Here is a 57,671-nt window from a genome sequence, read left to right as displayed (position 1 = left end):
GGATTAATAACTGTGTTTATTAGTGTCGGAATTGCTTTATTAAGTTATGCTTTTGGAATGTTAAACAAGCATTTATTCGACAAAAAAAGTAATTTGAAAAACAAAAAAGAATTAGATTCAATTTTAGAACTATACAATATTAAGTATGAAATTAATATTGATATAAAAGATAGAATTCTTAAACCTAGTCAAGTTAAAACTGATTTAAAAATCATCAAAAACTAAAAATTATCCAAAAACCTCTTCATTCATTCCATCAAAACTAGCAAAAACCATTGTAGGATGTGAATCTTGATGAAACATATTTCCATTTTTATCTATAGCAATTGCACCTGCAAAACCATCATAAGGCTTTAATTCTTCAAAAGTTTTTTCAAAAGCTTGTTCTAACGTAAATCCATCTGTAACTCGAGTTACAATTTTTGCAGCTGTTGCATTACTTGTAATATCTTCTCCAACACCAGTTAGACTTACACCACAGTAAGCATTTGCATAATTTCCTGCAACTGTTGCTGAATCAGAAACTCTTCCTACAATTTCGAAACCTTTTCCACCAGTTGAAGTTGCCACTGCGATATTTCCGTTTTTATCAAAAGCCACACAACCTACAGTTCCTTGACCGTTTGATTTTGCTTTTGCTTCATATTCAGCTTTTCGTTGTGGAATTTCAGTAGAGAATTTTTCAAAACCATTTTTTCTTGCAAAATCGGTTGCTCCTTCTCCACTAAGAACTCTATCGTCAACATTTAATGAAATTTCGGCAACTTGAATTGGGTTTTTTACTTCTTCAATATTAATAACACCACTAAATTTATTAGTCACACCATCCATTAAAGAAGCACTCATTCTAATTTTTCCATCACTCTGAATTTGAGAACCAATTCCAGCATTAAACAAGGCATCATCTTCCAACAAAGAAACTGCAAAAACTACTGTCTCTAAAGCAGAATGCGTTTCCATATAAGTATAAGAATCTTTTACAATTCTCAATAAAGCATTTTGTTTAGCAACTTTTGTCGTATCTGATGTCGATGATTCCGAAAAAAATCCACCGTGAATAATTAATTTCATAGAAATATGATTTTGGAATATAGAAAATAGCCAGCAGATGTAAAATCTACTTTCTAAAATCTGCAATATTTTTTTTAAACGTGTTGAGAAGTATGAATTTTCATTTTATAAGTACTCAAATCAAAAAGATCATGCATACTCATTACGTGAGTAACTAAATGATTTATAGAAATTGGTTCACCTAATGAAATTTCAGTTAAATTAGTTTCTTTTATTTCTTTTCCATCCACTAAAATTACCAAACCAGAACCAATAGCTTCCATTTGATTGTTATTCTTAATTAAAAGTCCAGTATCTTCACCAAGACCAATTCCTAACAATCTTGGATTACTAACAACTGCTTGAAACAAACGACCAATTCGGCCACGTTTCACAAAATGCGTATCAATAATCACATTGTCAATTAACGAAAGACCACTTGTGATTTTTACTTCACCTTTTAATAAGGCTTCACTACTACTACCTTGATAGATCATATGATTAGATGCTGCAGCTGCACCAGCCGAAGTTCCTGCGTAAACAAATTCTTCATTTTCATATTTATCCAACAACATATCATGAAACTTTGTCCCACCTAATATAGATGTCAAACGCAATTGATCTCCACCAGTAAACATAACAACATCGGCTGCTTTTAAACGAGCTAAAGTCTCTTCACTATTGGCTTGTTCACGATTTTCAATATTTAAAACATCTGTGTTTTCAGCTTCTAAATAATGCAAAGCTTTTACATATTCTGCTCCAACTTCTTTAGGAATACTTGATGCAGTTGGTATAATTTCAATTCTAGATTTTTCTTTATGCTTCGATTCATCAATAATACGTTTCAAAATTCCTTTTTCAAAGAAATTAATATTTTTTGCTACGTCTTTATCGAATTTATTTTCTGTAAAACTACCTTTATCAACAGCTCCACCAATAATTATTAATTTACCCTTACAGTTCATATAGTGTTATATTTCCCCCAATTAGTATAAATTCTATTCATCGAATTCATTTGGCAAAAGTAACAAATTCATGCCATCAACCTTCAATTTTATTTTATTTTATTTTTTAGCAAAACACTTGGCTTATTAACAATCCATTTTCCTGCTATCCATTATATCTTTTTTGTCAAGTTACTTTTTAAAAAGTAAAAAATGAGTACAAAAAAGGATGCCATTCCTATCAGGGCTTGAAGATAGTGGTCTTTTCTGTTTATTTTGGCTTGTAAAAGTCTGAAAATCAACATCTGTTTTAAAATACAGAAAATAATTTAAATTTCTTTCAAAAAAAATAAAATATTAAAACAAAAAATCCTTAATTTTAACAGATTCGTAACTATTACAACAAAAAACAAAGACCAATAATGAAAATACTTAAAATTCAAGCCTTACGTGGACCAAACCTTTGGAGTGTAAAAAGAAAAAAACTAATCCAAATGCGATTAGATTTAGAGGAAATGGAACAATCTCCAACCGATAAGATTGAAGGTTTTCGTGAGCGAATTGAAGCAATGTTTCCAACCATGATAGAACACAGATGTTCTGAAGGTTGTAAAGGTGGTTTTTTTATGCGGGTAGAACGAGGTACTTGGATGGGTCATGTTATTGAGCATATTGCCTTAGAAATTCAGACACTTGCCGGAATGGATACTGGTTTTGGTCGAACCAGAGAAACAAAAACACCTGGGATTTATAACGTAGTCTTTAGTTACACAGAAGAAAATGTAGGAGTTTTTGCAGCTGAATCATCAGTACGAATTGCCGAAGCTTTAATTTCTGGAACTGATTATGATTTAGAAGGTGACTTACAAAAAATGCGTGAAATTCGTGAGCGCGTTCGACTTGGACCAAGCACAGGAAGTATTGTAGAAGAAGCTGTTGCAAGAGATATCCCTTGGATTCGTTTAGGAACAAACTCATTAGTACAATTAGGTTATGGAATAAATCAATTGCGTTTTCAAGCAACAATTACTTGCAAAACTAGTAATATAGCTGTAGACATCGCTTGTGACAAAGAACAAACCAAACGAATGTTAAACATGGCATCAATACCTGTTGCTGATGGAGATATTTGTGTAGATGAAGAAGATTTAGAAGATACAATCAAAAAAATAGGTTACCCAATAGTTCTGAAACCTTTAGACGGAAATCACGGAAAAGGTGCTTCTATTAATGTAAAAACATGGGAAGAAGCTGTTGAAGGTTTAGCCTATGCCAAAAAATATAGTAGAAGAGTTATTGTAGAGAAATTCGTAACTGGTTTTGATTTTAGGGTTTTAATCATTGATAACAAATTAGTAGCTGCTGCTAAAAGAGTTCCAGCTAATGTTGTTGGTAATGGAAAAAATACCATTCAAGAACTTATTAATATTACCAATAAAGATCCTAGACGTGGTTATGGACATGAAAATGTATTAACTCAAATAGAAATCGATAGAGATTCAGAAGATTTATTAGAAAAATATGGCTACACTGTTGAAACAATTCCTGCAAATGGTGAGGTAGTTTATTTAAAATCAACTGCAAATTTAAGTACAGGTGGAACTTCAGTAGATGTTACTGATATGATGCATCCAGAAAATATCTTTCTTTGCGAAAGAATTTCAAGAGTTATTGGATTAGACATTTGTGGTGTAGATATAATGGCCGAAAACTTAACACAACCGTTAAAAGAAAATGGTGGTTGTATTTTAGAAGTCAACGCAGCACCTGGATTTAGAATGCATTTAGCTCCATCTGAAGGATTACCAAGAAATGTAGCTGCTCCAGTAATCGATATGCTTTATCCTCCAGGAAAAGAAAGTCGTATTCCAATTATAGCAGTAACTGGAACAAATGGAAAAACAACCACAACTCGTTTAATTGCACATATTGTAAAAAATAATGGGTACAAAGTTGGTTTCACAACATCAGACGGAATTTACATTCAAAACCACATGATGGAAAAAGGAGACACAACTGGTCCACTTTCTGCTGAATATATTTTAAAAGATCCGACAGTAGAATTTGCCGTTTTAGAAACAGCTCGTGGTGGAATTTTGCGTTCTGGTTTAGGATTTGGTCGTTGTGATATTGCCGTAATGACAAATGTTGCTGAAGATCATTTAGGCTTAGCTGACATTCACACCTTAGAAGATTTAGCAAAAGTAAAAAGCGTAGTTGTTCGAAGTGTAAAAAAAGATGGTTGGGCCATTTTAAATGGTGAAGACGAACAATGTGTTAAAATTGGAGAAAGTTTAGATTGCAACGTAGCTTATTTTAGTTTAGATGAAGAAAATCCGTTTATAAAAAAATTAAGCAAAGAAGGTAAAACTGTTGCTGTTTATGAAAATGGATATATCACCATTAAAAAAGGAGAATGGAAAATTAGAGTTGAAAGAGCAACTCACGTTCCTTTAACATTAAATGGAAAAGCACGTTTTATGATTGCTAATGTTTTAGCAGCAACTCTTGCGAGTTATTTATGGGGATTTAAAACAGACGATATCAGTTTATCTTTAAAAACATTTATTCCAAGTGTAGCCCAAACTCCTGGACGAATGAATATTTTTGAGTTTAGAAAATTTAAAGTATTAATTGATTTTGCTCACAATCCTGCTGGATATCGAGGAATTGAAGATTATTTAAACAATATAGAAGCTGCTAAAAAAATCGGAATTATTGCCGGTGTTGGAGATAGACGTGATGAAGACATTAAAGAATGTGGTTTAATCGCAGGAAGAATGTTTGATCACATCATTATAAGACAAGAAAAATATTTAAGAGGTAGAACGGAACAAGAAATCATTGATTTAATTTTAGAAGGAATTAATGAAGCAAACAGTAATACTACTTATGAAATAATTCCATTAGAAACAGAAGCTATAAAACATGCAATAGACACTGTTGAAGAAGGAGCTTTTATAACTGCTTTAAGTGATGTGGTTGCTAATGCAATTGATATCGTTCAAGATTATTTAGACAAAGAGAATGAAGAGCAGAATGTTTAGAAATTATATAAAATTTTAGATAATTCTAAAAGTGAAAATTTATTTAAAGAAAACGAAGATTCATTTAATCATATTATAAAAACAAAAACCCAAATTCAGTAATTAGAATTTGGGTTTTTTATCAAAACAAACAATTATTTAATTTTTATCTAGAACTGTAACTTCATTTTTACTTTTAATTGCAGCATCTAAGTTAGCTTGTAAATCTTTCTCTTGCATTCTTCCTTTAGCTTTTTTGTTTGCTGCTAGAACTTCTCTATGATTGTATTGAGGTGTATTTAATAAATTAAGGTTGTCATTTTTAGTTGGAACCATTGCATTAGTATAAGTTCCGTTACCAAATGAACCAAATGTATTCCATCCCATATACCAAATACTCCCGTCAGCTTTAGTCAACATAGTTGCTTGAAATCCTTTTGCTTGAACAGTTTTCCAGTTTTTATCAGTTCCAATTTGTACTGGCACATTACGATTTTCTGTAGTTCCATCACCAAGTTGTCCGAAGTTATTTCTTCCCCAAGCCCATAATGTTCCGTCGTTTTTAACGGCATAAGAAACAGCAAATCCAGCAGAGAAATCAATCCATTTATCAGCAGAAACTAATTGTGGTCTGTTTGTGTAAGTAACTAAATCACCACTTCCTAATTGACCCATACTAGATTCTCCCCAAGCCCAAATTGTTCCGTCAGTTTTTTGAGCAATAACATGGTTTTTTCCACCTTCAATTCTAACCCAGTCTTTATCATTATTAACTTGTGTTGGTAAATAAGTGTTTCCAACTCTTGAATCTGCAACTATTAAATTAGAATCATTTAAACCCCAACCCCATATTGTTCCATCTTCTTTTATTGCAAAAGCCGTTTTATTTGTTGTAGTTGCAATGTCAATCCAATTAGAAGCTTCTCCAATTTGAATAGGTGATAATTCTTGTGCGCTTTTTGTTTTATTTCCCATTTGGTTTGAATCATTTTGACCCCAAGCCCAAATTGTTCCGTCTGCTTTTATACCAACAGTAAACAAATAAGATGGTGCAACTTTAATCCAGTTTGAATCTTCACCAACTTGATGAAAGTATTCAACAACTTGTTCTTCAGAATTAATTCCTAAAGCACCATATTCGTTACTTCCACAAGCCCAAAGTGTTCCGTCTTGTTTGATAGCAAATGTATTTTTAATTCCTGTTTGAACTGTTTTCCAATCTTTTTCTTCGCTTAGTTTAACTGGTTTAGGTTCGTTTTGACTTAAAGTTGCCAGTTGACCTGAAGACGCATAGCCCCAACCCCAAAGAGTTCCATCAGATTTTTTTGCTGTAGTGTGACCACCACTGAATGAGTAACTTTCAAAATTTTGTGCATTTAAAGATAATGTTAATGCAAGGATCGATATAGTAAGTAGATTTTTCATGAGAATAGTATTTTTTGGGACTATAAAAGTCTAATTGTTAAGTTTGTTTTGGGTACTAGAATTCTGTGCCAAATTTCTTTAGCAAAAAAATTGATATAAAAATAAAATAAGGTATCTTTAACTATTTGACCTCGAGGATTTAATTCAGCTTATTTATGTAAGGGACACAAAAAAGTAAAATATTTCTTCAAACAGAAATTGATAGTAGATTTGGGAATAATTCTGAAATTAATAAAGTAGAATTTATCGCTTTTTTTTGACTCGATAAATTTTATAATGATAGTTTACAAATTCGTTTTTTTCGATTTGAAAAAAAGCATTTTGTTTTTGGTGTGTTGTTTGCTTTTTCATGACTAAATAATTGTTTGTTTGTTTTTGATATGTTAAAACTACAACTAAAAATTAATACATTGCAAGTACTAATATCATGAATGAGGGTTTTATGTAATACAAAAAAGGTTTAACCGTAATAAATGATTATTTTTAACAAAAAACTTGTATTATTTTTACACTATTTGTCAAATCATTAAATAAAACTCAAAAAAAACAATCAAAATCAAGAGGTTTTTTTAAAAAAATAAATAACCTTTAATTATTTCATAAATAAATAAATAAAAAATAAAGTTATTCTAACTTAAAGGTAAACAAAAAAGAGCCAGTAAATACTGACTCTTTTCTCAAAAAAATACGAAATCCCTAAAAAATATTTAGTTAGCAGGGTAAACAGTTAGTGACCATCTTAGAACTGATGGTTGTGAAATACTTAATACTTCTACTTCAACACGACCGTCAATATTTGACCCAACATTATCATAATTATTATTATTTAATGGACGAAGCACTGCATCTATGGCACCTCCAGAGTATAATTGATATTCCACTACGTTTAATAGATAATCCTGTGTATTTCCGTTCTGACTAAAAGCAATTGTTCCTCCTGAATTCCAAATTCCATTTGGCACTTGATCAATACTACAGCTCATTGTACCAATACCTCTATAACCATTCCCATAAACTATCTGATAAACTCCAGGACCTGAAATATTAATAGTTCCTGAAATAGTAGTTACATTTTCAACTTTTTTTGCTTGCAAAGCATAAGGTACACTTAATAATTGAGTTGTCCCTGTAATAGTATAATTAGCTCCTCCTGTAGGGTCAACTTCCGTTTTAATATAGTAATTACCTGATGACCAAGCTATAGTATTAAATGTCCCCGAAACTACAGTTCCACTACCAATTTCAATACTGATTAATCCATTTGCATTTGTAGTTGGTGTTTGTGACTCTACATATACAGCAGTTCCTGTTGAAGAACCTTGTAAAATAGATATTTGCATTCCAACTGAAGTTGAAACTACTAAATTTCCAGCAGTATTTCTTATAACTGCCTGATAACTCATTTTTTCAGGAGTTTGTGCATAAGTGCTTAATGAAACAATAAGTATTGCGATTAAAGTGTATATTTTTTTCATAATTATTTTGTTTTATTTTTTAATGATTTTAAATGTTTTAACTTCTTTGTTTTTGTTTGTGATTTTTAAAAAATAGATTGATGAAGGCAGGTCTGAAACAACAATGTTTGTTTCATTTTCAATATTTTTTTTAGATTTTAAAACCTTACCTGTCATATCTATAATTGTATAATCTAATTCTAATCCATTACGATTAGACATATTTATAATTAATAGATCTGTTGAAGGATTTGGATAAACAATTAAGTCATTTACTAATTCTGAAAAATCTTCAGAAGCTAATACTTCAGAAATTTCATAAGGTTGTTGAACTCCTTGACTAACGGAACCATTTGAACCTGTATTAGTAGTATATGCTATTTGTCCAATTGAGTAAGCTACGGAGCCGTTTGAACCAGTTAAATCTCCTCCGGATGAAGTAAGGGACTGTTGCGAATAACAATTGGACATCCCTAAGTAAAACACAATTGTTAAAAAAGTTAATAATTTTTTTGTTTTCATAAATAGTAGGTTTTATATTATAAAAGCAAAAGTAATTTCTTAAGAACAATTTGAGTAGCCCAATCAGACTAAACGATAGCCCATTAAGACATATTTCATTTTAAAGCACATAAATAATTAATCTACAGTAGATTCTATACGGAAATCAGAAGGAAGTTTCTGGTATTTTTTCTTAAATGCTGCACTAAATTTACTAGGACTATCATAACCAACTTCGTTTCCAATATATTTAATTTGCATATCTGTTGTTAAGATAAGTTGCATTGCTAATTGCATTTTTTTATCAATTACATATTGTAATATAGAAGTACCATATACCGATTTAAAGTCCATTTTTAGTTTGGTTGAAGATATATGTAGTTTTTGAGCAAGAGTTTCAATCCCTATAAATTGAGAGGATAAATTTGAAGCTATCATACTTTCGCATTTTGCAATTAACTTGTAATCGATTTTACCCTTTTCTTGGTAGTTTTCGCCTCGTAAATCAGCAAATACATTTTTAAAAAATACAGAAATAAAACTTAACGACTGAGCTTTTAGTATAGTTTCACTGAAAATATCGTCTTTAAATGTTTTAAAAGTATGTAAAATTTCTTGAGCAAAAACTTCAGCATTAGGCACAATATCTTGATAGGAAATAAAGCCTTTATCCGAATCTAGAAACTTTTTAAAAGGAATCTCAGCATCTAATTTCTCAAGAGGCACGTGCTTTTCTAACCAACTTGGGCTTATGTAAAAAATATAAAATATGCATTTAGAACCTTTATAAAAACTAGCACCTACATCCGTTCCTGGTTTTTTGAAACTCCAAAACTTATTGTAAAATGGCATTTTATTTATAAAAACATTTTGAAGTTTAATTTCACTTTCAAAAATAGTAAATGTAATTGAATAATGCTCACTAGGTATATTCTTATCATAAGCCGATTTAATTAATGCATTATATTTAAATTCTACATTAGAGATAGTAAGCCACAAACCTTCTTCTATTTTTCGATAGCGCATTTCTCCTTTAATAAAAGGATTATTTCTATAAACAGCTTGATCTTCAAGAACATGTTTGCTTCCTGGTGATTTTATGGTTGAATCGATAAATAATTCAGGAGTATTTGCTAAATATGGAAATTCAAAAAAACCATTATTAAAAAAAATTAAGTTAGGCTTTACGAACTGAAACCATTTTGATAATTTTATATTCATTAATTTGCAATTTAATATCACAATACGATTTTAATTGGATATTTTTCTAAAATGATTTAATATTGGTTATTATGTTGATTCTAAATCACAAAATAAAAGACTTCCTAAAAGCTGGAATTTTACTATATTTCTCTTATTATGTTTTCTGTTTTTTCTTTCTAGCTGCAGGAAACAATACATTATTTAAGATTAATCTATAACCAGGAGAATTTGGATGCAAATCTAAAACTGTTGGAGCATCTCCTACTCTATGCTGAAAATCTTCTGGATCGTGACCACCATAAAAAGTAAACATTCCTTTTCCTTTGGTGCCATGAATATAACGAGCTTCGCCATTGATTTTACATTCACCCATAACCAAAACATTTGATTTTACTTTAGAAGCATCAAATGCGGTCGTTTGTCCCATAAAACCTTTCACTAAAGTAGTGTGATTTTGGCATAACATTGTTGGAATTGGATCCCATTTTGCAGAATATTCCATTAAGGAAAAATAATCATTATCCATAGCAAGTGCACCTTTGCCATGATCATTTGTTGTATCAATATCAGAAAACTCATAAACCATTGGACTTCTTTCTAAAATATAATCTTTAAAAGCAAAGGTGTTTGAGTAATCAATTTTAGATTGATAATTAGCATCGCTTTCGTCACCATCAAACATAGGTTCACAAATATCAACGTTTTCTGCAGAAAGTGCAATATCAAAACTATCCGTTGCCGAACACATTGCAAACATAAATCCACCACCAATTACATAATCCCTGATTTTTATAGCAACTGCTCTTTTTTCTTCAGAAACTTTACTAAAACCCAATTTTGCAGCTAATGCTTCTGCATCTTTCTTTTGTTCTATATACCAAGGGGCATTTCTATAAGCCGAAAAAAACTTTCCATATTGACCTGTAAAATCTTCATGATGCAAGTGCAACCAATCGTATAAAATTAGTTGATCACTTAATACTTCTTCATCATAAATTTCGGTATAGGGAATTTCAGCATAAGTCAGAACCATTGTTACAGCATCGTCCCAAGGTTTTTTACCTTTTGGTGTATAAACTGCAATTTTGGGAGCTTTTTCTAAAATTACGGTTTCTTGATTTTGAGATGGACTGCTAATTTCTTCTAAAATTGTTGCCGTTTGTCCATCAGATAAAATTTCAAAAGTTACGCCTCTAATTTGACATTCTTTACGAATTTCTTCGGCATCAGGAAACAAAAATGAACCTCCACGATAATTCAACAACCAATTGACTTTGTAATTTTTTTCTAAAGCCCAATATGTAATTCCATATGCTTTAAGGTGGTTTTGTTGCCCTTCAGCTTCCATTGGAATTAAAACAAAAGATGCTTTTGCTGAAATGGTAAATAATAAAAAAAGTATGTATAATGAATTTTTCAAAATAGTTATATTTATCCAAAGATATAAAAATTGGTTTTAAAAAAACAGTTTTTAGAAATGGTTTGTGAAACAGGAAATATTGCCTTATAATAGTTATATTTTCTCTTTTTTATAAACAGAAACTTTAGCTTATTAAAAGATCATGAAAAATTCCTACTTAACTTAAACTTGATATAAAAACTAGTAAAACATTAAAACTTTATACATTTTTCTATAACATAAAATGCATGTTTGACTATTTTTAATTTAAATTCGATTCGTAATGTTTTTTAAATTAACTACATCATTTTGAATTGCATACACTACTAATCCAGCAATGTTTTTTGATTCTGTTTTTAATAATAAATTATTACGATGACCATCGACAGTTCTGGGACTTATGAATAATATATCGGCAATTTCGTTGGTACTATATTGTTGACAAACCAATTCTAAAATTTCTTTTTCTCTAGTAGTAAGATATTCTTCATCAAAGCTACTTTTTGTTTTTTTAGTTCCAAAAATTAATCCTTCTTGAATAATACTCATTATTAAATCATTATAATAAAAACCCTTTGAAGCAACTTCATTTATCGTATGAATCATATCATTTGGCGAAGCATTTTTAACCAAATAAGAACAAGCACCTTCTTGTATCATATTAATAATAAAAGGTTTAGTATCATAACTAGTCAAAGCTATTATTTTAATCGCAGGGAATTTTTTGTGCACTTTTTTTGTGGCTTCTACTCCATTTAAAAGAGGCATTTTTAAATCCATTAAGATTATATCGGGAAGGTTTTCTTGATTATCATTTAAATAAGTAAGTAACTCTTCACCATTTGAAGCTTCAAAGACAATCTCAATATTTTTCTCTCGTTCAAGCATGAATAAAACTCCTTTTCTAAATAGAACTTCATCATCTGCTAGTGTAATTTTCACAATTTCATTCATACTTTAAAAATTTAAAACTATTTTTACTCCTTGATTTACAACACTTTCTATTTTAAAATTTGCATTTAGAAACTCTACCCTACTTTCAATATTCTTCATACCTAAACCTTTTTTATTAGACTCATAAGTATCATCAAAACCTATTCCGTTATCTTCATAAGTTAATATACGGTTACTTTTATTTTTATTTAATTCAATTTTAATTTTTGTGGCTTTACCGTGTCTTATTGAATTATTAACGAGTTCTTGCAAAATTCTAAATAGATGCAAATGATTATTTTTATCTATTTCATCAAAAACATTTTGTTTGTATGGATTTTGATACTCTATTTCAAGTAAATTACCATTAGAATAATTTGTACAAAGTTCTTCTATAGCTACATGAATTCCAAATTCTTCAAAAATAGGTGGTAATAAATCATGTGATATTCTTCTAGTGCTTTCTAAAACTTTTGCAGAAACATCAATAATATTTGATGTAATTTGTTTTATTTCGGTTTCAGATAGGTCTTTAACATTCAAAAAATGGCTATTCAATGAAATTATATTAATTTTTGAACTAATATCATCATGTAAATCTCTTGCAATTCTTTTACGCTCTTTTTCTTGAGTTAAAATAGCTGCATTGAGCATCTCTTTTTGGTAAGCAATTTCTAAATTTTTCTTTTCTAATTCTTTTTGAATAATTTTTTTTCGAGCATAATATATAAATACAACAACAGCTATAGCCATTAAAAAAAATGCCCCAAATGCATAAATGACAGTATAAATTAATTCTATTTCTGAAGTACTATTATTCATTATTTTCGTTATTGTTATTTGAGTAATGTTTAATGTATTCAACCAAGATGAAAATCTGGTAAATCAAATATAACACTCCATTTATTAACCAAATAACATTATTAAAATTACTAGATAAAGAAATCATTAAATTACCAGAAATAAATATTATGGTACTACTAAATAGATATATTAGAATACCCATATTTATATAAAAAAACTTTTTACTTTCATTTAAAATATTGTAAAAATGAAACATCGAATATATTATCAATAAAAAAGAAGTAATAAAGATTTCAAAATAATTAAATTTATAATACAAATTAGGATTAATGTAATACTGTATCGCTAAAACTGATAAACATAAAGGAATACTTATTTTAATGATTTGCCTTTGTATCGGGATTTTAATTATTTCTAAATAAAAAAAACTCAGAATAATAAATTGCAAAATAAAGTAAAAGTGAGATAAATAGAGGTTATTAATACTTTGTCTATATAAAATATCAGTATATAATTGAATCAAAAATATAACAGCGTTATAAACTGCTATAATTTTAAAGGCTTTTCCGTTTTTAAAAAAGCCTTTTAAGTATAGTATTGTATTAATTGTAAGTATTAAATAACCAAAATTTATAACTTCTTTCAAAATAAGTGTTATTTAATATACAAGGGACTGTTTACATCGCAAGTGCTAGGGCAAGGACGTGAAAAATCATAAATAAACCACCCTTTTGAATCGTCAATCATATCATTACCATCAGCATCTACTCCAACAATCATTAAATGTGGCTCGTTATTTTCATCAATTCCTAAATAAGACCTTACATTTACAACTCCTTCTTCGGCAAGCACTTGAGTTACATCAGTTCCAGGAATTAAAAAGGCTTTTAGTTGATTTTCACTTAAATAAGTTTCTGCATTTTCTTTCCATGTTGCAGCCCATTCTTGAGCTGTTTCAAGAGTAATTGTGTCTTTTGCCATAATAGTTTTAGATTTGTTAAGTATCTAAAACAAAAATAGTATTAATATTGAATAAAGAATTAATTAAAGTTAAAAACAGGTATTTTTACGGGTATTCGCGTTATTAATTACTATTAATTTAACAAAGTGGTTTAAAACTTTTAATAATAGCTAATATTTTTAACTAACTATTTTAGAAAGGAACATCTGAATCGTCGTCATCGTAATTTGAACTGCTTCCAAAGGCTTCATTAGGTGAAGGTAATTTTGGTGTTGCAAATGGATTTGCTTGATCATCAAGATTCATTTTTGAAGGCAAATCGGCAAAAGGAGAACTAAAGTCATCTAAATTATCAAATTTACCAAGGTTTCCAATAAATTTAAGTCTCACATTATCTAAACCACCATTTCTGTGTTTTGCAACTATAAATTCAGCTTGTCCCTGAGTTGGAGATTGCTCTTCATCATCCCATTCATCAATTTTATAATATTCTGGACGATAAATGAAGGATACAATATCGGCATCTTGCTCAATAGCTCCAGATTCACGAAGGTCAGAAAGCAAAGGTCTTTTACTAGAGCCACGTGTTTCAACAGCACGAGAAAGTTGAGAAAGTGCAATAACTGGAATAGCTAATTCTTTAGCCAAAGCTTTTAAATTTCGTGAAATTGTTGAAATTTCTTGTTCACGATTTCCACCACCTTTTCCGTTTCCACCAGCTGTCATTAATTGCAAATAATCTACAACTATAAGTTTAATTCCGTATTGTGAGGCTAAACGTCTAGCTTTTGCACGTAAATCAAAAATTGATAATGAAGGAGTATCATCTATATATAAAGGAGCTTTTTCTAAATTTTTTACTTTGATAGAAAGTTGTTCCCATTCGTGTTTTTCTAACTTTCCTGTTCTTAATTTTTCAGAAGACAATCCTGTTTCAGAAGAAATTAAACGCGTAATTAACTGAACAGATGACATCTCTAATGAAAAGAAAGCAACAGGTTTACCATAATCAATTGCCATATTACGTGCCATTGAAAGTGTAAAAGCTGTTTTACCCATACCGGGACGAGCAGCCACAATTATTAAATCGGAAGGTTGCCATCCAGAAGTAAGTTTATCTAAGGCGTGAAAACCAGTAGGCACACCACTTAAGCCTTCTTGACTTGCAATTTCTTCGATTCGTTTTTTAGCTTGAATTACTAGACTTTGTGCTGTTTCTGAGCTACGTTTGATATTTCCTTGTGTAACTTCATATAATTTTGATTCAGCTCTATCTAGTAAATCAAATACATCTGTAGTTTCATCATAAGATTCTTCGATAATTTCACTTGAAATTTTTATTAAACTACGTTGAATAAATTTTTGCAGAATAATTCTTGAGTGAAATTCGATATGTGCTGAAGAAGAAACTTTCTGTGTCAGTTGAATTAAGTAAAAATCTCCACCCGCTAAATCTAATTTTGCGTTTTTACGCAATTGAGCAGAAACCGTCAATAAATCGATTGGCTGTGTGTCATTAAATAATTCTACAATAGCTTCAAAAATATGTTTATGAGACTCTTTATAAAAAGCTTCGGCTTGCAAAATATCGATAACCTCATCAACACCTTTTTTATCAATCATCATTGCACCAAGAACTGCTTCTTCAAGATCTAAAACTTGAGGAGGCAATTTTCCTTTTTCAAGATTTATAATAGTCGTTTTATCTACTTTATAAGGGTTTATATTTTTGAGGTTTTCCATAATGCTAAAGTACTTCAATTCATTTAAAATTGAAATTTGATTTTTAAAAAAACAATGTTAGTAAATAAAATTTTCTGTTAACAACATACAAAAAAAATCCGTCAGTTATTGAAAAAGACGGATTTAGCTAAAAAGTAAGAATTTGGGTTGTTAATCTTTAAATTCCCCCATATTACTGTATTTATCCATTCTTTGAGCTACTAAATCTTTTGTTGATAACTCTTTTAATTCATCAAAAGCTTTTAATATATATTTTTTTACTGATGCAAAAGTTGTAACTCTATCATAATGTGCTCCACCAAGTGGTTCTGGTATAATATCGTCAATTAACTTTTGTTTTTTCATATCAAATGAAGTTAGCTTAAGAGCTTCAGCTGCTATTTCTTTATATTCCCAGCTTCTCCATAAAATTGACGAACAAGATTCAGGTGAAATAACAGAATACCATGTGTTTTCTAACATGTATACTTTATTTCCAACTCCTATTCCTAATGCACCACCCGAAGCACCTTCACCAACAATAACCGTAATAATTGGTACTTGAAGTCGACACATTTCAAAAATATTACGAGCAATTGCTTCACCTTGACCTCTTTCTTCTGCTTCTAATCCTGGATAAGCACCCGGAGTATCAATTAATGTTACAACTGGAATTCCAAATTTTTCTGCCATTTTCATTAATCGTAATGCTTTTCTATACCCTTCTGGGTTAGCCATTCCGAAATTTCTGAATTGACGTGTTTTAGTATTGTATCCTTTTTGTTGACCAATAATCATAAACGATTGACCTCCAATTTTCCCTAAACCACCAACCATTGCTTTATCATCCTTTACACCTCTATCTCCAAAAAGTTCTAGGAACGTTCCTTCTGTTAAGGCATTAATATGGTCCATTGTATATGGACGATTTGGATGACGCGAAAGCTGAACACGTTGCCAAGCTGTAAGGTTTTTATATATATCTTTCTTAGTCTCGTCTAATTTCTTCTGAATTTGCTTGCAGGTAGTTGATACATCTACATCAGATTCTTCTCCAATTACCATACATTTATCTAACTGATCTTCAAGTTCTTTTATTGGTAATTCAAAATCTAAATATTCCATATATGGTTTATGTTTAGTTTATTTTTGTTAATACAAATATAAAATTTTTATAACTTTTATCTAACTTAAATTTAATTAGTTTTTAACTTTTTTCTGTTCTTAACTATTCCGTTTGCTATAACAGTTAAAAGAATTATTGCAGCACCAACATAAAAAAGGGAGTTCATGTGTTCTGAATCCTTAAAAATAAATAAAGCTAAAATTATTCCGTAAACAGGTTCTAAGTTCACGGTTAACATTACTGTAAAAGGACTTAAAAACTTCATTACTTTTATGGAAGCAGAGAAAGCATATGCCGTACAAATTGAGGCTAATATTAACAACCAAATTAAATCTTCAAATGACAATTTAAAAAATGAGGCTGAAAATTTTTCTGTTGCCAATAAATATAAACTTAAAAAGAAAACACCACTTGACAATTCGTAGAAGGAAATAACATTAGCATCATATATCTTAGCATATTTACTATTAATAACTGAAAATAATGCCGATAAAAAAGCAGAGATAATCGCCAAAATAATGCCTAATTTGTGATTTGTTTCTGCGTTAAATATAATAGAAATTCCAATCACAGCAAAGAGTCCAAAAGCAACTTCATACCAAATAACTTTTCGTTTATAAAAAACAGGCTCAATTAGTGATGCAAAAAAAGCTCCAGTAGACAAACAAGCTAATGTTATAGAAATATTTGAAACTTTAATAGCTTGATAAAAAGTGTACCAATGCGCTGCAATTATTATTCCTGAAACAATAAATCCAATTAACACATTAAAAGGCACTTTAATACTATCTTTTTTATAGATCAAAAATCCAACAATAAAAAGTGCTCCAAAAAACATTCGAAACCAAACTAAATCTAAAGCTTCGAGAGAAATTAGTTTTCCGAAAATGGCTGTAAATCCCCAAATAAATACAATTACATGTAAATGAAGGTAGTTTTTTAGTTTATCGTTTAGCATTTCGAAGTAAATAAACAGCTAAAATTCCAAAAACGATATTAGGAATCCAAACAGCTAATAAAGGTGAAAAACTAGATTTTTCTGCAATAGTTCCAAATACTTTATCAAAGAAAATAAATGTGAAAGCTATGATTATTCCAATGGCTAAATTTACACCCATTCCTCCTCTTCGCTTCATCGCAGAAACAGCAACGGCAATTATAGTCAATATAAAAGCTGAAATTGGCAAACTGTACTTTTTGTAAAGCACGACCAAATAAGTATTAATATTAGAATTTCCTCTAAGCGTTTCTTTATCTATAAAATCATTGATTTCGGAAATCGACATAGTTTCTGCAGCGTAAATAACTGGTGTTAAATCATCGGGCTCGAAATTATATTTTTGACTTTTCTTTTCAAGTGATTCTAGTTTGTCATTTAATTTACCAATAGTTCTTTTTTTGTAATTATAAAGGGTATAGCTTTTAGTTTCTTCGTTATATTTAATTCTACTCGCAGTCACTTTATATTGCATTTTATTGCCAATACATTTTTCAAACGTAAAATTAAATCCTGTTTTGCTTAAATAATTATAATTACTGACATAAATATATTCGCTAATATTATCTTCATTTTTAATTTGACGATAAATATCATTTGTTTCTCTAGTTTGACTATTTCCTTTTAAATTGGTGTATCTAAAATCATTAAAACCTTTACTTGCCATAGGTACTAAAAAAAAGCCCATCAATAAAGCAAACAAAGAAACAATTGAAGCTCCAACAATATAAGGCCTTAAGAAGCGATTAAACGAAATTCCCGAACTCAATATAGCAATGATTTCAGTATTATTAGCTAATTTTGAAGTAAACCAAATAACTGATAAAAAAAGAAAAATTGGGAACAATAAATTAGCAAAATAAACTGTAAAGTCACCATAATAGATTAATATCTCTTTTATAGCGATTTTATTTTCAATCATTTTGTTTACTTTTTCAGAAACATCTATGACAATTCCTATAGGAATAAACATCAATAACATTACTAAAAATGTACCTAAATATCGTTTTAATATGTATTTATCAATTATCTTCATAAAACTATAAACGTTGGTTCATCTGAATAACCATTTTATCTTTCCATTCTCTAAAAGTTCCAGCAATAATTTGTCTTCTTGCTTCACGAACTAACCACATGTAAAATCCTAGATTATGAATCGTAGCAATTTGTTTTCCTAAATATTCATTTGCTGCGAATAAGTGACGAAGATATGCTTTTGTATATTCTGTATCTACAAAAGTATGTCCCATTTCATCAATAGGAGAAAAATCAGCTTCCCACTTTTTATTTTTTATATTGATAGAACCATATGCTGTAAACAACATTCCGTTTCTTGCGTTACGTGTTGGCATTACGCAATCGAACATGTCAATTCCTAATGCTATATTTTCTAAAATATTAATAGGAGTTCCTACTCCCATTAAATATCTTGGTTTATCTTCTGGAAGTATAGCAGTAACTATTTCAGTCATTGCATACATTTCTTCAGCTGGTTCTCCAACGGACAATCCACCAATAGCGTTTCCTTGTGCTCCAGCATTTGCAATATATTCTGCAGATTGTTCCCTTAAATCTTTATAAGTACTTCCCTGAACAATTGGAAAAAACGTTTGCTCATAACCATATTTAAAAGGCAAATGTTCAAGGTGATTGATACATCTGTCTAACCAACGATGTGTCATGTGCATAGAACGTTTTGCATAACGATAATCACACGGATAAGGAGTACATTCATCAAAAGCCATAATTATATCTGCACCAATTGTTCTTTGAATTTCCATTACATTTTCAGGTGAAAAGAAATGATAAGAACCATCAATATGTGATTTAAACTTTACACCTTCTTCTTTAATTTTTCTATTTGAAGAAAGAGAATATACTTGATAACCACCAGAATCAGTCAAAATATTTCTATCCCAATTCATAAATTTATGCAAACCACCTGCTTTTTCTAAAATTTCGGTTTGAGGGCGCAAATACAAATGATAAGTATTTCCAAGAATAATATCTGGATTAATATCGTTTTTTAATTCGCGTTGATGGACTCCTTTAACAGAAGCCACTGTTCCAACAGGCATAAATATTGGGGTTTCAATCACACCATGATCAGTAGTTATAGTTCCTGCTCTAGCTTTAGATTGAGTATCTTTTTTAAGTAAATTAAATTTCATAGTGACTTTTTACAAGTGGCAAATATAATTTATTTGAAATTTAAGAAGAGCTGTTTTATGATTTAATTATAATCAATTTTCAAGCATTTATGTAAATAATGCAATTATTTTAAAAAATAATATAAGACAACTAATAATAATTATTATGAAATTTGTAAAAATAATTAAAAATAACTCATTATGAAAAATAAATTGACATTGACATTTCTTGTGCTATTCTCCTCTTCTTTAGTGACAAGTTGCTCCGTAATAGAAGGAATTTTTAAGGCTGGTTTTGGACTTGGAATTTTTATTTCGATTGCAGTGGTTCTTTTAATCATTTACCTCATAAGTAAATTTTTAAAAAAGAAATAAAAAGAAAAATTAAACCACTTAAATAATATATTAAAATGTATTCTTAGCTTTTAAACTATTATTTAACAATGAGAAAATTAATTCTTATGAAGATTATAGAACAATTTGTGAAAACATTGTAACATTTTTTGCTTTTAAAAATAGAACTTTGTGTAATTAATTAATTAAATTCAAAATCATGAAAAACAATAAAAATCCTAAAGAAGCAGACATTAAATCGAAATTAGATGCGATGAATTATCCAGCATCTGAAGACATTTATAATAATGACAAAGAAGAGAAACAAATTAATCCAGAAGATATTTCAAAAATAAAATCAACAGATACAACTCCCGGAAAAATGAACGAAAAATCATTTGAAGATGTTAAAACAGGTGTTGATTTAGATGTACCAGGTGCTGAACTTGACAATGTACAAGAAAATATCGGAAGTGAAGATGAAGAAAATAACTATTACAGCGAAGCTGATACAAAATAATAAACTATGTCTATACAATCAATAAATCCTTATACATTAGAAAAAACAAAGTCATTTGATGAAATGACAGATGCACAAGTAGAAAATGCTATTGCAAAAGCACACAAAGCATATCAAACATGGAAATTTACTTCTTTTGAAGAAAGAGCCAAAGTGTTAAACAAAGTGGCTTCCATCCTTAAAGAAAAGAAACCAGAGCTTTCAAGATTAATTACTTCAGAAATGGGAAAATTAATAAAACAAGCTGAATATGAAATAGATTATGCTGTTTCAATTTTTGAATATTATGCTAAAAATGCAAAAGATTTTTTAGCTGACGAATTTTTAAAAGTAGAAACTGGTGAAGCGTTTGTTAGAAAAAGTCCGATTGGAGTATTACTTGGAGTTGAACCATGGAATTTTCCATTCTATCAAGTAGCACGTTTTGCTGCTCCAAACCTTATGATTGGAAATACTATTTTATTGAAACATGCTTCTAATGTACCACAATGTGCAAAAGCAATTGATGACATATTTAAAGAAGCTAATGCACCAGAAGGTTTATATACTAATTTATTTATTCCGGGTTCAAAAGTCTCAAAATTAATTAACGATAAGAGAATACAAGGTGCTTCTTTAACAGGAAGCGAAAAAGCTGGAGCTTCTTTAGCTGAAATTGCAGGAAAAAATATTAAAAAATCAGTGTTAGAACTTGGCGGAAGCGATCCTTTTATTGTATTGGAAGATGCTGATATAGATAGAGCAACCGATCTAGCTATTTATGGAAGAACAGTTAATAATGGTCAAAGTTGTGTAGCTTCTAAACGCTTTATAGTAGTCCAAGAAGTTGCAGAGGAGTTTTTATCTAAATTTACTGCTAAAATGAGTGCTTTAAAATTAGGTGATCCTATGGATACTGAAACTCAACTTGGACCACTTTCTAGTGAAGACGCTTTAAATACTATCTTAAAGCAAGTGGAAAAAGCAGTTTCTCAAGGTGCTAAAATCGAAACGGGTGGCAAAAAAGCTGATTTAAAAGGAAATTTTATGCAACCTACAATTATTTCGAATATTTCTTCAGAAATGGATTTGTATAAGGAAGAATTATTTGGACCTGTAGCAAGTTTCTATTCTGTTAAAAATGAAGAAGAGGCCATAAAGGTAGCCAATGCAACTGAATTTGGTTTAGGAGGTTCCGTTTTTTCAAAAAATATTGAAAGGGCTAAAAACGTAGCAAATCAAATTGATTCTGGTATGGTTTATATAAATCACCCAACTAAATCATCAACAGACATGCCTTTTGGAGGAACAAAAAGATCAGGTTACGGTCGCGAATTATCCGCTTTGGGTATTGATGAATTTGTCAATAAAAAATTGATTCGAGTAATTTCAGAAAATGAAAAAATATAAATTAAATCCAAAACAATAAAGTGTCTTACTTAGGTAAGACATTTTTTTTGTAGATAACTTTTGAAAAGTCGCTTTTTGTTAGTAGAAATAAATCCCAATAAACTGCTTATATTTGTACTTTCAAATTTTAAAAATAAAATGAAACCAAACACACAACAACTACACGATTTAACTACACAAGTTAGAAGAGACATTCTTAGAATGGTACATGCTGTAAATTCGGGTCACCCAGGAGGTTCACTTGGCTGTACAGAATTTTTAATTTGTCTTTATCAAAACCTTATGGAAAGAAAAGAAGGTTTTGACATGGACGGAATGAATGAAGATTTATTCTTTCTTTCTAACGGTCACATTTCTCCTGTTTTTTATAGCGTTTTAGCCCGTAGCGGTTATTTTCCTGTAAAAGAATTAGCAACTTTTAGATTACTAAACTCTAGATTACAAGGTCACCCAACTACGCACGAAGGTTTACCTGGAGTTCGTATTGCTTCTGGCTCACTTGGACAAGGATTGTCTGTTGCACTTGGAGCTGCTCAAGCTAAAAAACTGAATAAGGATACAAATTTAGTGTATACTTTACATGGTGATGGTGAATTACAAGAAGGTCAAAACTGGGAAGCAATTATGTATGCTTCTGCTAAAAAAGTAGATAATATTATAGCTACAATTGACCTTAACGGAAAGCAAATAGATGGAACTACAGATGAAGTTTTACCAATGGGAAGTATAAGAGCCAAATTTGAAGCTTTTGGATGGGACGTTTTAGACATCAAAGAAGGAAACAATATTGAAGCAATTCTAAAAGGAATGACTGAAGCTAAAGCCAAAACCGGAAAAGGAAAACCAGTTTGTGTACTTTTACATACAGAAATGGGTAACGGTGTAGATTTTATGATGTACACTCACGCTTGGCACGGAAAAGCTCCAAATGATGAGCAATTAGCAAATGCATTAGGTCAAAATGCTGAAACTTTAGGTGACTACTAAATTAAGATTGAAGATTAACGATTTCTATTTACAGAATCATATAATCTTTCAATTATTTAATCTTTCAATTAAAATAAATGAAAAAATATACAAATACAGGAAATAAAGATACACGTTCAGGATTTGGAGCTGGTTTAACAGAACTAGGTCAAAAAAATGAAAATATTGTAGCGCTTTGTGCAGATTTAATAGGTTCATTAAAAATGGACGATTTCAAAAAAAATCATCCAGAACGTTTCTTTCAAATCGGAATTGCAGAAGCAAACATGATTGGAATTGCCGCTGGATTAACTATTGGTGGGAAAATTCCTTTTACTGGAACATTTGCTAACTTTTCTACTGGAAGAGTTTATGATCAAATTCGTCAATCGGTTGCCTATTCAGATAAAAATGTAAAAATTTGTGCTTCTCACGCTGGTTTAACACTAGGAGAAGACGGAGCAACGCATCAAATATTAGAAGACATTGGTTTAATGAAAATGCTACCTGGAATGACTGTTATCAATACTTGTGATTACAATCAAACAAAAGCTGCTACTATGGCAATTGCTGATCATCACGGACCCGTTTATTTGCGTTTCGGTCGTCCAAGTGTTGCTAACTTTACACCAGAAAACGGAGAATTTATTATTGGAAAAGCTGTTATACTTAATAAAGGTACAGATGTAACTATTATTGCAACCGGACATTTAGTTTGGGAAGCTTTAATTGCTGCTGAAAAACTAGAAGAAAGAGGTATTTCTGCTGAAGTAATAAATATTCACACAATAAAACCCTTAGATGAAGAAGCAATATTAAACTCTGTTGCCAAAACAGGCTGTGTTGTTACTGCTGAAGAACATAATATATTAGGTGGTTTAGGAGAAAGTGTTTCTAGAACTTTAGTATCAAACAATCCAGTTCCTCAAGAATTTGTAGCTGTTAATGACAGTTTTGGTGAAAGTGGAACACCAGACCAATTAATGGAAAAATACAAATTGAATAATGAAGCAATCATAAATGCTGCTATTAAAGCAGTTTCAAGAAAGTAAATTCAGATTATATATTAGACGTAAAAAAACCAATTCTTCCGAATTGGTTTTTTTTATGTCTAATAAATTAAATATACTATTACTATTGACAGCTTGAGTCTAGATGTTTCTTTAAAGTTCCACCACTACATGTTGGAATATTGGCAAATTCGTAATATTGTTTATCTCCATTAACATCAAAATACTTAACCTCTTCTTTAGTTATAGTACCATCATTATCATCGTCAACATCTAAGTAATCTGGTACTCCATCTCCATCAGTATCTAATAAACTTCCATCTGTTTTTGTGGGATCATAATATTCATATACGGATAAAACTCTATCACTATCATGATCAATATGTTTCTGATTAATCAATTTGAAATTAAAAATTAAAGGAGAATACTGAGGAATAACACCTATAGAACCATTGTAATAACCAAATGATGAAGGTAAAAACATTACACCAGCACCAAAATCTTGATATGTAACTGTTCCATTAGGATTTTCAATTGAAGTTCCAGATTTAAATTGAGGTATAATTTCTCCCCAACCAGGAATAACATCTTCTAACATAAACCAAACAGGGTTCTCAGCACTATCAAAAGTCGTGTTATCAGCATCCGTTAGAGTTCCTTTATAAGAAACGAAGGCTGAATCAACCTTAATGGGGCTTTCACCAATACCCTCATTTAATACAAGATAATATAATTTATAAGTTAAATCATTTCTATCAACCATTTTAAAAGCAAGATTTGGCATATCTTTAATAGGAGTTTCTGTCCCTCCTTCTTGAATTTCGGTAAAAGTTGTATTATAATCACCATCAACTGTTACAAAATGAGTTGCTAAAAAATCATCTATTGCAGCTTCATCAATAGGGTATTGTTCTGAGTAGGCCTTTGCAGGCTCAGCAGTTACTGTATCATCTTTAGGACAACCGGCAAAAAAAGTAACTAATACTAATAAGCACAAAACTTTTAAAATATTCTTCATTCTTTTTCTTTTATAATGTGGTGCAAGATACAATTTTGATTTATTTTTGTATAATAATTAACATTCATTTTTGAATAAACATGCGAATTGACAAATACCTTTGGTGCATTAGATATTATAAAACCCGAAATATAGCCACTGAAGCTATAAAAAAAGGGCATATTTCTGTAAATAATCAAACTGCAAAACCATCTAGAGAAGTTTATGCTTCTGATAAAATTGTTTTAAGAAAAGATCAAATCAATTATCAAATTACTGTTTTAGACATTCCACCAAATCGTGTTGGAGCAAAATTGGTTGACATGTATAGAAAAGATGAAACTCCAAAAGAAGCTTTTGAACATTTGGCTTTATTAAAATTATCAAAAGATCATTACAGAGCTAAAGGAGAAGGAAGACCAACCAAAAAAGACCGTAGAGAAATAGATGATTATATTTGGGAAGAAAAAGATGATGATGACAAAAAAGATGAATAAAGAATATTGGGAAGAGAGATATAAAAGTAATGAAATTGGTTGGGATGTTGGTGAAATAACAACTCCATTAAAAGAATATATTGATCAAATTGAAAATAAAAGGTTAAAAATTCTAATTCCTGGTGCTGGAAACGGACATGAATTTGATTATTTGATTGAAAAAGGATTTACCAACATTACAGTAATTGATATAGCTGAACAACCTTTAGAAACGCTAAAAAAGAGAAACCCCAAATACATAAAAAACTTTATTCAGGGAGATTTTTTTGATTTTGATAAAACTTTTGATTTAATAATTGAACAAACTTTCTTTTGCGCTTTGAACCCAAAAATGAGGACAAAATATGTTACCCAAATGCATTCCATACTTGAAAAAAATGGAAAAATAGCTGGTGTACTTTTTGACTTTCCACTTACTGAAGTTGGTCCACCTTTTGGAGGTTCAAAAGAAGAATATATAAACCTGTTTTCAAAAAAATTCAACTTAAAAACGCTAGAAAGCGCATATAATTCTATAAAACCACGAAAAGATAGAGAACTCTTTTTTATCTTTGAAAAAAAATAAAACACAATGCAAAATATAATATTAAACAAAGAAGAAATTCAGCACAAAACTAAACGTATAGCCTATCAAATTTATGAAACTTTTGTAGATGAAAAAGAGGTTGTTTTAGCTGGGATAAGTTCTAGTGGTTATATTTTTGCGCATAAAATAGCAGAAGAATTAGAAAAAATATCTCCTATTAAAATCACTATGTGTGAAGTTTTTATCAATAAAACGAAACCGCAAGACACTATTAAAACATCTATTCCGAAAGAAGAATATAGCAATAAAGGCTTAGTTCTTATAGATGATGTTTTAAACTCAGGCACAACGCTTATTTATGGTGTTAAGCATTTTTTAGAAGTGCCTTTAAACAAATTCAAAACAGCTGTTTTAGTGGACAGAAATCACAAAAAATATCCTGTAAAAGCAGATTTTAAAGGTATTTCACTTTCAACTTCTTTACAAGAACACATTCAGGTTGTCTTCGAAAAAGAGGATATGTATGTATATTTAAATTAATTGAAGAATTTCTTTAACTATTTCTTTTTTAGATTTTCCATCAACAACTACTGTTAATTTTGAATTTTGATAATAATAATTTCTATCAAAAAGATGTTTTGCAATATATTCTTGTAATTCATCTTCTGTTAAATTTTTAATCAACGGTCTTTTTTCTCTTTTATTTTTCAACTTCTCTACTAAATTTCCAATACTGGCTTTCAGATAAATTGAAGTCACATCTTCATTTTGCAATAAAAGATGATTATTCGCATAACAAGGTGTTCCTCCACCTAAACTTAAAATATAGTTTTCTTCTTTTTCAATAAAGTTTTTAAATAATTGATGTTCAATTTTCCTAAAATACACTTCTCCCTTATCTTTAAAAATTGCTGAAACTGACAAACTTTCGCTTTTTTCAATAATTTCATCTAAGTCAAAACAAGGAATTTCTAGTTTTTTTGAAAGTTTTTTGGACAAAGATGTCTTCCCCACACCCATATAACCTAATAATATTATTTTCATATTTTCATTAATTCGTTACAAAACAAGCATTTATAAAAAATGATTAAAAAAAATACAAATTTATAATAAAATCTCATTGGTTTTTAAATAATAGGTTTTATATTTGCACCCGCATTCAGGGAATAATATTGAATGACTTGGTAGCTCAGTTGGTAGAGCACATCACTTTTAATGATGGGGTCCTGGGTTCGAGCCCCAGCCAGGTCACAATTTTACAATTATCGAATGAATGCATCGACTTGGTAGCTCAGTTGGTAGAGCACATCACTTTTAATGATGGGGTCCTGGGTTCGAGCCCCAGCCAGGTCACAAGAAAAGAAAGTTAAGCATCTCGCTTAACTTTTTTTTGTTTAGGCCATGTGGAGAAACGGTAGACTCGCCATCTTGAGGGGGTGGTGCTCGCAAGGGCGTGAGGGTTCAAATCCCTCCATGGTCACATACTTAAAAATTAAAAAATCATTTTGTTTATCTTTTTTTAATTTTTGTTGTACAAACTGTTTTTTTTTATTACTTTTGTTTAACGAAATAGAAAATAAGATGAACAGCGTCAAAAATATATTTAGCATTAAAGACTTTGAAAACCTTTCAGGTATAAAAGCACACACTATCAGAATTTGGGAAAAAAGATATAACATTCTTGAGCCCATGAGAACTGATACTAATATTCGATGTTATGATATTAAAAACTTGCAAAAGTTGCTAAATATTGTTGTCTTGCATAACTACGGCTATAAAATTTCTAAAATAGCTTTATTATCTCCAGAGGAAATTCCATTAAAAGTTAAAGAAATAATTTCTGAAAAGAGTGCTAAAATTCATGCCATTAAATCTTTTAAATTGGCAATGATGAATTTTGATCATACATTATTCTTCAACACATATGACGAACTTTTAAAAGATAAAACTTTTAAAGAAGTATTTCATGAAGTATTTATTCCGTTAATGGAAGAATTAGGTTACTTGTGGCAAACTGATACCATATCTCCAGCACACGAACATTTTATAACATATTTAATCAAACAAAAGCTTTTAAGCATAACAGAACAAATTCAAAGTAAACCTCCAACAAAGACCGATAGAGTTTACGTATTGTATCTTCCTTCAAATGAGATTCATGAATTAGGATTAATGTACCTAAATTACGAATTATTAGACAATGGTTATCATACCGTTTATCTTGGAGAAAGTGTTCCTATAGACAGTTTAGTTGATTTGAAAAATTATTTTGAAAAAATTACATTTATTGGTTATTTAACAGTTGAACCAACAGTTGAAAATCTACCACAGTATATAGAAAAAATTGAAGAAGATTTATTAAAAGATACTAACCACGAATTAATGTTATTGGGAAGATTAACTTCAGAAATAAACCAATCTAAACTTTCTGAAAAAGTTAAAGTTTATAGTTCTATTTCTGATTGCATTATAAGTTTATAAAATGAATAAAAAAATAGCTATAATTGGTTCTGGATTTTCATCATTAGCTGCAGCTTGTTATTTAGCTCAAAAAGGCAATGATGTAACTGTTTACGAAAAAAATGATTCTATTGGTGGTAGAGCAAGACAATTAAAAAAAGAAGGTTTTACGTTTGACATGGGACCATCTTGGTATTGGATGCCAGATGTATTTGAAAGTTTTTTTGCGGATTTCAATAAAAAACCGTCAGATTATTATCATTTAACAAAGTTATCACCAGCTTATAAAGTATTTTTTGGCATAGATGACTTTATTTTAATTTCTGATAATTTGTCTGAAATAGTAAATACATTTGAAGGCATAGAGATTGGTAGTGGCGCAAAATTAGAAAAATTCATTAAAAACGCTCAAAAAAACTATGATATCGCTATCAAAAAATTAGTTTATAGACCAGGTGAAAGTATAGGTGAACTAATTACAGTAGAAACAGCAGCTAAAATTGATCAATTTTTCTCAAACATAAGTCGAGATGTTAGAAAACAATTTAAAAATGAAAAATTAATACAAGTATTAGAATTTCCTGTCTTATTTTTAGGAGCAAAACCATCCAAAACTCCGTCTTTTTATAGTTTTATGAATTTTGCAGATTTTGGACTTGGAACATGGCAACCTACAAATGGATTTTATGATGTGGTATTGGGAATGACAAAGTTAGCAACTGAATTAGGTGTTACTTTTAAAACTAATGCCAATATTGAAAAAATAATTGTAGAAAATAATTGTACTAAAGGGTTAATTTGTAATGGCAATACTGAAGAATCAGATATAATATTATCGGGTGCAGACTATCATCATACAGAAACGTTATTAGAAAAAGAGCACCGTCAATATTCGGAAAAATATTGGTCAAATAAGACATTTGCTCCGTCTTCATTGCTTTTTTATGTGGGTTTTGATAAGAAAATTAAAAATGTAGAACACCATAATTTGTTTTTTGATGTTAATTTTAACAAACATGCAGAAGAGATTTATGATAATCCAAAATGGCCCACAGAACCTTTATTTTATGCAAATTTCACTTCAATAACAAATGAGAAAACTGCACCAGAAGGTTGTGAAAATGGTTTTTTCCTTATACCAATAGCTCCAGGAATTGAAGACACTGAAGCGTTAAGAGAATTATATTTTAATAAGATTATAGATCGTTTCGAAAAACTAACTAATCAAGATGTTAGAAAAAATATTATCTTTAAGGAATCTTTTTGTGTGAAAGATTTCATCAAAGATTATAATTCATACAAAGGAAATGCTTACGGAATGGCAAATACGCTTTTACAAACAGCATTTTTAAGACCAAAATTGAAAAGTAAAAAAGTCAAAAATTTATATTTCACTGGACAATTAACAGTTCCTGGTCCTGGAGTTCCTCCAGCATTAATTTCAGGTAAATTAGTTTCCGATTTAATAGAAAAATATCAATAAGTATGAAGTCTCTATTTGACAAAGTTTCTAATGAATGTAGTGTAAAAGTCACTAAAGCCTACAGTACTTCTTTTTCGAGTGCTGTAAAAATGCTTGCACCTTGCATTAGACAAGATATATATAACATTTACGGTTTTGTTCGCTTTGCTGATGAAATTGTAGATTCGTTTCATGAGTATGACAAAGAATTTTTATTTGCTAAATTTGAACAAGATTTAGCTGATGCTCTTCAACATAAAATAAGTTTAAATCCGATTTTAAATTCATTTCAACATACTGTGAATACGCATAATATTCCACAAGAAATGATTGATGCTTTTATGAAAAGTATGAAATTAGATTTAACTAAAAGCGAATACACAACTACTGAAGAATACAACGAATATATTTATGGCTCTGCTGATGTGGTTGGGTTAATGTGTTTGAAAGTTTTTGTAAAAGGAAACGATGAAAAGTACATTGAACTAAAAGATTCTGCAATGCGATTAGGTTCAGCGTTTCAAAAGGTAAACTTCTTAAGAGATTTAAAAGCTGATTTTGAAGATTTAAGCAGAACCTATTTTCCAAATACAGATTTGAATCATTTAGATGAAAAATCGAAACAAGAAATTATTGACGACATCGAAAGTGATTTTGAAGCCGCTTATGAAGGAATTAAAAACTTACCTTTGGAAGCGAAATTCGGAGTTTATACTGCTTATCGCTATTATAAAAAACTCTTGAAAAAGCTGCAAAAAACACCTTCATTAGAAATAAAAAATACTAGAATTAGAGTTTCTGATTATCAAAAAGCGCAATTACTAGCGCGTTGTTACGTTAAATATAGATTAAATATTATATAAATTTTAAAAGATTATGTTTTTACAAATAGTTGTTTTTATTTTAACTTTTAGCTTAATGGAATTTATGGCTTGGTTTACTCATAAATACGTTATGCATGGCTTTTTATGGAATTTACATGCAGATCATCACAAAAAAGACCACGATTCTTGGTTTGAAAAAAACGATGCTTTTTTCATCTTTTATGCCATTGTAAGCATAACTTGTTTTTACACTTGGAGTATTGGCTCTTTTGATTTAGGATTAGCCATTGGCTTAGGCATCTTAGCCTACGGAATCGCTTATTTCTTTGTTCATGATATATTTATTCACCAAAGATTTAAGTTGTTTAGAAACGCTAATAACAAGTATGCAAAAGCTGTAAGAAGAGCTCATAAAATGCACCACAAACATATTGGAAAAGATAAAGGAGAATGCTTTGGAATGTTAGTTGTTCCTTGGAAGTATTTTAAAAATTAATTCAAAAAAAAGCTCCAATTAAGGAGCTTTTTTTTATTTCATAATAGTTTGTAAAGGTTTCAGTTGTTCCAAATCTATATTTGATTTTTGTATAAAACCAACAATTTTCATTATATTCATTGGATTCATGTCATTTCCTAAAATGCGAACAACAGCAAATCCATTTTCTTTTTTATTAGCAAAGAGTACAAATTCATTAATATGTTCATCATCACCCACAAAATAAATTGAAGCACCATCGTTTCCTGAACCAAATTTCATTAATTCGTTATATGAAGTTGTATCTTTTAAGATTGTTTTGACTTTTTGAACCTCAACATCATAGTCATTCTTATTGCTTTCTTCTTTTTTAAAAGCCAAGACGTTCATTTTTTCAAATGATTTTAAAGCTTCTTTATCTGAATCCGTTAAGGACATCTTTTCAGTATTAATAATATCTGAACCTAAATCTATTGCTACAAAATCTTTTGATTCTGTATTTTCAACGAAGTATTTCTGCAAAGTTGGTTTATTATTACAACTTACTAATGTTACTACAGAAAATAAAAGTATAATTAAATTTCTCATCTTATTTTTTTGAAGCTTTTTTTAATTCGTCTTTTCCTGGAAGATTCATTCTTTCCGTTAATGAAGATAATTCATCTAAATTAAACTCACCTGTCAACGATAATATAACAGTTGGTGTCTCTTTCAAATCTCCTTCCATAAACAACAATAATTCTTTTACAATTGAAGAACTTCCGGCTGATTTGATATAAATTTTTACATTTTTTCCATCACTATTCACACGCATCAATTCCTCTAAAGGATTTGATTTTAAATAAGATGAAACGGACGATTTCATTTCAGAAGACAATTTTGTGCTGTTTGTTGTAAACACTTTTAAATTATCTAATTTTTTTAATAAAGTAAGGTATTGTTGCATTTCTTTATCTTTTGCATCCACTTTAACCTTACTCATTAATTCAAACATTTTTTTGTTCACAATTACTGAATTTACTTCATCCTTGTCTTCGAATTTATCAAATGAAGATTGAGCAAATATATAGGATGGTAAAACGACTAATAATAATAGGACTATTTTTTTCATGACTTTTTTGTTTAATTATTTAAAAATTACTTTTTTTGTTTTTTCGTATTCCTCTAGATAAGATACATTTTCCATGCCAGAATTGATATTGTTGGCTACTAATTGCAAGGCTTTGTGCGTTTCAACAAATGCTTCTTCTGGAGTATCAAACGTGCCTAAATCTTCTTCTTTAGGTGTATTTTGATATAAATATGTTGCAATCATAGTTACTAAAACAATACTTGCAGCAATTCCAATCCATCTTTTACTTTTCTGTTTTTTTGGAAGGATATTTTCTTTTGAAGTTTCTTTTTTTGCTTCATTATAATAACCAAAAACATCTTTATATTGATTTAAATGTATAGGTATATTTTGTGCTGTGAAATATGTTTTCAATATATTTTCATCCTGCAAAGAAGTATTTCCTTCTAAATATTTTTCTATTAACTCTTCTATTTTATTTATTTCCATAATTATTTATTTCAGCAAATTTTTCTTTAATAATTTTTCTAGCTCTTGATAATGAAACTCTGATGGCTGTTTCATTCATATCTAAAACTTTAGCAATTTCAGCAAATTCATATTCTTCTATTTCTCTTAGCTGAATAATTAACCGTTGTTGTTCAGGTAATGAGTTTATTATTTTTTCAACAGTATACAAATTATCTTTACTTATTATTTGATTTTCTAAAGATGAATTATCACTGTAATTGTTATGTGTTATTGACAAGTTATTACTTCTCTTTGCTTTCAATTGATCTAAACAATAATTTTTTGTCATTGTCATTGCCATTGCTTCCATGCTCTTAAATGTATTCGTGTCAGCTTTCCATAATTTCAACAAAACTTCTTGAGTTGCATCTTCTGCTTCTTCATTACTTATCAACATCCTTTTAGCCAAACGATATAGCTTATCCTTAAAAGGTTTAATTAGAGTTATAAACTCTTGTTGTTTCATGTTATTAGTTTGTTTATAAAGTTAAGACGAATGTAAATTAAAATTGTTACAATAGCTTAAAATAATATAAATTTACATACCAAAATTGGAACTTTGAAGTTATACTAGTAAATTACTTAAATATTAAAATCTATTTATGAAGAAAATTTTAAAATCAATACTACTAACATTTTGCTTTTTGTTAGTCTTTCAAAATTGTAGTGATGATTATGATGATGTTTTACATTATAGAAATACTAATGAATTCGTTTGGACAGGTTTAAATCAATACTATTATTGGCAAAAGGATTCTCCCGATTTAAATGATGGCAAATTTGCTACTGATGTAGCTTTTCAAAACTTTTTAAGTAACTATACACCTGAAAGTTTATTTCAACATTTAAGATATGAACCAGGTGTAATTGACAAGTATAGCGTTATTTTTAGTGATTATGATGTTTTAGAAGCTGCTTTACAAGGTACTTCTAAAAATAGTGGTGCAGATTTTGGGTTTAAAAGAAAAACAGCTGGCTCTACAGAAGTATTCGGTTTTGTACGTTATATTCTTCCCAATTCAGATGCATCTACAAAAAACATTCAACGAGGAGATCTTTTTTATGCAATAAATGGCGTGCCTTTGACTGTTGACAGTGATGGCTATTTAAATCCAACCGGATTATCTGAAGATACTTTTACATTAAATATGGCAGCTTATGACAACGGAAATATTACTCCAAATGGAAATACAATTACATTAACTAAAACTCCTTATTCTGAAAATCCCGTTTTAATTAAGAATACACATCAAGTTGGAAGTAAAAAAGTAGGTTATTTAATGTATAATGGTTTTTATTCTGGCTATGAAGATGAATTAAATAATGCTTTTGCTTATTTTCAAGGAGAAGGAATTACACATTTGGTTTTAGATTTACGTTATAATTCTGGTGGCTCTGTTAATGTTGCTACAAAACTGGCAAGTATGATTACTGGACAATTTAATGGACAAATTTTTGCCAAACAAGAATGGAATGAAAAAAGAATGAGCTATTACAATTCAGTAAACCCAGATGCATTACTTAATAAGTTTACTAATACTTTAAGTAATGGTAACGGTATTAATAGCTTGAGTCTAACCAAAGTTTATGTTTTAACAACAAAATCAACAGCTTCTGCTAGCGAATTAATTATAAATAGTTTAAAACCATATATTGATGTTACTCAAATTGGCGATGTTACCATTGGAAAAAATGTTGGTTCAATAACTATATATGACTCACCTACTTTTAGAAAAGAAAATGTAAACCCAAATCACAAATATGCCATGCAACCAATTGTATTAAAAATTCTAAACAAAAATGGCGTTGGTGAGTATTCTAATGGGATTCTACCTAACGTTACTTTAACTGAAAATTATGGCAATTTAGGAGTTTTAGGTAACGACACAGAGCCTTTACTTAATTTAGCTTTAAGTTATATTAATACAAATGGAAGAATAAATAGCAATTTTAATACAAAAGTATTCGAACATGTTACCGAATCTAAAAATTTAGACGGTATTGAAAAAGGGATGTATATCGAAAATCCTCCAAACTTAAATAGAGAATAAATAAAGAAGGCTTCCAATTGGAAGCCTTTTTTATTATAAAGTTCTTAGTGATTTAGTTAAAGTAAAACCCAGCTGGAGTAACTCCTACAGTATATTCATTTTCTAATGTTCCTGTAGTTGTATAGATGTAAACTTTTCCGTTTGAGTTATAATCTGCTGCATCACCAACATATATTTTATTATTTTCAACAGCAAAACTATATACTCCATAAACTCCTTGTCCAACTGTTGAGAATAAAGATGTTATTGGTAAACTTGAAGCCGTTAAACTCATTTTAAAAACATCAGAATCTTGCGTATAAAAAATAGTATTATCAGAAATATATAAATTTGAAGCATGATTTCCAACTGCAAAATCAATTGAAGATGTAACACTTTCAGTTGCTAAATTAATTTTAACTAATTTCCCTAAAGTCTCATCCATAGTCCAAGCTGCTTTTCCTCCACAAATAACATACAAACTTCCGTCTTTAACTTGTAATGAATTTGGCACATCACCAACAGTAATCGTGTTTGAAACTGTATTCGAAGTTGAACTAATCACAGAAATTGTATTTCCATATCCATAACCACCTTGATGAGCAACATATAGTTTTCCATTATTTTCTACAATACGTTCTGGACCTTCAATAACAGGAATGGTTCCTGAAACTGTATAATTTGTCAAATTTAATGTAGCAACATAATCATCAGTTGTTACACCCCCATCTCCCCAATTAGTAACATAACCTTTTCCATTTGCAAAAGCAATAAATCTTGGATTGTCTAATCCTGAATCAATTGTAGCCACATATTCTAATGAATAACGGTTTAGAATTTCAATTTTGTTTGAAGCATTTAAAACTACAAAAGCTAAATCATTATAGAAACCAACATCTTGACCTGTATTTCCAAGTACTTTTGTTGGATTAACTGCTAAAAAAGCATTGTTTTGAAAAGTAGCAAAATCATTTGATAAATAAGAAATAGAACTATTGTCTTGTCCAAAATTACCTTGATTTAAGATTAGCACACCATTATCATAAGCTCCTAAAGGCAAATTATCTACTATTCCTTGATCATCATCATCTGAACATGAAGTAAAAAACACAGCAACAGCTGCGAACATAAGTACTCTTTTTAAAATCATTGTATTAAAAATTAAAGGTTAAATTCATCATATAATTACGACCAGGCATTGGTCTCGATAAAACATTTTGATAAGGTTTGTTTTCCAAATTAAGAATTTGAAAACCAAGAATTAATGGCTTTTTATTTCCAATTTTATAATCTAAAGAAACATTAGAAACGAAATATTCTTTCAGTTTGTAAGCGTTATCACTTGAAGTAAAAACAGCTCCATTAAATAAATTTTGAAAGGTAAAAGTTGTTTTTTCATAACGAAAAGCTACACTTGAAGTCGCTTTGTGAAAAGGAACATAAATCAATTGCTTATTGGTAGCATCATTTTCTGAAACTGTGTAAGCATAAGTTCCATCAATTTGAATACTTGCATTTCTAAAATGTCTTTCCCAATGAAACAAAGCTTCTATTCCATAAATGGAAACTTCATCCGTATTTATTGGTTGCCACAAACCTGAAGCATTTGGTAACCAACGCAACATATCAGTAATTTTGGAATAAAAAGCAGTTGTGGTTAAAGTTGCTTTTTTATAAGTAAAAACTTGTCCAAATTCGGCTTGCAAAGCACTTTCTGGTTTCAAATTTAGATTTCCACTTCCTTGCCAATACAAATCGTTAAATGTTGGAATTCTAAAGTTTTTGGACCCTGAAAATTTTATGGCATACCAATTAACCAATTGCAAATTTCCTCCTAAAGAATACAAGAACGGACTTTTATAATTAGAAGTAATTTCCTTGCGAAGACTTGCTTCATAAGATAATTTATCATTTACCTGATGCTTGAACAACAAACTAAAAGAACCAATTTCTCTTTTATTAGTAGACAAACTAGAACCACTTCCTGAATTTTGAGTATAATCTATAATCGAATTAACTTTAATTTTTGAAGTCCAATTGTATAACAAATCATATTTAGCAATAAACGTATTGGCACTTCCAGTTGTGAAGTTTTCTAAGGCTTTATTTTCAAAATATTTATATTCTTCTGTCAAATAAGCGACTTTAGTTTTTGATGTGAATAATCCCGAATAATTAGTCCATTCCAATAAATTTCTAGTATTGAAGTCTAAATAGTTACTTTTTGAAGGGGAAGCAATTGTTCCAGAAAAATTTCGACTACCATCAAACAAATAGCTAAAAAATTTAATTTCATTATTTCGATTTATGCGATAACCAATATGTGAACTAAAACTTTTATTTTCATATTGACCGTTTTCATTTTTCTTATCAAAACCAATATATTCATAATCATTTTCAGATTGATTGTGCGATATACTTGCATTTACAGAAATCTTATCGGTTGCAACATCTAAAGTATAATTGGCTCCAAAAGTTGAAAAACTACCATAATTTAATTGCAGTTTATTTTTGAATTGTTCTCTAAAAGAAACATCATTATTTAAGTGAATTGTTCCACCGACAGCACCACTTCCATAAATCACACTTCCGCCACCGGCTCTTACTGTTATTGAATTAAAATCACGTGTAGTTAACGTATTAAAATCTGTTTGACCATTTAATTGGGAATTGATATTTATTCCGTTCCAAATCACAGCGGTTTGTTGAGCAGTTGTTCCTCTAAAAGAAGGAGAAGAAACCATTCCGTTTCCGTTTTCTTTAAAATAAATCACAGAATTATAACGCAACAAAGAAGTCAAGGAAGCTTGATTTTTTTGAATCACACTATCATTAAGTTTAGTAGTATTTTGGGTATCTGAAAAGTTTTTTAACTGTGAATCGGTTAGCACTACTTCTCGCAATTGAAAAATAGAATCTTGTTGTGCCCAAATAAGAGAACAAGCTGTTAACGCAAAAAACAGAGCTAATTTTTTAAACATATCTTATAAACTTTTCTTCCCGAAAGTCATATTTAGTTAATAAATTAGGCAGGTCTCCTGGCTTGCGTCTTGTTATTCACCTTCCCAAGAATCTGAAACAAGTTCAGATAACTCAGTGGTATTGTAGATAATAACAAGCTTAATAGCTTACAGTTGCGGGAACAGCTTAGGTTTTTAACCTAATTCCCTTTTAATGCTGTTCAAAATTGAACAAGCAACCTTAATTCTGTTGCGAAGATACTTTTTTATTTATTGTTTTAATTAGTTTTAATAGTTTTTGTATATTTGATTAGTAATTAAACTTTTACAGTATGAAGAAAACTCTTGCTTTAATTTTCTTTTCGAATTTTTGTTTTTCTCAAAATGCAATTGAAATAAGGTTGATTGATGCAAGCATTGGTGGAGTAGATTACTCTACTTTTCCTATATACAATCAGTCTACAGATGCTAACATGAATGTAATACTTCAAAATCACAATGTGAATACTTATGAATACAGAGGTGGTCATCCAATTGCAAGTTTAAACGACAGAATTATTCAAGTTATATGTGGTACATGTAATTATTCTAATTTACTAAATGATTTATTAGGTTATAATACTGTTGTAGAAAATGCTCAAATTATTACTGCTTATTCTCCATTTAATGATGCTGCTTATTCAAAACTTATTGATGTTTCCATTGGTATACCAACAGGTGTAAATTCTAATAATATAATCACAACAAATGACAATGGTTTAAATCAAATTTTTATTAATCACAGTGTTATATATTATCAACAAGCTTATCCTTCTTCTTCAAATTCAGAATCACTTAAAGTATATTCAATAGCTTGTAACTGTAATGTTCAACTGTTACAAAATGATTTAGAAAATTACAGTACAGTTATTGATTACACTGAACCAATGCCTGCTGGTCTTCTACTAAATGCAACTAAATATTTTAATAGTAATTTTAAAATATATCCAAACCCATTTCAAGATAAAATTACAATTGAAACTGATTTGACTATTGAAAAATATAGTGTATTTAATTTAATAGGTAAAAAAATAGTTGAAACTGAATTAAGTGAAACATTAAATACAGAATTAGCTAAATTAAATTCAGGCACATATTTGTTGTACCTTCAATCAAAAGACAATTCAATCCTCACAAAAAAAATAATTAAAAATTAATCACTTCTTTTTAGTCATTTTATAAATCAACCAGACAAAACCAACTATAAAATGCAATAAAACTATTCCAGCAACTACATAAATAAAGGTGTTTGAATTATCTCTCATTTTTTATTGTAAAGTTAAATATCTTTCAAAAAATATTTTGCATCATTTGTTACAAATCTGTTTTTAATTCAAAACAAAATTCTACTTTTGTCTAAAGTATATTTTTTTATGCAGCACTTACCAAAAGCACTTCTAGTTACGCTTCTATTTTTGGGTTTAACCCAATGCAAAAAAACAGAGAACATAGCAAAAGCTACTGTTAACGAAAACCAAATTGTTCATGCAGAAGGTTTTTCAATAGTAGAATATGATGACTTTTCAATTTTAAAAGTCAAAAACACTTATCCTGAATCTGATGAAACTTTCACTTATGTTTTACATAAAGAAAATGTATCCATACCTGATAGTTTGAAACAGTTTACAGCAATTCAAATTCCAATTCAAAAAATAATTGTTACTTCAACAACTCACATTCCTTCACTAGAAATGTTAGGTGTTGAAAATACATTGGTTGCATTTCCTACTTTAAAATACATTTCTTCTGAAACAACCAGAGAACGAATTGACCAAGGAAAAGTTAGAGAAATTGGCAAAAATCAAAGTTTAAACACAGAAGTAATAATAGACTTAAATCCAGATATAATTGTAGGATATAGTGTTGACGGAGACATGAAAACTTATAAGAATTTAGAAAAAAGTGGTCAGAAAGTAATTTTTAATTCAGATTGGACGGAAAAAACTCCTTTAGGAAAAGCAGAATGGATTAAGTTTTTTGGGGCTTTGTATGATAAAAAAGAAAAAGCTGCTGCCGAATTTGAAGCCATAGAAGAAAGCTATAACAAAGCCTTAAAATTAGCACAAAAGGCCGAAACAAAACCAACCATTTTAGCTGGAGCAATTTATGAAGATCAGTGGTTTTTACCACAAGGTGATAGTTGGGCTGCTCTATTCTTAAAAGAAGCCAACGGGAATTATCTTTGGTCAGACACAGAAGGAACTGGAAGTTTAGCTTTATCATTCGAAACCGTTTTAGACAAAGCCAAAGATGCTGATTTCTGGATTGGACCAGGTCAATTTACATCAATAGATGAAATTATTAAGGATAATAAAAATTACAAATTCTTTAAAGCTGTTGAAACTAAAAATGTCTATTCTTTCAGTACAAAAAAAGGAAAAACAGGTGGTGTTATTTATTATGAATTAGCTCCAAACCGACCAGATTTAGTACTAAAAGACATGATAAAAATACTTCATCCAGAATTATTACCTAATTATGAATTGTTCTTTTTTGAACAATTGCAGTAAAGCTTTATTAAAATACTTTGTATTATCTTTGAGCATTGCTTTAAAAACTCATTTTTACTAATGCCGAATTCCAAAAAACACTTTATACTATTTATAGCACTTCTAGTTAGCTTAGTACTTTTGTTTTTTGTGAATATTAGTTTAGGTTCTGTTACAATTCCAAATGAGGAAATTATAAAAGGAATTTTTAGCCAAAAAATGAATAAGGAAAGTTGGGAAATCATTCTTTACAACTTTCGTTTACCAAAAGCATTTACTGCAATTTTAGTAGGAATGGCACTTTCTATAAGTGGATTATTAATGCAAACTTTATTTAGAAACCCATTAGCTGGACCTTATGTTTTAGGCTTGAGTTCGGGTGCAAGTTTAGGTGTTGCCTTCGTAATTTTAGGCGCTGGCATCTTACCTTCTTTTCTATCTGATTTATTTCTGACTTCATACGGAATTGTAGTTGCTTCAGGTTTAGGAAGTGCTTTGGTTTTAATGGCTGTTTTATTAGTTTCCAAAAAGCTTAAAGATACTATGGCAATTTTAATTGTAGGATTAATGTTTGGGAGTTTTACAAGTGCAATTGTTTCCGTTTTGACTTATTTTTCAACAGCAGAGCAACTACAAAAATTCACCTTTTGGTCCTTAGGAAGTTTAGCCAATTTAAGTTGGAATGAAGTCAGTTTATTAGCACTACTAACATTTATTGGATTAAGCATTAGCTTTTTAGTCATCAAACCATTAGATGCATTGCTCTTAGGAGAAAAATATGCAAGTAGCTTAGGAATAAATTTCAAGAGAACACGAATTCTAATCATAATCGCAACTAGTATCTTAGCTGGAAGTATTACCGCTTTTGTTGGGCCAATTGCATTCATAGGATTAGCAGTTCCACATATGGCAAGATTGATTTTTCAAACGAGTAATCATTTCACTTTGTTTTGGAGTACAATTTTATTGGGAGCTATTATTTTATTGTTTTGTGATATCATTGCTCAATTACCTGGAAGTGATTTAACTTTACCCATAAATGCAATAACTTCAATGATTGGTGCTCCGATTGTTATTTGGTTGTTGGTTCGTAAGCGAAGTTTTAATTGAGGAATTTGAAACACATAGAATCATAGATTTATAGATACTGTTGAAAGAAACTTTGTTTCAGATAGTAATTCATAGAGAATAATTAATTATGATAACACAAAAATATTTAGATGATTTAACATACGAAATTATCGGAGCTTCAATCGAAGTTCAAAAAAATATTGGCAAAGGTTTATTAGAAAGCGTTTATCATCAATGTATGATTGAAGAGTTGACTTTGAGAAAAATAAATTTTCAGTCTGAACTAAAAGTACCATTAATTTACAAAGAAAAAGAATTAGAAGTTGATTTCAGATGTGATTTATTTGTAGAAAACTGTTTAGTTGTTGAATTAAAATCAATATTACAAGTACATCCCATTACTGAAGCACAAATTCAAACATACATGAAACTCTTAAAAGCTCCAAAAGGAATAATAATCAATTTTAATTGCTTCAATATATTTAAAGAAGGACAAAAAACATTCGTAAATGAATATTTTAAGAAGTTGGAAAATTCTAACTAATCTATCATTTTGTAAAACAAAACACTATGAACTTCTTCACAATAAAATAAAAACTATGTTTCTATGTGTTTCAAAATAGCTAGAATCTAAATGCAAAAAAAAGTCTTACATACAACAAACCTAACAATTGGATACAAAAACAAATCCAACACAACAACTATTGCCAAAAATCTAAACATCAATTTACCTGCTGGAAAATTAATTGGATTGATTGGTGCTAATGGAATAGGAAAATCAACATTACTAAAAACTATTACTGGAATTCTAAAACCTTTAGAAGGAAAGGTCTTTATGAATGAAAAATCCATTGAAGATTTCAAACCTGAAGATTTGTCCAAAGAATTAAGCATCGTTCTAACTGAACATTTGCCACCAAGCAATTTAACCGTTTATGAAATTGTGGCTTTAGGAAGACAACCTTATACCAATTGGTTGGGGAAATTAACTTCAGAAGACAAAAATAAAATTGATGAAGCTATCTCTTTAACTGAAATCAATTCGTTTCAACACAAAAAACATTATGAAATTAGCGATGGTCAATTGCAAAAAACTCTAATAGCAAGAGCTTTGGCACAAGATACAAATCTGATAATCTTAGATGAACCAACAACACATTTAGATTTAGTTCATAAAGTCACCTTATTAAAATTATTGCAAAAACTAACACACGAAACTGGCAAAACCATTTTATATTCAACACACGATATTGATTTAGCCATCCAATTATGTGATGAAATGATTGTCATTACTGAAAATGAAATACTTCAAAACCAACCTTGCAAATTAATTGAAGATGGTGTTTTTAACACTATTTTTAAAAATGAAAACATTCAATTTGATGCTTCTCACGGGAAATTTAATATTAAATAAATCTTACATTTTGTTTAATTGTAAATCACTAAAGAATTTGTAATTTAGTAAAAAAATTAAACTATGGGAATTAAACAAATAAGTGCAATAGTTCTTTTATTTTCAACTATTTACACACAGGCGCAATTAAAAACCGTTGCCTATTCAGACGGAAATCAAAAACTAGAAGGTTTTTTAGCTTCTCCAACAAAACCAAATGCTAAAAAAGCAGGTGTAATTGTTTTACATGCTTGGATGGGAATAAGCGATCACGAAAAAGAAAGTGCTGAAAAATTAGCAGAATTAGGATATTATTCTTTCGTAGCTGATGTTTATGGTCAAGGAAACAAACCACAAAACACTGATGAAGCAGGAAAATTAGCCGGTTATTATAAAACAAATTTTGCATCTTATCAAAACAGAATTCAATTAGCAATTGACCAATTAGTTAAAGCTGGTGCAAATCCAGATGAGATTGCTGTAATTGGGTATTGCTTTGGAGGAACAGGTGCTATTGAAGCTGCTCGTGGTGGTTTAAAAGTGAAAGGCGTAGTTTCTTTTCATGGTGGTTTAGGAAAAGATGGGAATCGATTAGCTAAACCAATAACAGCAAAAGTTTTAGCTTTACATGGTGCAGACGATCCTTATGTTCCTGCGAAAGAAGTCAGTGCCTTTGAAGACGAAATGAGAACCTCAAAAGCAGATTGGCAATTAAATATTTATGCAAATGCTGTTCATGCTTTTACACATAAAGATGCTGGAACAGACAATAGTAAAGGTGCTGCTTACAACGAAAAAGCAGATAAAAGAAGTTGGGAAGCGATGAAAATTTTCTTTGACGAACTTTTTAAGTAATTCAAATAAATAAGCCTGAATTTTTCAGGCTTATTTATTTAAAGCAATCTGTCTTTTTGCTTCTCCAATTAAAAATGTTACCGAATTAGCTAAATTGTAACTTCGTACATGTTCAGAAATTGGAATTTTTAAATAATTAGAAAACTGAGTTAGAACTTCTTCACTCAAACCAACACTTTCTTTTCCAAAAACCAACCAATCACCATCTTGAAATTCTTGTTCTAAATAGGATTTTTCTGCATGAGAACTCATTAAAAAAACTCTTGAAAAATCAGGAATTTGGTCTTTCCATTCTGCTACAGATTGATATTCTTTCCAATCTAAATGCACCCAATAATCCAAACCAGAACGTTTTAAATTCTTGTCATTAATTTCAAATCCAAATGGGTGAATTAAATGCAAACGACTCTCAGTTCCAACACATAATCGTCCGATATTTCCTGTGTTGTTTGGTATTTCGGGTTCTATTAAAACTATATTTAGCATGTTTTTTAAAACTAAACCGTTGGCTAAAGCCGAACGGCAATTTATATATCAAATTTTTCTACTTCTAGAACTTCACCAGTATTTAAACCTTGTAAAGAAGTACTTCCTATTCTAATTCTGACTAACCGTAACGTTGGAAAACCAACTGCTGCAGTCATTTTTCTGACTTGTCTAAACTTCCCTTCTGTCAAAGTTAGGGAAACCCAACTCGTTGGCCCATGTCTTTCATCACGAATTCTTCTTCCTTCTCCAATATAATCAGGTAAAGTTGGAATTAAATGAGCTTTGCAATTTCGTGTCAAATATTTGGAACCATTTATTCCAATTTCTACACCATTTGTCATTTCATCAACTGCTTCTTGTGTTATAATTCCATCAACTTGAGCATAATATTCTTTCTCCACTTTTTTACTTCTAACTTCCGCACTAACTTTTCCGTCAGTAGTTAAAAACAATAAGCCTTCTGAATCTTCATCCAAACGACCAATTGCCATTGTTCCTTCAGGAAAATTAAATAATTCACCCAACAAACGCTTTTTACGCTTTTGTTCATAGATAAATTGACTCAAATAACTGTGCGGCTTGTGTAGTAGAAAATGATGATGCATCATAAAATGAATTTCAGCAAAAATACATTAATAAGTCAAAAGATTGATAATTGTTGATTAACGATTTTTGAACGCAGAAGTAAAAGATCGAAAGTTCTCAATATCTGAACTTCTAGTATCCAAAAATCTGATTATTTTAGTAACTTTACATAAATTTTAATATATGAATGATTCGTTACTTATTCTTATCACATTTCTAGTAGCTTTAGCTATTGGTTTTTTTATTGGAAAATTACTTTTAAAAGCGCAATCACAATCTGAAAAATCGGGTTTAGAAGAAAAAGTGAACGGATTGACAAATCAAATAGAAGCACTTAAAAATCAATCTATTTCTGATAAAACACAGTTTGAAAAAACGCTACTTCAAGTGAATAACGAAAAAGAAACGATTCGTACAGAAAAAGAAGTTTTAGCCATTCAATTATCTAAAAAGGAAGTTGATTTTGAAAATCTTTGGGAACGCAACAAAGAGCAAAAACAAGAAGTAGAACAACTTCAAGAAAAATTCACCAAAGAATTTGAAAATTTAGCCAACAAAATTTTAGAAGAAAAATCAAATAAATTCACAGAGCAGAACAAAGAGAATATGAAAAATATTCTTTCTCCTTTGCAAGAAAAAATTCTTCATTTTGAGAAAAAAGTAGAAGACACACATAAAGAAAGCATTGATTATCATGCAGCGTTACGTCAACAAATTTTGGGTTTACGTGATATGAATGAAAAAATGAGTAAAGAAACTATTAACCTAACAAAAGCCTTAAAAGGTGATAGCAAATTACAAGGTAATTGGGGTGAATTAGTTTTGGAAAGAGTTCTAGAAAAATCAGGTTTAGAAAAAGGTCGTGAATATGAAGTCCAACAAAGTTTCACTAACGAAGAAGGAACGAGAGTTCTTCCTGATGTAATCATTAATTTACCTGATGGAAAGAAAATGGTTGTCGATTCAAAAGTATCTTTAACTGGTTATGAACGATTTGTAAATGAAGAAGATGATGCTTTAAAAGCCTTATACTTAAAAGAACACGTGACTTCGATTAAACGTCATGTGGAACAATTAAGTGCTAAAAATTACCAAGACATTTATCAAATGGAAAGTCCAGATTTTGTCTTACTTTTTATTCCAATTGAACCTGCTTTTGCATTAGCGTTAAATGACGATAATACCTTATACAATAAAGCTTTTGAAAAAAATATTGTAATAGTAACACCCACTACTCTATTAGCAACATTACGTACAATTGATAGCATGTGGACAAATCAAAAGCAGCAAGAAAATGCTATTGAAATTGCACGACAAGCTGGAGCATTATATGATAAATTTGAAGGATTTGTTTCTGATTTAATTAAGATTGGAAAGAAAATGGATGAAGCCAAATCTGAATACGGAAATGCTATGAATAAGCTTGTCGAAGGAAAAGGAAATTTAGTTACAAGCGTTGAAAAATTAAAAAAAATGGGAGCAAAAGCCAAAAAAGCTTTGCCTGAACCCTTATTAAAAAGAGCAAACGAATTAGAAGAAAATTTAATAGATAACGAAGAGAATTATGAGCAAATTTAAAAAAGTATTACTTTACAGTACATTATTTATAGTGTTGTTTATGGCTGGTTATTTTACATTTGTTTACTATGTACCTTATAGTGAAGGAATTCGTTCGGGTGAATTAATCAAAATAAGTACAAAAGGATATGTTGTAAAAACTTGGGAAGGAGAAATCAGTCAAGGAATTTCTGGTGCTCAAATTTTCTCTTTTTCAGTAATGGACAATAATCCAGAAGCCATTGAAAAATTAAAAGAGCTACAAGGTCAATATGTAAAAGTTGAATACGTGGAACGCTATAGAACATTTTTTTGGTGGGGTGATACTCGCTATTTTATAAAAAACGTTTATGCCGAAAAATCTCCCCATTTTAACAATTAAACATGACAGAAAAAACTAATACCGTTAACAATTCTAAGATAACTTTTACAGAATTAATGCTACCTTCACATTCCAATTTTAGTGGAAAGATTCATGGTGGTTATTTATTACAATTGATGGATCAAATTGCATTTGCAAGTGCTTCCAAATATTCGGGCTTATATTGTGTAACAGCTTCCGTTGATACTGTAGATTTTTTAAATCCAGTTGAAATCGGAGAACTTTTAACCTTAAAAGCATCTGTCAATTACGTTGGTAATAGTTCAATGGTCGTTGGAATTCGTGTTGTTTCAGAAAACATTAAAACTGGAATAATTAGACATTGTAACTCAAGTTATATTACAATGGTTGCAAAAGATGAAGAAGGAAATAATGCAAAAGTTCCCACATTAATCCTTTCAAACTTAGAAGATGTTAGACGTTTTTATGATTGTGTCATTCGAATTAATCAAAAGAAAAAAAATAAAATTCTAGAAGACAAATTTGATCATACATCAGAAAAATCTCTTGACAATCTATCAAATTACAACGTTAAGTTGCTGATTAAATAACAATTACTGTAAATTAAGTTTAGATTTAATTCATTTTGTCTCAAAAAAAATTATATTTGTTATACAATCTTAATTTTTACAAAATGAATAAAATCTACTATTTAATAATTCTTTTTCTTAGTTTAACTTTTATTTCATGTTCTTCAGATGAAGATGATGTATATATTGAAATACCTATTGCAGAAATACCTGTTGCTGTAAATTTAGCAGAAGTACCTTATTCAAAATTATCTGACTACCATTTTTTTAAAAATGATCTAAAAAATCATGAGCCTACAACAGGCGTTTTGCCTTATGAACCAGCTTCATCTTTGTTTGCTGATTATGCGCATAAAATGCGTTTCGTTTGGTTGCCAGATGGAACAACAGCTACTTATAATGGAGATGACAATGTATTTGAATTTCCAGTTGGAACAGCACTTTTAAAAACCTTTTATTATGACAATGTTCAACCAAACAACACAAGAAAAATAATTGAAACTAGATTACTCATAAGAAAATCTGATGGTTGGAAAGCTTACGACTATATTTGGAATACTGAACAAACAGAAGCATTTTTAGACACCGTTGAACAAGGAGTGTTTATTCCTATTGAATGGAAAGAAAATGGCATTACAAAAACCACAACTTATAAAACACCTTCTCAAACGGAATGTTTAACTTGTCATAAAATAAATCCTAACCAAACAACTGGTGGAGAAATAACTATTCCAATTGGCCCAAAACCTCAAAATTTAAATACCAATTATAATTATTCAACCGGAAGTCAAAACCAAATTGCTAAATGGAAAAGTGTAGGCTTTTTAGGGAATGATGTCCCAAATACTTCAACAATTTACTCAGCTGTCGATTGGAATGATACTTCAAAAACATTAGAACAAAGAGCACGATCTTATATAGATGTCAATTGTGCACATTGCCATAGAACTGGTGGACATTGTGATTATGTTAGTATGCGATTTAATTTCAGCAATACTAATTTAGACACTTTCGGAGTTTGCATGACACCTTTATTTTATATCGAAAATGGCCCTTTTGTAATAAACGGTGGTGATGCTAATCATTCCGAGTTAATCCACAGAATGAATACAACAGAAGGTGCTACAATGATGCCTATAATAGGCCGCACAGTAATTCATAATGAGGGAATACAATTAATTAGTGATTGGATAAATTCTTTACCCGCAGATTGTCACTAAAAAAACATAAAATCATGAAAAAAATTACTTTACTTTTTTACTTTTTAATAAGCATCCAATTAACATTTGCTCAAGATACTTGTGCAACTGCACCAACTATTGGAGCTGGAATACATACAGTTGCTGATGTAAACGGAACTCAAGTTCCAACTCCTGATTGTATTGGATCTGGAAATCCAACTGCTGGTGAATGGTATAAATATATTCCAACACAAGCTTATACCGTTACTGTAACAACAGATTTAGCCGCTAATATTTGTAAAGACACTAGATTACATATTTACGGAGGAACATGCACTAGCTTATCATGTATTGCTGGTGATGATGACTCAGGTGTTTTACAATGCAATAGTGGAAATACAAATTCGTATTTATCAACAGTAACATTTAATGTTACAGCAGGAACAACATATTATATAGCCTTTGATAACCGATGGAGTTCGGCTGGTTTTGATTTTGAAATAATAGAAACACCCATTGTTGTATTACCAATTAATTTTACACAACAATCAATTTCTTCAAGTTCAACTATTTGCTGTGTTGTTGATATGAATGGTGATTATTTAGATGATATTGTAACTGTTGGAGCTACTTCAATGACAATTTTACATCAACAAACTAGTGGTGGATTTGTTTCTTCAACAATTTCTTTACCTGGATTAACAACAACTCCAAGTTGGAGCATTACAGCTGGAGATTATGACCGAAATGGTTTTAATGATGTCGTTTTTGGAGGTTCAAGTAGGTTAACCATTGTAAAAGCAAATGCAACGGGTACAAATTATACTGAAGTATCTTATCCTCAAAATATTTTTACTCAAAGAGCTAATTTCGTAGATATAAATAATGATGGTAATTTAGATTTATGGGCTTGTCATGATGTGGCTCAAAGTCACGCTTATAGAAATACAGGGAGTGGAGATTTAGTTTTTGATATTTCATTGATGCCAACATTAGCTGTTGGAGGAAACTATCAATCTATGTGGACTGATTATGATAATGATGGTGATATGGATTTATATATTGCAAAATGTCGTGGTGGTGCTCCTGTTGGTGATCCACAAAGAATTAATTTATTATATAAAAATAATGGTAACGGAACATTTACAGAATCTGGTGCAATGGCAGGATTAAATGATGGTTCACAATCTTGGTCAACAGCTATTGAAGATTTTGACAATGATGGCGATATGGATTTCCTATTATCAAACATTTCAGACACCAATAAGTTCTTTATAAATAATGGTGATGGAACGTTTACAGATATTTATGCAACAACTGGAATAGCCGCACAAGTTGGTTCTTGGGAAGTACAAGCCGTCGATTTTAATAACGATGGTTGGGTAGATTTCTTTTGGCAAAATGGAAAAGAAATTTATTTAAACAACGGTGATTTAACTTTTACAGGTTATGATTTGCCTTTCAGCGAAGGAGGAATTGGAGATTTAAACAACGATGGTTTTTTAGATGTTCAATATGGTGGAAACGTTTATTATAATGTTCCCAACGCAAACAATTGGATTAAAGTCAATTTACAAGGAGTTGCTAGTAATCGAAATGGAATTGGTGCAAGAGTTGAAATTTATGGCGCTTGGGGAAAACAAATTAGAGAAATAAGAAGTGGACACGGATTTAGCCATCAAAGTACAATGAATGCTCATTTTGGAATTGGAACAGAAACTGCAATAACACAAGTTATAATTCATTGGCCTTCTGGAACTGTTGATGTAATTAATAATCCGTCTAGTAATCAAGCTCTGACAGTAATTGAAGGTTCTAGTCCTTTGAGCGTTGCAAATTCTGAATTAAATAAAGTCATTATTTATCCAAATCCAACATCAAAAACGCTTTCAATTTCTAATGCAAGTCAACTAAGTATTAAAAATATTTTAATCTATACTACTCAAGGAAAAATTGTAAAAAACATTCTTTATGAAAACGATACAATTTCTATAGAAGATTTAGCTGAAGGTTTATACATTTTAACGATACAAACCGAAGATGGCAAAAAATATTCTGAAAATTTCTTAAAGAAGAATTAAATTAATCAAGCATTTATAAAAAAATAGTCTTTTATTTACAAAAGACTATTTTTTTTGCAAATCATATTGTGATTTTTTATATCATTGTAACTTATTTATGACTTATGAAAAAATAGTATTTCTATTCATTCTTTTAACTGGATTTTTCGCTATTGCACAAAAAAATATCGATCCTACTCCTGAAGATATTAAGCTTGCTAAATCGTTAAGAGTAAAATATGACAAATCTGATATTGCAATAGTAAAAAGTGAGGAAAACGTGAGTTTTGCCATTAATAAAAGCATTAATTCTGTTGAAGTCAATTACAAAATAAATGAAAATTTAATGAACATTAATCATAGAGCTGATATTTCAAAATATGAGTTTTATGATAGCGAATCTGAAATAAAAACATTTAGCATAAAATACAGAAACAATAAAACGGCTGCTTTTTATCCTAAAGATGAATTTTATAAAAGCAATGATTTGTTTTATAACGATGCCAAAGTCAAATATGTTCAATTAGACTTTCCTGTGCAAGGCTATTCGTATGATTATGAAATGGAAAAGGAAATTAGAGATATAAAATACTTCACAAGCATTTACTTTAATGATGAATATCCGGTAATTGAAAAAACAATAACTATTAAAGTTCCAAAATGGTTAGAATTAGAAATTAAAGAATTCAACTTTAACTCACATGACATTAAAAAAACTATAACTCCTGATGGAGAGAATACAATTTATAAATATGTCATAAAAAACATTGATCCATCTGTTAAAGAAGACAATTCACCTGGACCAAGTTATATGTATCCCCATGTTTTATTTATTGCCAAATCCTATACAGAAAAAGCAGAAAAGAATACACTTTTTAACAGTACAGCTGATTTATATAAATGGTACAAATCTCTTGTGGATTCTATGAAAGACGAGCCAACTATTTTCGCCAATAAGGTAAAAGAATTGACTAAAGATGCAAAAACTGATGACGAAAAAATTAAAAACATCTATTATTGGGTACAAGACAACATAAGATATATTGCTTTTGAAGACGGAATTGCAGGTTTTAAACCCGATGATTCTCAAAATGTTTTTGAAAAACGTTATGGCGATTGCAAAGGAATGGCAAATCTTACCAAACAAATGTTGAAATTAGCTGGTTTTGATGCAAGATTAACTTGGATTGGAACTAATCATATTGCTTATGACTATAGTATTCCTTCTTTATCTGTTGATAATCATATGATATGTACCTTAATAAAAGACGGAAAAAAATACTTTTTAGATGGAACAGAGAAGTTCAATTCATTTGGTGAATATGCTGAAAGAATTCAGGGAAAAGAAGTATTAATTGAAGACGGAAACAAGTTTATCATTGACAAAATTCCTGTTCAAAAATCAATAACTAATTCTGAAAAAATTGTAACCAATTACAAAATTGAAAATGAAAATTTAACGGGTTCTGTGAACAAAGAATTTATTGGAGAAAGTCGTTCAACATTTCTATATCAATACAACAATGTTAAAAATGACAAAAAAGAAGATGCCTTAAAATGGTTTTTGTCTGGAAACGACAAAAATTACAACATCTCAAATATTATAACTTCAGATTTAAATAACAGAGATCAAAAATTAAACATTTCTTATGAAACAAAATTAGCAAATCATGTTTCTAGTTTTGATAATGAAATGTATGTTGATTTAGATTACGACAAAGAATATAAATACATGGATTTAAAAGACCGTAAAAAAGACATTATGTTCGATTATAAATCACATGATGATATTACAATTATTTTAGAGATTCCATCAGGTTATAAAGTATCAAAACTTCCTACAAACTTTGAAATAAACAACGAAGATTATGCTATTTCTTTAAAATATGAAGTAAAAGGAAATACTATTATTTATCATAAAATGTTTGATTTTAAAAAACCAATTCTAAAATCTTCAAAATTTGAAGAATGGAAAAAAAATCATTTACAGTTTACAAAAAATTACTCCGAACAAATCGTTTTAACTAAATAAAATCAGATTCATAATTCCATGAAAAAAATACTAACTTTTCTATTTTTAGGCTTATTTTTTATTGCCAATGCACAAGATAATAACAAAGTCAAAGAATTTTTTTGGGGTGCAAATGATACCTACAAAAAAGTCACAACTATTCCAGAAAAATACAAAAACGAATCAGCTGTCGAAATTATTAAATATGAAGATTATGATTTTCATAAATTTGGTAAAAGCGTCACCTTTACTTCATCCTACAGAAAACGTATAAAACTTTTAGATCAAGCAGCTGTTACTGAATTTTCTGAATTTTCATTTGAAAAAGATGGTGCTGTTGGTATAAAAATCATAAAACCTTCAGGAAAAGAAGTAGAAATTGACATTGAAAAAGAAGCTAAAATTGTAGATAATTACAAGAAAATTGCCGTTTCAGGACTTGAAATTGGTGATATTATTGATTTTTATAGTCAATATGTTTCTAATTCTTATTCTATTGAAGCATTTGGTTTTGATCCTGTTGAAAGCACTTTAGGAAGCACTTATCCTATTATGAATTACAAATTAATTTTTCAAACAGAAAATGATTTTTTTGTAAACTTCAATACTTATAATGGTGCACCGCAATTAAAAGAAATTCCAACAAAAAAAGGAAATGAAAGAAAATATGAATTAGAAGCACAAGACATTCCAAAAAACGATTTTCCGCGTTGGTTTTTGCCTTTAGTTGAATTGCCTTGTTATAAATTTCAAGTATTTTTTGCTCGTTCCGGAAAGTTTGAAGAACGTGCAGAAGCCTTTTTGCCTGAGAAAGAAAGCATCGTTAAATCTGTTGTTTCAAAAGAGGATATTTTTAATTTCTATAACACTAAATTCTTTCCAAATGGTGATATTGATGTAATTAATGATTTCTTAAAAGGAAAAACATTTGATTCGCAAGAAGATAAAGTTAAAGCAGTTTACTATTTCACAAGACATCAGTTTTACACAAGATATGTTGAAGCTTTTGTGATTGATGAAGCTAAAATTATGTATCCATTTGATCTTTATGGCTATAATCCAACGTTCTTTACAAAAGAACAGCCTTTTATAAATTATTTCATGCAATTCCTTAAAAAGAACAGAATTGATTATGACATTATCGTTTCTACTGGAAGAGAAAATGGTCCAATTAAAGATATATTAATTCAAAGTAATACAAAGATTCTTTTAAAAATATACACTGAAAATCCAATTTATTTTGGATTATTCACGCCTTATTCATCTCCTGAAATGTTTGCCTACGAAATTGAAAACACAGATGCATACGCCTTAAAAGTATCTAAAAACAGAAAAGTAGATGACATTGAAAGCATAAAACTTCCTGAATCAACTTATAAAGACAATGTTTCAAAAGTTACAACAAATATATCTTTAGCTTCTGACTTCAACACAATTAATGTTGCCAAAACATCCTCATTATATGGTCATAACAAAGAATTTGAGCAAGAATCTAAAATATTATTTTATGATTATGTAAATGAAGATTATGAAAAATATGGCACAAAACCATTATTAGACATGGTTAGTAATAAAAAGAAAAAAGAACAGTACAAAAAAGAATATGAGGCTTTAATTAAGAAAATTAAAGACAACAAAAATGAAAAATTTAAAACTGAAGCTGAGCAAGAATATGGTATAAAGTTAGACAAGCACGAACTTGTAATCAAAAACAATGGAAGATTTGGAAAAAATGATCCTTTAACTTATGATGAAAAATTTGTCATAACTAATAGTTTAATAAAAAAGGCTGGTCCAAATTATATTTTTGAAATTGGAAAATTCATTTCATCTCAAGTTGATATTGAAGATAAAGAAAGTAAACGAACAAATAACATTTATTCTATTTTTCCAAGAAGCTATGAATACACGATTAATCTAGATATTCCTGAAGGCTACTCGGTTGCTGGGTTAGAAAAAATAAATGTATCCGTTGAAAATGTTACAGGAAGTTTTAAAACTGTAGCAGAAGTTAAAAACAATAAACTATCAATTGTTACGGCTAAATGCTATTATCATTCGTATGAATCAAATGCAAATTGGAGCAAAATGATAGAATTTCTAGATGCATCTTATCAATTTTCTCAAGAAAAAATATTACTGAAGAAAAATTAAATTAGATTTTGAGATGAAATAAGTTATCTAATTTATTTTTAATACATTTATAAAAAATTTTATACTAAACAAAATGAAAAAAATTAAACAGATTTCAATTTGCCTTTTGCTATTAGTTTCTATTAGTTCAATCGGCCAAGTAATGACTAGTGGTGTTGTAAAATACAAAATGACTAGCGATAACGAACAAATGGCTATGATGGGTGACATCATAATGACAAACTATTTTGACAATGAGAATGTTGCTGTAGAAGTTGATATGATGGGTGGAATGGTTTTGACTAAAATCTACAAAAAAGTTAACGATCCAAAATCTACAAAAATGACTATGGATGCAATGGGTAACAAATACGAAATTACGGGTATTGACGAAAAAGCATCTAAAGGCGTTGATATGGCAGATTTAGATAATATTGCAACAGTAACATTCGACAAAACTGCAACAAAAGAAATTGCTGGTTTTAAATGCTACAAAGCAACTGTAACATACAATGACGAAAAAACAGGAGAATTTTACATTACTGACGCTATAAAAATGATGTCTTCTACTAAAGAATCTAAATTAAAAGGATTTCCTTTAGAAATGAAAATCACTACTCCAGATGCAGTATTAGAATTAAAAGCAACTGAAGTTTTTAAAGTTGTATCAAAAGATGCTTTTATTATTCCTGAAGGATTTGAAAAAGTAACTATGGAAGAATTTCAAGAAAAAATGGGTGGATAATTTTTAACTTACCTTATTAAAAATACAAAAGCACGATATTATATATTGTGCTTTTTTGTTTTAGAGAACAACTTTTTCATAGGAATTTAGTTTATCCAAATATAAAATGGTCTTGGTATCATCAGTATTTCTATCATACATTAAATTAAATTTTGCTCCATAGATAATTTCTTTAAAAGTAAATGAAGTACGCTTCATTACATGATTACTATACATATCATCAAAAACTTTTAAGAACACGATAATTTCACCATCAATAGTTTCAAAGTCATTTTTAGAAAAACCATAAAGAGGACTTTCCTTAGTTATAGGATGAACTAAGGTCCAGCTTAAGGTTAAAGAATTTATTTTTTCCATTTCTAAATCAAGTTGATAGAATTTATTTACTAATTTATCGTTTTCTTCTAAACTTAAGCCTAGTGTAATCCTGGCTTCTGCTTCAGATAAATTAGTATTTTTATAAGGAGCCATTCTAACCATTAAAGCAATACCATTTTCATAAGGAGCAATAAGTGCATTTTGAGAAAAACGTATAAAAGCCTCTGGTTTACTAAATCTTCCAAAAAACAATCCTGTAGCAATTGCAAAAGTTAGTAATCCAATTAAAGCTTCTATAGACGAAACAAAACTTGCATAAAAACCAGTAGGATTAATATGTCCGTAACCAACAGTTGTATACGTTTGAATACTAAAAAAGAACGCTTGAGCAAATTTTTCAAGGTCATTTTCTGCAGAAATTCCATTTAAATGTTCCACACCTATTAAATAATACAAAGTGGCAAAAAACAGATTTACAACAAAGTAGAACAACAAAATAATAAACAAGAATTTCCACCTTGGGATTGAGAGCATGGTATGAAACCAACTGATGCTTTCTACAAAACCAACACCTACTTTCTTAACATTAGCATTACCATTTTTTGTAAAGAAGCGACCACCATAATTAGAAGCATTTGTGCCAAAACCAGAATCTGTGTCTTGTTTTGCTTTTGAGTTTATTTTTTTCAGAAATTCCATTTCATATATTTCTAGTAAAATTAGCCAAAAAAAACTAAAAAACAATTTTGATTTATAGTTACAAATAGTTTAAATTTGAGTTACTAAACGCCAAAAAATCAATTATATGCCAAATTCATTTTCCTTTAAATTAGGAACACACAATGACCAAAAAGTTATTTTCATTCAGTTTGAAAAAAATTACCTATTAACCCAAGAAGTTAAAAGTTGGGTTGGGCATAAATACAGTAAAACCAATAATTCTTGGTATGTTCCAGATGTTTTATTTTATAGAGAAAAATTCGGAATTTCACCTGAAAAAGAAATGAGTTCTTTTTTAGCGTCTAAAATTTCAGATTTTCATCTTATTCAGATAAAAAGAAACAAAGCCACTTTACAAATAAAAGGATATAGCGACAATACAATAAGAAGTTATTGTAGTGAATTGATTCAATTTTTCATTTACATACAACCAAGAGAAGCAACAGATTTAAACACAGAAGATCTAAAAAACTACATTTGGTATTGCATTACAAAAATAAAGCTAACAGAAAATTCAATTCATAGTCGTGTTAATGCTATAAAATTTTATTATGAAAAAGTTCTCAATTACGATAAATTTATTATTGAAGTACCAAGACCTAAAAAACATTTAAAATTGCCAAAAGGATTTAATATTGAAGAAATAAAAAAGATTTTAATTGCAACTCCAAATTTAAAGCACAACACTATTCTAAAATTAATTTATGGAATGGGTTTACGTGTTTCAGAAATAATTAATTTAAAAATTAACGACATTGACAGTGTTGATATGCGAGTTTTCATTGAAAGAGCCAAAGGAAAAAAAGACCGATATGTAAATTTACCCGAAAGTGTTTTGGAACAACTTCGCTCCTACTATTTAGAGTACAAACCCAAAGACTATTTATTTGAAGGGCAATATGGTGGACAATACACAACAAGAAGTGTGCAACAATTCTTTAGAAAATCATTAGAAAAAGCAAACATTACAAAAAAACAAGGAGTACATAGTTTGCGACACAGTTATGCCACCCATTTATTAGAAAATGGCACCGACATACGTTTCATACAAGAATTATTAGGACACAACAATATAAAAACCACCTTATTATATACACAGGTTACTGATTTAAGTTTACGAAAAATAATTAGCCCTTTAGACAAATTGTAAGAAAATAATTTATATATTTGATTTATGAGAAAATATAAAGAAATAAAAACGAATTTCGCTTTTCAATATATATTTCTTTAAACAATTAAAATTCAATTACTTACGAATTACAAGTAAATATAGGTTCGTATATATATGAGTTGGGCAACATAATTGAAAAATTCGTTTTCAAATGAATGTTTATTGCAAATTTCAACCTGAATTTAATAAAAGTTTGTGTTTGAATTCTTGAAA

The 57,671-nt window shown here is 29.6% G+C and carries 56 protein-coding genes, 3 tRNA genes and 1 riboswitch (1 of these 60 running past the window's edge); of the genes, 32 read left to right on the top strand and 27 right to left on the bottom strand.

Annotated elements, in window-relative coordinates; translation table 11 throughout:
* On the top strand, positions 1-225 hold the 3' portion of the coding sequence (locus G507_RS0108185; protein ID WP_157496524.1) for a hypothetical protein. Its footprint begins 141 nt before the window's first position; the window shows 225 of its 366 coding nt (coding positions 142-366); its start codon lies off the left edge, out of view; its stop codon occupies positions 223-225.
* 3 nt (positions 226-228) lie between these two features.
* Here the strand turns inward: G507_RS0108185 and G507_RS0108180 are convergent, their stop codons facing one another.
* Positions 229-1,071 carry an isoaspartyl peptidase/L-asparaginase gene (locus G507_RS0108180; protein WP_026717048.1) on the bottom strand — a complete coding sequence of 281 codons (843 nt, stop codon included), beginning with the start codon at positions 1,069-1,071 and terminating at the stop codon, positions 229-231.
* 74 nt (positions 1,072-1,145) lie between these two features.
* Complete coding sequence (locus tag G507_RS0108175) at positions 1,146-2,018, bottom strand: cyanophycinase (protein WP_026717047.1); 873 nt, start codon at positions 2,016-2,018, stop codon at positions 1,146-1,148.
* A gap of 401 nt (positions 2,019-2,419) precedes the next feature.
* On the opposite strand from G507_RS0108175, the gene cphA reads away from it, so the two are divergent.
* Positions 2,420-5,044, top strand: coding sequence for a cyanophycin synthetase (cphA, locus tag G507_RS0108170; protein ID WP_026717046.1), 2,625 nt, complete (start codon positions 2,420-2,422; stop codon positions 5,042-5,044).
* Positions 5,045-5,182: 138 nt separating this feature from the next.
* On the opposite strand, the gene G507_RS0108165 is transcribed toward cphA, so the two are convergent.
* The 14 genes from G507_RS0108165 to G507_RS17645 form a co-directional block, all read right to left on the bottom strand.
* Positions 5,183-6,448, bottom strand: a complete 1,266-nt coding sequence (locus G507_RS0108165) for an RCC1 domain-containing protein (protein WP_026717045.1) — start codon at positions 6,446-6,448, stop codon at positions 5,183-5,185.
* A gap of 707 nt (positions 6,449-7,155) precedes the next feature.
* The gene (locus tag G507_RS17315; protein ID WP_051191539.1) at positions 7,156-7,923 is read right to left on the bottom strand and encodes a hypothetical protein; all 768 of its coding nucleotides are present in this window, start codon (positions 7,921-7,923) and stop codon (positions 7,156-7,158) included.
* Positions 7,924-7,935: 12 nt separating this feature from the next.
* On the bottom strand, positions 7,936-8,424 hold the full coding sequence (locus G507_RS0108155; RefSeq protein WP_026717044.1) for a T9SS type A sorting domain-containing protein: 489 nt from the start codon (positions 8,422-8,424) through the stop codon (positions 7,936-7,938).
* A 117-nt stretch (positions 8,425-8,541) separates the two neighbouring features.
* A complete protein-coding gene (locus G507_RS17310; RefSeq protein ID WP_026717043.1) occupies positions 8,542-9,624 on the bottom strand; it encodes a helix-turn-helix domain-containing protein in 1,083 nt (360 codons plus the stop codon).
* A 136-nt stretch (positions 9,625-9,760) separates the two neighbouring features.
* Positions 9,761-11,029, bottom strand: a complete 1,269-nt coding sequence (locus G507_RS0108145) for a hypothetical protein (RefSeq protein ID WP_026717042.1) — start codon at positions 11,027-11,029, stop codon at positions 9,761-9,763.
* A gap of 243 nt (positions 11,030-11,272) precedes the next feature.
* Positions 11,273-11,959: a response regulator transcription factor gene (locus G507_RS0108140; RefSeq protein ID WP_026717041.1), complete on the bottom strand. Its 687-nt coding sequence runs from the start codon at positions 11,957-11,959 to the stop codon at positions 11,273-11,275.
* A 3-nt stretch (positions 11,960-11,962) separates the two neighbouring features.
* Positions 11,963-12,760, bottom strand: a complete 798-nt coding sequence (locus G507_RS0108135) for a sensor histidine kinase (protein WP_026717040.1) — start codon at positions 12,758-12,760, stop codon at positions 11,963-11,965.
* A 636-nt stretch (positions 12,761-13,396) separates the two neighbouring features.
* A complete protein-coding gene (locus G507_RS0108125; RefSeq protein WP_026717038.1) occupies positions 13,397-13,723 on the bottom strand; it encodes a hypothetical protein in 327 nt (108 codons plus the stop codon).
* Between the two features lie 172 nt (positions 13,724-13,895).
* Entirely contained in the window at positions 13,896-15,446 is a 1,551-nt protein-coding gene (gene dnaB / locus G507_RS0108120; protein WP_026717037.1) for a replicative DNA helicase, read from the bottom strand.
* A 150-nt stretch (positions 15,447-15,596) separates the two neighbouring features.
* Positions 15,597-16,550 carry an acetyl-CoA carboxylase carboxyltransferase subunit alpha gene (locus G507_RS0108115; RefSeq protein ID WP_026717036.1) on the bottom strand — a complete coding sequence of 318 codons (954 nt, stop codon included), beginning with the start codon at positions 16,548-16,550 and terminating at the stop codon, positions 15,597-15,599.
* Positions 16,551-16,621: 71 nt separating this feature from the next.
* A complete protein-coding gene (locus tag G507_RS0108110; protein ID WP_026717035.1) occupies positions 16,622-17,509 on the bottom strand; it encodes a DMT family transporter in 888 nt (295 codons plus the stop codon).
* Entirely contained in the window at positions 17,496-18,584 is a 1,089-nt protein-coding gene (locus G507_RS0108105; RefSeq protein ID WP_026717034.1) for an LptF/LptG family permease, read from the bottom strand. Before G507_RS0108105 ends, G507_RS0108110 begins: the two co-directional genes overlap by 14 nt.
* Before the next feature lie 4 nt (positions 18,585-18,588).
* Positions 18,589-19,719 carry a tRNA guanosine(34) transglycosylase Tgt gene (tgt, locus tag G507_RS0108100; protein WP_026717033.1) on the bottom strand — a complete coding sequence of 377 codons (1,131 nt, stop codon included), beginning with the start codon at positions 19,717-19,719 and terminating at the stop codon, positions 18,589-18,591.
* Positions 19,720-19,883: 164 nt separating this feature from the next.
* A complete protein-coding gene (locus G507_RS17645) occupies positions 19,884-20,039 on the bottom strand; it encodes a hypothetical protein (protein ID WP_157496522.1) in 156 nt (51 codons plus the stop codon).
* 212 nt (positions 20,040-20,251) lie between these two features.
* On the opposite strand from G507_RS17645, the gene G507_RS0108090 reads away from it, so the two are divergent.
* The 4 genes from G507_RS0108090 to G507_RS0108075 all read left to right on the top strand — a co-directional run bounded on the left by G507_RS0108090 (position 20,252) and on the right by G507_RS0108075 (position 23,958).
* Positions 20,252-20,551, top strand: coding sequence for a hypothetical protein (locus G507_RS0108090; RefSeq protein WP_026717032.1), 300 nt, complete (start codon positions 20,252-20,254; stop codon positions 20,549-20,551).
* Between the two features lie 6 nt (positions 20,552-20,557).
* Positions 20,558-21,940, top strand: a complete 1,383-nt coding sequence (locus G507_RS0108085; protein WP_026717031.1) for an NAD-dependent succinate-semialdehyde dehydrogenase — start codon at positions 20,558-20,560, stop codon at positions 21,938-21,940.
* A 138-nt stretch (positions 21,941-22,078) separates the two neighbouring features.
* On the top strand, positions 22,079-22,927 hold the full coding sequence (locus G507_RS0108080; protein ID WP_026717030.1) for a transketolase: 849 nt from the start codon (positions 22,079-22,081) through the stop codon (positions 22,925-22,927).
* 77 nt (positions 22,928-23,004) lie between these two features.
* Positions 23,005-23,958 carry a transketolase family protein gene (locus G507_RS0108075; RefSeq protein WP_026717029.1) on the top strand — a complete coding sequence of 318 codons (954 nt, stop codon included), beginning with the start codon at positions 23,005-23,007 and terminating at the stop codon, positions 23,956-23,958.
* Positions 23,959-24,040: 82 nt separating this feature from the next.
* Here the strand turns inward: G507_RS0108075 and G507_RS16595 are convergent, their stop codons facing one another.
* Positions 24,041-24,934 (bottom strand): FKBP-type peptidyl-prolyl cis-trans isomerase, encoded by an 894-nt coding sequence (locus G507_RS16595; RefSeq protein ID WP_051191536.1) that lies wholly within the window; start codon positions 24,932-24,934, stop codon positions 24,041-24,043.
* Positions 24,935-25,014: 80 nt separating this feature from the next.
* Here G507_RS16595 and G507_RS0108065 point away from each other — a divergent pair, with 80 nt between their 5' ends.
* Genes G507_RS0108065 through G507_RS0108055 form a run of 3 tightly spaced genes read left to right on the top strand, consistent with a single transcriptional unit; the run spans position 25,015 to position 26,476 of the window.
* Positions 25,015-25,410: an RNA-binding S4 domain-containing protein gene (locus G507_RS0108065; RefSeq protein ID WP_026717028.1), complete on the top strand. Its 396-nt coding sequence runs from the start codon at positions 25,015-25,017 to the stop codon at positions 25,408-25,410.
* Positions 25,403-25,975 (top strand): methyltransferase domain-containing protein, encoded by a 573-nt coding sequence (locus G507_RS0108060; protein WP_035665859.1) that lies wholly within the window; start codon positions 25,403-25,405, stop codon positions 25,973-25,975. Before G507_RS0108065 ends, G507_RS0108060 begins: the two co-directional genes overlap by 8 nt.
* A gap of 6 nt (positions 25,976-25,981) precedes the next feature.
* A complete protein-coding gene (locus G507_RS0108055) occupies positions 25,982-26,476 on the top strand; it encodes a phosphoribosyltransferase family protein (RefSeq protein WP_026717026.1) in 495 nt (164 codons plus the stop codon).
* Here the strand turns inward: G507_RS0108055 and G507_RS0108050 are convergent.
* Complete coding sequence (locus tag G507_RS0108050) at positions 26,468-26,980, bottom strand: shikimate kinase (protein WP_035665854.1); 513 nt, start codon at positions 26,978-26,980, stop codon at positions 26,468-26,470. The genes G507_RS0108055 and G507_RS0108050 overlap by 9 nt on opposite strands.
* 134 nt (positions 26,981-27,114) lie before the next feature.
* On the opposite strand from G507_RS0108050, the gene G507_RS0108045 reads away from it, so the two are divergent.
* The 7 genes from G507_RS0108045 to G507_RS0108015 all read left to right on the top strand — a co-directional run bounded on the left by G507_RS0108045 (position 27,115) and on the right by G507_RS0108015 (position 31,178).
* Positions 27,115-27,187, top strand: a tRNA-Lys gene (locus tag G507_RS0108045).
* A gap of 29 nt (positions 27,188-27,216) precedes the next feature.
* Positions 27,217-27,289 (top strand) — tRNA-Lys (locus tag G507_RS0108040).
* A 44-nt stretch (positions 27,290-27,333) separates the two neighbouring features.
* Positions 27,334-27,416: transfer RNA gene (locus tag G507_RS0108035), tRNA-Leu, on the top strand.
* 101 nt (positions 27,417-27,517) lie between these two features.
* Positions 27,518-28,417 carry a MerR family transcriptional regulator gene (locus G507_RS0108030; protein WP_026717024.1) on the top strand — a complete coding sequence of 300 codons (900 nt, stop codon included), beginning with the start codon at positions 27,518-27,520 and terminating at the stop codon, positions 28,415-28,417.
* Position 28,418: 1 nt separating this feature from the next.
* Positions 28,419-29,879: a phytoene desaturase family protein gene (locus G507_RS0108025; protein WP_026717023.1), complete on the top strand. Its 1,461-nt coding sequence runs from the start codon at positions 28,419-28,421 to the stop codon at positions 29,877-29,879.
* Between the two features lie 2 nt (positions 29,880-29,881).
* Complete coding sequence (locus G507_RS0108020; protein ID WP_026717022.1) at positions 29,882-30,721, top strand: phytoene/squalene synthase family protein; 840 nt, start codon at positions 29,882-29,884, stop codon at positions 30,719-30,721.
* Positions 30,722-30,734: 13 nt separating this feature from the next.
* Positions 30,735-31,178, top strand: a complete 444-nt coding sequence (locus tag G507_RS0108015) for a sterol desaturase family protein (protein ID WP_026717021.1) — start codon at positions 30,735-30,737, stop codon at positions 31,176-31,178.
* Between the two features lie 33 nt (positions 31,179-31,211).
* Here G507_RS0108015 and G507_RS0108010 read toward each other — a convergent pair whose 3' ends face one another.
* The 4 genes from G507_RS0108010 to G507_RS0107995 are packed head-to-tail and all read right to left on the bottom strand — an operon-like array spanning position 31,212 to position 33,205.
* Entirely contained in the window at positions 31,212-31,745 is a 534-nt protein-coding gene (locus tag G507_RS0108010; RefSeq protein WP_026717020.1) for a DUF4252 domain-containing protein, read from the bottom strand.
* A 1-nt stretch (position 31,746) separates the two neighbouring features.
* The gene (locus tag G507_RS0108005; RefSeq protein WP_026717019.1) at positions 31,747-32,268 is read right to left on the bottom strand and encodes a DUF4252 domain-containing protein; all 522 of its coding nucleotides are present in this window, start codon (positions 32,266-32,268) and stop codon (positions 31,747-31,749) included.
* 15 nt (positions 32,269-32,283) lie between these two features.
* Positions 32,284-32,718, bottom strand: coding sequence for a hypothetical protein (locus G507_RS0108000; RefSeq protein ID WP_026717018.1), 435 nt, complete (start codon positions 32,716-32,718; stop codon positions 32,284-32,286).
* On the bottom strand, positions 32,705-33,205 hold the full coding sequence (locus G507_RS0107995) for an RNA polymerase sigma factor (protein ID WP_026717017.1): 501 nt from the start codon (positions 33,203-33,205) through the stop codon (positions 32,705-32,707). Before G507_RS0107995 ends, G507_RS0108000 begins: the two co-directional genes overlap by 14 nt.
* A gap of 136 nt (positions 33,206-33,341) precedes the next feature.
* On the opposite strand from G507_RS0107995, the gene G507_RS0107990 reads away from it, so the two are divergent.
* Positions 33,342-34,790 carry a S41 family peptidase gene (locus tag G507_RS0107990; RefSeq protein ID WP_026717016.1) on the top strand — a complete coding sequence of 483 codons (1,449 nt, stop codon included), beginning with the start codon at positions 33,342-33,344 and terminating at the stop codon, positions 34,788-34,790.
* 52 nt (positions 34,791-34,842) lie between these two features.
* Here G507_RS0107990 and G507_RS0107985 read toward each other — a convergent pair whose 3' ends face one another.
* Together G507_RS0107985 and G507_RS0107980 are read right to left on the bottom strand one after the other, a co-directional pair.
* Positions 34,843-35,898 carry a YncE family protein gene (locus G507_RS0107985; RefSeq protein ID WP_245575607.1) on the bottom strand — a complete coding sequence of 352 codons (1,056 nt, stop codon included), beginning with the start codon at positions 35,896-35,898 and terminating at the stop codon, positions 34,843-34,845.
* Between the two features lie 25 nt (positions 35,899-35,923).
* Positions 35,924-37,750 (bottom strand): TonB-dependent receptor plug domain-containing protein, encoded by a 1,827-nt coding sequence (locus G507_RS0107980; RefSeq protein WP_026717014.1) that lies wholly within the window; start codon positions 37,748-37,750, stop codon positions 35,924-35,926.
* A gap of 30 nt (positions 37,751-37,780) precedes the next feature.
* Positions 37,781-37,988: riboswitch (cobalamin riboswitch) on the bottom strand.
* Positions 37,989-38,061: 73 nt separating this feature from the next.
* Between G507_RS0107980 and G507_RS0107975 the strand changes: the two genes are divergently transcribed.
* From G507_RS0107975 to G507_RS0107945, 6 genes are all read left to right on the top strand, one after another.
* A complete protein-coding gene (locus tag G507_RS0107975) occupies positions 38,062-38,925 on the top strand; it encodes a T9SS type A sorting domain-containing protein (RefSeq protein ID WP_026717013.1) in 864 nt (287 codons plus the stop codon).
* A 216-nt stretch (positions 38,926-39,141) separates the two neighbouring features.
* On the top strand, positions 39,142-40,278 hold the full coding sequence (locus G507_RS0107965) for an ABC transporter substrate-binding protein (RefSeq protein ID WP_026717012.1): 1,137 nt from the start codon (positions 39,142-39,144) through the stop codon (positions 40,276-40,278).
* A 60-nt stretch (positions 40,279-40,338) separates the two neighbouring features.
* On the top strand, positions 40,339-41,367 hold the full coding sequence (locus G507_RS0107960) for an iron ABC transporter permease (RefSeq protein WP_026717011.1): 1,029 nt from the start codon (positions 40,339-40,341) through the stop codon (positions 41,365-41,367).
* Between the two features lie 88 nt (positions 41,368-41,455).
* Positions 41,456-41,872: a GxxExxY protein gene (locus G507_RS0107955; RefSeq protein WP_211218976.1), complete on the top strand. Its 417-nt coding sequence runs from the start codon at positions 41,456-41,458 to the stop codon at positions 41,870-41,872.
* A 90-nt stretch (positions 41,873-41,962) separates the two neighbouring features.
* Positions 41,963-42,742: an ABC transporter ATP-binding protein gene (locus tag G507_RS0107950; RefSeq protein ID WP_026717009.1), complete on the top strand. Its 780-nt coding sequence runs from the start codon at positions 41,963-41,965 to the stop codon at positions 42,740-42,742.
* Between the two features lie 63 nt (positions 42,743-42,805).
* Positions 42,806-43,576: a dienelactone hydrolase family protein gene (locus tag G507_RS0107945; protein WP_035665851.1), complete on the top strand. Its 771-nt coding sequence runs from the start codon at positions 42,806-42,808 to the stop codon at positions 43,574-43,576.
* Positions 43,577-43,606: 30 nt separating this feature from the next.
* Here the strand turns inward: G507_RS0107945 and G507_RS0107940 are convergent, their stop codons facing one another.
* Together G507_RS0107940 and G507_RS0107935 are read right to left on the bottom strand one after the other, a co-directional pair.
* Complete coding sequence (locus G507_RS0107940; protein ID WP_026717007.1) at positions 43,607-44,062, bottom strand: tRNA (cytidine(34)-2'-O)-methyltransferase; 456 nt, start codon at positions 44,060-44,062, stop codon at positions 43,607-43,609.
* A 41-nt stretch (positions 44,063-44,103) separates the two neighbouring features.
* Positions 44,104-44,670, bottom strand: a complete 567-nt coding sequence (locus G507_RS0107935) for a pseudouridine synthase (protein WP_026717006.1) — start codon at positions 44,668-44,670, stop codon at positions 44,104-44,106.
* 163 nt (positions 44,671-44,833) lie between these two features.
* Here G507_RS0107935 and G507_RS0107930 point away from each other — a divergent pair, with 163 nt between their 5' ends.
* From G507_RS0107930 to G507_RS0107895, 8 genes are all read left to right on the top strand, one after another.
* Positions 44,834-46,228, top strand: coding sequence for a DNA recombination protein RmuC (locus G507_RS0107930; RefSeq protein WP_026717005.1), 1,395 nt, complete (start codon positions 44,834-44,836; stop codon positions 46,226-46,228).
* Positions 46,215-46,589: a hypothetical protein gene (locus G507_RS0107925; RefSeq protein WP_035665848.1), complete on the top strand. Its 375-nt coding sequence runs from the start codon at positions 46,215-46,217 to the stop codon at positions 46,587-46,589. Before G507_RS0107930 ends, G507_RS0107925 begins: the two co-directional genes overlap by 14 nt.
* A gap of 2 nt (positions 46,590-46,591) precedes the next feature.
* On the top strand, positions 46,592-47,140 hold the full coding sequence (locus tag G507_RS0107920; protein WP_026717003.1) for an acyl-CoA thioesterase: 549 nt from the start codon (positions 46,592-46,594) through the stop codon (positions 47,138-47,140).
* Positions 47,141-47,223: 83 nt separating this feature from the next.
* Positions 47,224-48,339, top strand: coding sequence for a hypothetical protein (locus G507_RS0107915; protein WP_026717002.1), 1,116 nt, complete (start codon positions 47,224-47,226; stop codon positions 48,337-48,339).
* Positions 48,340-48,353: 14 nt separating this feature from the next.
* Positions 48,354-50,381, top strand: coding sequence for an FG-GAP-like repeat-containing protein (locus tag G507_RS0107910; RefSeq protein WP_035665846.1), 2,028 nt, complete (start codon positions 48,354-48,356; stop codon positions 50,379-50,381).
* 97 nt (positions 50,382-50,478) lie between these two features.
* Positions 50,479-52,392, top strand: a complete 1,914-nt coding sequence (locus G507_RS0107905; protein WP_026717000.1) for a transglutaminase family protein — start codon at positions 50,479-50,481, stop codon at positions 52,390-52,392.
* Positions 52,393-52,410: 18 nt separating this feature from the next.
* Positions 52,411-54,525: a DUF3857 domain-containing protein gene (locus G507_RS0107900; RefSeq protein ID WP_026716999.1), complete on the top strand. Its 2,115-nt coding sequence runs from the start codon at positions 52,411-52,413 to the stop codon at positions 54,523-54,525.
* 73 nt (positions 54,526-54,598) lie between these two features.
* Positions 54,599-55,249, top strand: coding sequence for a hypothetical protein (locus tag G507_RS0107895; protein ID WP_157496520.1), 651 nt, complete (start codon positions 54,599-54,601; stop codon positions 55,247-55,249).
* A 60-nt stretch (positions 55,250-55,309) separates the two neighbouring features.
* Here the strand turns inward: G507_RS0107895 and G507_RS0107890 are convergent, their stop codons facing one another.
* A complete protein-coding gene (locus G507_RS0107890; RefSeq protein ID WP_026716997.1) occupies positions 55,310-56,266 on the bottom strand; it encodes an ion channel in 957 nt (318 codons plus the stop codon).
* Between the two features lie 106 nt (positions 56,267-56,372).
* Here G507_RS0107890 and G507_RS0107885 point away from each other — a divergent pair, with 106 nt between their 5' ends.
* Complete coding sequence (locus G507_RS0107885; RefSeq protein WP_157496518.1) at positions 56,373-57,437, top strand: tyrosine-type recombinase/integrase; 1,065 nt, start codon at positions 56,373-56,375, stop codon at positions 57,435-57,437.
* Positions 57,438-57,671: the final 234 nt, after the last annotated feature.

Source organism: Flavobacterium gelidilacus DSM 15343, assembly GCF_000422685.1.
Lineage (GTDB): Bacteria > Bacteroidota > Bacteroidia > Flavobacteriales > Flavobacteriaceae > Flavobacterium > Flavobacterium gelidilacus.
The sequence above is the reverse complement of the archived record's forward strand: the minus strand, read 5'-3'. Positions and strand labels throughout refer to the sequence as shown.

Excerpts from the sequence above, each read along its gene's own strand:
- G507_RS0108180 (WP_026717048.1), bottom strand. The coding sequence starts at position 1,071 with ATGAAATTAATTATTCACGGTGGATTTTTTTCGGAATCATCGACATCA.
- G507_RS0108175 (WP_026717047.1), bottom strand. The coding sequence starts at position 2,018 with ATGAACTGTAAGGGTAAATTAATAATTATTGGTGGAGCTGTTGATAAA.
- cphA (WP_026717046.1), top strand. The coding sequence starts at position 2,420 with ATGAAAATACTTAAAATTCAAGCCTTACGTGGACCAAACCTTTGGAGT.
- G507_RS0108165 (WP_026717045.1), bottom strand. The coding sequence starts at position 6,448 with ATGAAAAATCTACTTACTATATCGATCCTTGCATTAACATTATCTTTA.
- G507_RS17315 (WP_051191539.1), bottom strand. The coding sequence starts at position 7,923 with ATGAAAAAAATATACACTTTAATCGCAATACTTATTGTTTCATTAAGC.
- G507_RS0108155 (WP_026717044.1), bottom strand. The coding sequence starts at position 8,424 with ATGAAAACAAAAAAATTATTAACTTTTTTAACAATTGTGTTTTACTTA.
- G507_RS17310 (WP_026717043.1), bottom strand. The coding sequence starts at position 9,624 with ATGAATATAAAATTATCAAAATGGTTTCAGTTCGTAAAGCCTAACTTA.
- G507_RS0108140 (WP_026717041.1), bottom strand. The coding sequence starts at position 11,959 with ATGAATGAAATTGTGAAAATTACACTAGCAGATGATGAAGTTCTATTT.
- G507_RS0108135 (WP_026717040.1), bottom strand. The coding sequence starts at position 12,760 with ATGAATAATAGTACTTCAGAAATAGAATTAATTTATACTGTCATTTAT.
- G507_RS0108125 (WP_026717038.1), bottom strand. The coding sequence starts at position 13,723 with ATGGCAAAAGACACAATTACTCTTGAAACAGCTCAAGAATGGGCTGCA.
- dnaB (WP_026717037.1), bottom strand. The coding sequence starts at position 15,446 with ATGGAAAACCTCAAAAATATAAACCCTTATAAAGTAGATAAAACGACT.
- G507_RS0108115 (WP_026717036.1), bottom strand. The coding sequence starts at position 16,550 with ATGGAATATTTAGATTTTGAATTACCAATAAAAGAACTTGAAGATCAG.
- G507_RS0108110 (WP_026717035.1), bottom strand. The coding sequence starts at position 17,509 with ATGCTAAACGATAAACTAAAAAACTACCTTCATTTACATGTAATTGTA.
- G507_RS0108105 (WP_026717034.1), bottom strand. The coding sequence starts at position 18,584 with ATGAAGATAATTGATAAATACATATTAAAACGATATTTAGGTACATTT.
- tgt (WP_026717033.1), bottom strand. The coding sequence starts at position 19,719 with ATGAAATTTAATTTACTTAAAAAAGATACTCAATCTAAAGCTAGAGCA.
- G507_RS17645 (WP_157496522.1), bottom strand. The coding sequence starts at position 20,039 with ATGATTAAAAGAACCACTGCAATCGAAATAAAAATTCCAAGTCCAAAA.
- G507_RS0108090 (WP_026717032.1), top strand. The coding sequence starts at position 20,252 with ATGAAAAACAATAAAAATCCTAAAGAAGCAGACATTAAATCGAAATTA.
- G507_RS0108085 (WP_026717031.1), top strand. The coding sequence starts at position 20,558 with ATGTCTATACAATCAATAAATCCTTATACATTAGAAAAAACAAAGTCA.
- G507_RS0108080 (WP_026717030.1), top strand. The coding sequence starts at position 22,079 with ATGAAACCAAACACACAACAACTACACGATTTAACTACACAAGTTAGA.
- G507_RS0108075 (WP_026717029.1), top strand. The coding sequence starts at position 23,005 with ATGAAAAAATATACAAATACAGGAAATAAAGATACACGTTCAGGATTT.
- G507_RS16595 (WP_051191536.1), bottom strand. The coding sequence starts at position 24,934 with ATGAAGAATATTTTAAAAGTTTTGTGCTTATTAGTATTAGTTACTTTT.
- G507_RS0108065 (WP_026717028.1), top strand. The coding sequence starts at position 25,015 with ATGCGAATTGACAAATACCTTTGGTGCATTAGATATTATAAAACCCGA.
- G507_RS0108060 (WP_035665859.1), top strand. The coding sequence starts at position 25,403 with ATGAATAAAGAATATTGGGAAGAGAGATATAAAAGTAATGAAATTGGT.
- G507_RS0108055 (WP_026717026.1), top strand. The coding sequence starts at position 25,982 with ATGCAAAATATAATATTAAACAAAGAAGAAATTCAGCACAAAACTAAA.
- G507_RS0108050 (WP_035665854.1), bottom strand. The coding sequence starts at position 26,980 with ATGAAAATAATATTATTAGGTTATATGGGTGTGGGGAAGACATCTTTG.
- G507_RS0108030 (WP_026717024.1), top strand. The coding sequence starts at position 27,518 with ATGAACAGCGTCAAAAATATATTTAGCATTAAAGACTTTGAAAACCTT.
- G507_RS0108025 (WP_026717023.1), top strand. The coding sequence starts at position 28,419 with ATGAATAAAAAAATAGCTATAATTGGTTCTGGATTTTCATCATTAGCT.
- G507_RS0108020 (WP_026717022.1), top strand. The coding sequence starts at position 29,882 with ATGAAGTCTCTATTTGACAAAGTTTCTAATGAATGTAGTGTAAAAGTC.
- G507_RS0108015 (WP_026717021.1), top strand. The coding sequence starts at position 30,735 with ATGTTTTTACAAATAGTTGTTTTTATTTTAACTTTTAGCTTAATGGAA.
- G507_RS0108010 (WP_026717020.1), bottom strand. The coding sequence starts at position 31,745 with ATGAGAAATTTAATTATACTTTTATTTTCTGTAGTAACATTAGTAAGT.
- G507_RS0108005 (WP_026717019.1), bottom strand. The coding sequence starts at position 32,268 with ATGAAAAAAATAGTCCTATTATTATTAGTCGTTTTACCATCCTATATA.
- G507_RS0108000 (WP_026717018.1), bottom strand. The coding sequence starts at position 32,718 with ATGGAAATAAATAAAATAGAAGAGTTAATAGAAAAATATTTAGAAGGA.
- G507_RS0107995 (WP_026717017.1), bottom strand. The coding sequence starts at position 33,205 with ATGAAACAACAAGAGTTTATAACTCTAATTAAACCTTTTAAGGATAAG.
- G507_RS0107990 (WP_026717016.1), top strand. The coding sequence starts at position 33,342 with ATGAAGAAAATTTTAAAATCAATACTACTAACATTTTGCTTTTTGTTA.
- G507_RS0107985 (WP_245575607.1), bottom strand. The coding sequence starts at position 35,898 with ATGTTCGCAGCTGTTGCTGTGTTTTTTACTTCATGTTCAGATGATGAT.
- G507_RS0107980 (WP_026717014.1), bottom strand. The coding sequence starts at position 37,750 with ATGTTTAAAAAATTAGCTCTGTTTTTTGCGTTAACAGCTTGTTCTCTT.
- G507_RS0107975 (WP_026717013.1), top strand. The coding sequence starts at position 38,062 with ATGAAGAAAACTCTTGCTTTAATTTTCTTTTCGAATTTTTGTTTTTCT.
- G507_RS0107965 (WP_026717012.1), top strand. The coding sequence starts at position 39,142 with ATGCAGCACTTACCAAAAGCACTTCTAGTTACGCTTCTATTTTTGGGT.
- G507_RS0107960 (WP_026717011.1), top strand. The coding sequence starts at position 40,339 with ATGCCGAATTCCAAAAAACACTTTATACTATTTATAGCACTTCTAGTT.
- G507_RS0107955 (WP_211218976.1), top strand. The coding sequence starts at position 41,456 with ATGATAACACAAAAATATTTAGATGATTTAACATACGAAATTATCGGA.
- G507_RS0107950 (WP_026717009.1), top strand. The coding sequence starts at position 41,963 with ATGCAAAAAAAAGTCTTACATACAACAAACCTAACAATTGGATACAAA.
- G507_RS0107945 (WP_035665851.1), top strand. The coding sequence starts at position 42,806 with ATGGGAATTAAACAAATAAGTGCAATAGTTCTTTTATTTTCAACTATT.
- G507_RS0107940 (WP_026717007.1), bottom strand. The coding sequence starts at position 44,062 with ATGCTAAATATAGTTTTAATAGAACCCGAAATACCAAACAACACAGGA.
- G507_RS0107935 (WP_026717006.1), bottom strand. The coding sequence starts at position 44,670 with ATGCATCATCATTTTCTACTACACAAGCCGCACAGTTATTTGAGTCAA.
- G507_RS0107930 (WP_026717005.1), top strand. The coding sequence starts at position 44,834 with ATGAATGATTCGTTACTTATTCTTATCACATTTCTAGTAGCTTTAGCT.
- G507_RS0107925 (WP_035665848.1), top strand. The coding sequence starts at position 46,215 with ATGAGCAAATTTAAAAAAGTATTACTTTACAGTACATTATTTATAGTG.
- G507_RS0107920 (WP_026717003.1), top strand. The coding sequence starts at position 46,592 with ATGACAGAAAAAACTAATACCGTTAACAATTCTAAGATAACTTTTACA.
- G507_RS0107915 (WP_026717002.1), top strand. The coding sequence starts at position 47,224 with ATGAATAAAATCTACTATTTAATAATTCTTTTTCTTAGTTTAACTTTT.
- G507_RS0107910 (WP_035665846.1), top strand. The coding sequence starts at position 48,354 with ATGAAAAAAATTACTTTACTTTTTTACTTTTTAATAAGCATCCAATTA.
- G507_RS0107905 (WP_026717000.1), top strand. The coding sequence starts at position 50,479 with ATGACTTATGAAAAAATAGTATTTCTATTCATTCTTTTAACTGGATTT.
- G507_RS0107900 (WP_026716999.1), top strand. The coding sequence starts at position 52,411 with ATGAAAAAAATACTAACTTTTCTATTTTTAGGCTTATTTTTTATTGCC.
- G507_RS0107895 (WP_157496520.1), top strand. The coding sequence starts at position 54,599 with ATGAAAAAAATTAAACAGATTTCAATTTGCCTTTTGCTATTAGTTTCT.
- G507_RS0107890 (WP_026716997.1), bottom strand. The coding sequence starts at position 56,266 with ATGGAATTTCTGAAAAAAATAAACTCAAAAGCAAAACAAGACACAGAT.
- G507_RS0107885 (WP_157496518.1), top strand. The coding sequence starts at position 56,373 with ATGCCAAATTCATTTTCCTTTAAATTAGGAACACACAATGACCAAAAA.